This window comes from Gilvimarinus chinensis DSM 19667, from assembly GCF_000377745.1.
GTDB classification, from domain to species: Bacteria; Pseudomonadota; Gammaproteobacteria; order Pseudomonadales; family Cellvibrionaceae; genus Gilvimarinus; species Gilvimarinus chinensis.
This window is the reverse complement of record NZ_KB898706.1, coordinates 1,002,969-1,060,639: the sequence shown is the minus strand read 5'-3', so window position 1 is coordinate 1,060,639 and position 57,671 is coordinate 1,002,969. Positions and strand designations below refer to the sequence as shown.

Below are 57,671 nucleotides of genomic sequence, written 5' to 3'. Positions count from 1 at the left end.
AATCAGTGCAGCGACCATTTGCCAGCTGGTGGCCATGCTCGCCAGCGCAGAAAACTTAACCAACAGCAACAACACCAGAGACACTAACGCCACCGCGCCACAGTTGGGGTCGTGCATAACGTGTAAAATTCGCTCGCGCCGTTGCTCGGCATCCACGCATTTATGGCCAGCGTAGTAAGCGTCTATGCAATCGGCAAGGCCATCTAAATGGAGTGCCCCGGTAACCCCAACCCATAACGCCAGCACCAAAGCCGCGTTTAAAAAATCACCCAACCCCGACAGCGCAACCGAGAACGCGGCCAAAAGAATACCTATCACCACCCCCACCGCAGGATAAAAATACACCGCCTGAGTGGATGTATGAGCGCCGGGTTTTTGCATCCAGCGACCGACGGGCAGGCGGGTTAAAAACACCAGTGCAAATAAAAACGCCTGCTTAGCTTGAGTAAACATAGTCGCTCTCTTGAGGGTACAACACCGATAATTGCCCCTGCTTCAAGGACAGCGAGGCACTGAAACCGTAACCGGCTTTTAGCTGCATCATCCACGCCGGTGGTTGTTGATTGGCGATGCTCAACAACAGTTTGATGACACCGCCGTGAGTAATCAGTAGGGTTTTTTCCTTTTGGTCGTGCTTGGCTAAACTCAATACAGCGTTTAATACACGCTCACGAAAATGATGAAACGCCTCGCCGTCCGGCGGGCCATTTTTTTCCGGGTCACGACTCCACGCCAGCACTTGTTCTTCGCGATCACGCCAAACACTTTCTATCAACTGGCCTTCCCATTCGCCGTAATTAATTTCTTTAAACGCGGGCTCAATGGTTAAGGGCAACTGGGTTTTACTGCTCAGCTGTTCGGCAAACAGGCGGCAGCGCTGTAGCGGTGAACTGACAATACTCTGCCAGTTAGCTGTCAGCTGCTCCAGACCGGCATTCATTTGTTGCCAACCGTGTTCGGTTAGGGCAACGTCGGTGTGACCGCGAAAAATTTGCCCACCTTCACATTCACCGTGGCGTAATAAATCAATCTGCACCGGAGACTCCCGCCTCATTAAAGGTGGCCATCTGGTTGTGCAGCGCCAGCGCCTCGCGAATAATGCTCGCGGCCAAAACCGCGCCACTGCCTTCTCCCAAACGCATGTTCAGCTGCAATAAAGGCGTTGCCTGTAGTTTTTCAAGCACAAGTTTATGCCCTTGCTCTTCAGACTGGTGAGCGTAAACCAACCAGGGGTTCACACCGGGGTTAACGGCCTCGGCCACTGCCGCTGCCGCAGTGGCGATAAAGCCATCCACCAACACCGGCGTTTGCGCCTGGGCGCTGGCAAGAAACGCCCCCACCAAGGCGGCAATTTCAAAACCGCCCACACACTGCAAAATTCCAAGCGGGGTGCTCAGCTGTGATTGGTGCCGCGCCAAGGCTTTCGCAACCAATGCGGTTTTGTTGGCGAGTGTTTTATCATCCACCCCGGTGCCGCGGCCGGTGATGACCTCGGCGGGCAAACGAAACAGCGCCGCAAAAATAGCGGCGGCTGACGTTGTATTGCCTATGCCCATTTCACCGCCGATAAATACATCGGCGTTGCCTGTTTGTTCAGCGCCCATATTCAGCGCTTTTATCAGTTGCGCTTTTGTCATGGCGGGCTCGCGGGAAAAGTCAGCCGTACCGCAAGCGATAGGCGCGTGAACGACAGGAAGCTGCGAGTCGATGTCATTGGCGCAACCGACATTGACGGCGCGAAAGTCGGCGTGAATATTTTTCGATAACACGCACACAGCTGCACCGCCTGTGGCAAAATTTTGCAGCATTTGCGCCGTTACCGCCTGCGGAAAAGCCGACACGCCCTGCGCCACTATGCCGTGATCGGCAGCAAAAATACGCACCAATACTTTGTTCAAAACCGGCTTTTCTCGCCCTTGAAAACCGGCAAAGCGCACAGCGATGGACTCCAGCTGCCCGAGCGAACCCGGTGGTTTAGTGAGCTGAGATTGTCGCGCCCGCGCGACGTCCATTGCCTTAGCGTCCGGGGCTGGAATGGCTTGAGTAAGCCACGTTGGAAATTCATTCATAACTCTGAGTCAACCCTTTACGACTTTTCTATGCTTTTAGCGTTACCGGCAAACCCGCTACCACTAAGGTGACCGTTTTCGCGCGCTCTGCCAACGCTTGATGCAGCCAACCACTGGCATCGACAAACTCTCGCGATAAAGGGCCCAAAGGAACAATACCCGAGCCCACCTCATTACTGACAAATATCCAATTGGGCGTTACGCCTTTTTCGTTAGCCTCATCAATTGCCTGCAACAGGCTGGCTTTTTGCGACTCCCACTGGCCGTGGTGCATACAGTTACTCACCCAAAGCGTCAGGCAATCCACTAACACGCAGGTATCGCGGCTCTGGTTTTGCTTTAACTCGCTCGCAAGGTTAAGTGGCTCTTCGAGGGTCTGCCAGGGCGCACCTCGGTCTTGTTGATGGCGCTGTATACGAGCGTGCATTTCTGCATCACCGGCCTCGGCGGTTGCCAAATACCGTAACTGACCGCCGGTTTGCCGCTGCCAGGACTCGGCCTGCTGTTGCGCAAACCGGCTTTTGCCGCTGCGCGCGCCTCCTAGAATAAGCTGCATAATGTACCTATTGCCTCGCGTACCTATTGCCTCGCGTACCTATTGCCCCACCACAATGGGTTTACCCGTTTTAGGATGTGCGATAACCGTAACCTCGGTGGCAAACACATCGGCCAAGAGTGATTCGGTAATCACTTGCTCCGGTTTCCCCGTGGCCACACATTCGCCATTATGTAATACCAGTAAGTCATCGCAGTAGGCAGCGGCCAAAGTTATATCGTGCACCGTCATTAACACGGCGACTCCGCTTGCCGCGAAATCGCGCACCGCGCGCATCAGTTGATGCTGGTGGCCGATATCCAGGCTAGTGACAGGTTCATCCAATAGCAGCAAACGCTCGCCCGCATCTTCCGCGCGCCAGATTTGCGCCAGCACCCGCGCCAGTTGCAAGCGCTGCTGCTCACCACCCGACAAGGTTGGATACAAACGGTTGGATAAATGCAGCACGTCCATGGCGGCCATGGCCTCAATGCAAATTTGCGAATCAATACGCGCGCCTGTGCTGTGGGGCCCGCGCGCTAACGACACCACCTCGGCACCGGTAAACGCAAATGACAAAGTGTTGTGCTGACTGAGCACCGCCATTTTTTTCGCCCGCGCAGCACTTGACCATTCAGCCAGCGGCTGTCCAGCAAAATCCACAGTTCCATCAGCGGGAAGATCATGGCAAATGGCTTTCAGCAGCGTTGTTTTACCTGCGCCATTGGGGCCGATAATCGCCGTCACCTGCCCTGCATTCAGCTCGACACTAAAATCGTGCAGCAGCGTTTTATCCGCGATGGTGACCTGTAAATTACGCACAGACAACAGGCTCATTGCACCCACCCGCGCTGACGCTTAAGCAGCACAATAAAAAAGGGCGCGCCCACAAGTGCGGTCACTAAACCCACGGGCAACTCGGTGGGTGCGAGCGCAGTGCGCGCCAGGGTATCGGCCAACAAGAGCAAGCTGGCACCACCCAATGCCGATAAAGGCACCAGCGCGCGATGATCCGGCCCAGCCCATAAACGCACCATGTGGGGTACCACCAAACCAACAAAGGCAATACTGCCCGCCATAGCGACCGATATACCCACACCCAATGCCACCAGTACAATTAACAAGGTTTTCAGGCGCTCTACATCCACGCCCAAATGCCGCGCCTGGGATTCGCCCAACAGCAAGGTGTTTAATTGCCGCGCACACTTACCCATACTGCACAGCAATAACGCCAGAATAACCAACATAATGCCCGCGCGGGTGCCGGTAGCACCATCAAGCCCGCCCATGCGCCACAAGCTCATACGTCGCAGTTGTTCGTTATCCGCAAAATAATCCATTAAGCCGGTTAAGCTTGCCGCCAGCGCCGTAACGGCAATACCCATCAGCAGCATAGTCGCCACCGAGGTGCCGTTAATTCCGGTTGCCACCCGGTACACCAGCCACACACATACCAGCCCGCCGGTAAACGCACCAACCGATACCAGCGACAATCCGCCGAACGTACTGCCCCACAGCGCACCGCCGCCAAGAACAATCGCAAGGCTAGCGCCCACCGAGGCACCCGCCGTCACACCAATAAGAGAAGGGTCGGCCAGCGGGTTACGAAACAGCCCTTGCAAATACGCACCACAAACCGCCAGTACGCCGCCTACGCCCGCGGCAAGCAATGCGCGCGGTAAACGAATGCTGGTAATAATATCGCCACTGTATCCGGCAAGCTCAGCGCCCAGTAAAGCGCGCAACACATCCATAGGGGCAATCGCAACGGCGCCTAAACCCAAGGACAGTAAAAAACTAACGCACAGCAATGCCGAAAGAAAAAACGCGCAAAGTTTGATTCGCCGACGGCGACTGCTGGCAGGCGTCATGACCGAACCCCAAGCTTGGATAACCACTGGGGGTTTAGGTGCGCTTCCAGGGTATCGGCCAGTCGGTTAATTTGTCTTTCGCGGTAGCGTTGCAAATCAAATGGTTGAGAATCACTAAGCCCTGCCCACTGCAATATTAACGGCAGTGCAGCGGGTGAATCGAACAGACCGTGACAATAGGTGGCGAACAACTGGTTGTCGGAACTCAGCGCTCCGTCGGGAACTTTTTGGCCCGCTTTCGTAAACACCAGCGGCGCGTTTTCGCAAGAATGAGCAAACGCTGGCCCTTCGCTCACACCACAGTGAATTTCATAGCCGCTGACATTGGCCTGCTGCCCGTTTAGCTGCAATGTTCCCTGCACATTGGTTAGCGTTTTTGACGCGGTTAAGCGCGTGGTAAAGTTCAAAAAGCCAAAGCCGGTTATCTCCCCTGGCGTATCTTCTATGCCCTCTGGGTCCGAAATATTGTTACCCAGCATTTGCAAACCGCCGCAAATGCCCACTAGTTTTCCGCCGTAACGCAAGTGCTTATTGAGTTTTTTTTGCCAGTTATTGCGCTTAAGCGCGGCGCAGTCGGCGCGCACGTTTTTGCTACCCGGCAGGATGATTAAATCGCAGGGGGGAATTTCATCGGCCACAGAAATATAATGTAAGTTCACCTGCGGGTGCAGACGCAGTGCGTCAAAATCAGTGTGATTGCTGATGCGCGGTAATACCGGCACCACCACCGTCAATTGCGTATCGCTTAATTGTTGCGCGCGGCTGATGGCGTCTTCGGCGTCCAGATAAAAATCGTGCAAATAGGGGATAACCCCCAACACCGGTTTGCCAGTGTATTCCTCAAGCCAATCCAGACCCGATTGCAGCAGCGCCATATCGCCGCGAAAACGGTTAATCACAAAGCCTGCAATACGCGCTCTTTCACTTTCCGACAGCAACGCCAGTGTGCCCACCAAATGCGCGAACACGCCGCCCTTGTCGATATCGGCAATTAATATCACCGGGCAGTCGACGGCCTCGGCAAAACCCATATTGGCGATATCGTTTTCGCGTAGATTAATTTCCGCTGGGCTACCGGCGCCTTCCACCAAAACGCACTGGTATTGATTACTCAGCCGACCGAAAGCGTCAAGCACAGCCGCTTTTGCCGTGGCTTTATAATGGTGATAATCCAACGCCTGCATAGTGCCAATAGCCTGGCCGTGAATAATCACTTGCGCGCCGGTATCGGATGAGGGCTTAAGCAGTACCGGGTTCATGTCCGTATGGGGGGCCAGCTTGGCAGCTTGCGCTTGCAATGCCTGAGCGCGGCCTATTTCTCCGCCGTTTTCGGTGACCGCACTGTTTAAAGCCATGTTTTGCGGTTTGAACGGAGCGACCTTAATCCCGCGCCTTTGCAGCAGGCGCGCCAGCCCCGCTACCAGAGTACTTTTACCGGCATCGGAGGTGGTCCCCTGCACCATTAAACAGGTCACTTAGTAATCCACACCTTTGCGCGCTTTAATGCCCGACTTAAACGCGTGTTTGATATCTTTCACTTCGGAGACGGTATCCACCAACTCTTGCAGCGCACTGCCGCCGCCGCGACCGGTGACCACCACACTCTGTTCAACCGGGCGGTTGGCAATGGCGTCTAACACCATTTGCTCGTCTAAGTATTTATAGGCAATCATATAGGTAAGCTCATCGAGCACCACCAGATCGTAGCTGTCATCGGCTAGCATTTTGCTGGCCACGGCCCAGGTTTTTTCCGCCTCGCGGATATCGCCGCTGCGATCTTGTGTGTTCCAGGTAAAGCCCGTGCCCATTTGGTATAAATCCACCTGGGGGCACTGATTTTTTATATACAGCTCTTCACCGGATAATTGTTCACCCTTAATAAACTGCACCACACCAACTTTATGACCATAACCCAAAGCGCGCATGACCATACCAAACGCCGAGCTGGATTTGCCTTTGCCATTGCCGGTTAACACAATGGCTACACCACGTTCGGTGCTCGCCGCTTCAATGCGTGAATCCACCTTGGCTTTTTGTTTTTCCATCGCCTTTTTATGGCGTTCGTTTTTGCTCTGCTCGTCGTTCATGGTGTCTTACCTTTTAAATTGTCAATGGCATTAAGGGCTTGGGGTGGTTACGCTTAAAACCGTCGCCCGAGGGATTCGGGCGCCGAGCTCCCAGGGATGGGTTTACAGCCTGTTTTAAGCGCGACCACCCCAAGCCCTGGTCGATCGGCCTCCCATTAAAACGTCACTTCCACACCCGCATAGCCAGAAGCGCCTGCGGTGCGGTAGTTGGGCACCTCAATATAATCTTCATCGGTTAAGTTTTCGCCGCGCACATAAAAAGTCAATGCTGGGCTTAACGCATAGCGAATACTAGCGTCTAACACCTGATAGCTGCCGATCGGGTCGCCGTAGCGATCGTAAGTACCCTCGGCGGTACGCAGGTTAACAGATGCCTGCAATGCGCTAACCGGTATAAAGGTGAACCCGAGGTTCGCCATACTTTCGGGCTGACGTGCGCGCACGGTATCTTCAGCGGTTTTGGCATCTGTGTAGGTGTAGTTGGCGTTAACCACTAACCAATCGGCCACAGGGAAATCGGCAATCACTTCCACACCTTCGGATGTGCTTTCGCCGGCGCTTTGTACGTAACCTCCATCCCATTCAATTTCACGCTCAATGCTCTGATCAAAATACACCAGCTCCAGGTGCAGACCAGAATTTGCGTAAAACTCTACCCCGGCGTCCCAGCCTTCGCTCTCTTCGGGCGTGAGCGGTGCCAAGTCCGGATTGTTTTGCTGGCGATTGTAGTCAATTTCAAACAGGCTCGGGGCACGAAAGCCGGTGCCGTAACTGGATTTAAATTTGACCGAACCGGCACTCGTGTCCAACACATAAGCCCCGCTCACGCGGTAGGTATCGTAATCGCCAAAGTCGTCACTGTCGTCGTGGCGCAACCCGGCGGTAACGTACAACCCTTCACCATAATGCCCCTGATACTCAGCGTAAGCGCCCCATTGGTCGCGGTTCATCTCGCGCACGGAGTCTTCACGCTGCTCTAACCCATAGGCAATCGTATGGATGTCATTCAGTTTAGCGCTGCCCAGCCACTCCAGCTTTTGAATATCACCTTCGGTGTCGTAAGAGACAGCGCCCTCGGCGTAGTTTTTGCGCTCAACATCGGTGGTTGAAAAAGCCAACTCGTTACTGAAATGACCCGTGTTATAGGCGGCACTTACGCGGGCATTGGTTTGTTCAAAATCGCCCACGCAGTCATCAACATAAGGCCAACCGCATTGATCAAATTCGTTGGTAGCATCGGTATTTCGTACCACAGCTTCTAAACGCAACGCCTCAGTAGCATTCCAACCCACACGGCCGTGCAGTGTGGTATTTTCGTAGCCATCGTCATCCTGCAAGACGGTATCTTTCAGGCTGGTGTTGAAGCCTTCGGTTTCCGCGTAAGACGCACCGACAAAATAATCCACCCGATCGCTGCCACCACCGACACTGGCGTTATAGCGCTGGCTGTCAAAGCTGCCACCTTCGGCGGACAACTTAACCTGTGTGTCATCCTGCGGGGCAACTGTGTCGATATTCAACACACCGCCGGCATCGGCGCCGTACATTAAGCCCTGGGGGCCTCGCAGCAGCTCTACCTTGCCCACATCGGCGCTCATAATGTGCTGAATTTGCGCACTGGCCTGGGTGCCCGTGGGGTCGGTGACATCCACACCATCCACACGTACCATGGTGCGATAACCGGACTCACCGCGCACGCGAATGGAGCTGGCTTTACCCATGCCACCTGCATTGGTGACCGAGACCGAAGGCATAGTGCGCAGCACATCGGCCAGGGCAGTAAAGCCACGCGCTTTGATCTGCGCTTCATCCAGCACCGCCACTGACGTGGCCACCTGACGCATAGCCTCTGGCTGGCGCGAACTGACCACCACAATTGTCTCAAGGCTTGGCAGTAATTGTTGTTGTGCTTCGTTGGTTTGCGCCATAGCAGGCACAGCAGCGACGATGGCTGCAGCTAACAATGTTTTTTTCACGGTTCAATCCCTAAAAATCAACAGTTGGGATCGAGGGGAGGAATAGCATGCGGCACACCCAAAGGCAGGTGTGAGACTTGCTGATGGCAGCCCTCCGCTCCATCACGATTTGATGTGGGCCGGTATCGGGCTGACAAACCAGGATAACTTTGTGTAAAGCACCCAGAGCTTGATCACCGTTGCGGGGGCAGCGCCGGATTGACCGGACTTCCCGTTTAACCTGCTCAGCGTCAAGAGTTTGAACTTTGAGCGCAGCAGGCACCTCACATCGCGCCGCGCAATGTAAGGCGTGACCAGGGTTTTGTCAATTTAGACGCAAGGGTTCGGTGCTGACAGCGCCCAGCGAATGTGCCCTGCTCAGCAAGAAAATGTAAAGCCCATTGCGCTGCCACGCCCTCCTTGCTGCAATGGAGAAAATACGACCAGAAGAGGGATTTGCCATGGACAAGTTAAACACGTCTCGCCGCCAACTGATTAAACGCGCCGGCCTTGGCGTCGCACTGCTAAGCACCGGGGCCGGCAGGCAGGTTTGGGCTGCCACACCTAAACGTAAACTGGGTGTGGCCCTGGTGGGGCTGGGTTACTACAGCCGCGACTTATTAGCTCCCGCTCTGCAGTTAACCGAACACTGTGAGCTGCGCGGGATTGTGACCGGCAGCCCCGAGAAAATTCCGGTATGGCAGCAGAAATACGGTATTAAAGACACCAACGTGTATAACTACGGTAACATGCACCGCTTGGCCAACAACCCAGATATTGATGTTATTTATATTGTGGTGCCCACCGGCCTGCACATGAAATACTCGATTATCGCCGCCAATGCCGGCAAGCATGTGTGGTGCGAAAAGCCCATGGCCATGAGCGTGCAAGAGTGCCAAACCATTATCGATGCCTGCCGTAAAAATAAGGTAAAACTGTCGGTGGGCTACCGCATGCAGCACGAGCCCAACACCCAGACCGTTATCCAGTACGCCCACAGCCGCCCTTACGGTGCTTTGCAAACCATCAATGCCACAGCCGCCTACGCGGGTAACGGCCTGCCGGCGGACAACTGGCGTATGCAAGCGGATATGGGCGGCGGTGCACTCTACGATATGGGCGTGTACGCCATTAACGGCGCTCGCTACGCGGCGGGCCTTGAGCCTATTGCCGTCACAGCCACGCGCGATTTTAGCCACCCCAAATTCAAGGAGGTGGACAATACCACCAGCCTGACTCTGGAATTTCCAAAAGGGATTATTGCCAAGTGTCGCACGTCAGTGGTTGAACCCGGCAATAAGCTGCGCGTTAATTGCGCCGAAGGCTGGTACGAGCTGGCCCCCATGCAATCCTATAACGGTGTGCAAGGCGTTACCAGCGACGGCAAAAAGCTGAATAAATTTATCGCCAATCAGCAGGCAGCACAAATGGATAGCGACGCCCTGGCCATTATCAACAACACCCCCGTTAAAGTACCGGGCGAAGAAGGGTTAAAAGACATCGCCATTGTGCGCGCGGCGATTAAGTCGTCAGAAAAGAAAAAGCGAATCGAATTGTAATTATTCACAGGCGGGCTGGTTTAAACCCAGCTCGCGTTGCAACTTTTTCGTTAGGTTTAGCGAGACTAATCGATGAGACTCGCGCAAATAATAAGTTAACGGCTCATCCAAAGATTTATCAGTACTCACCTGCTGTATCCACTTCATACCCCGCGATGCCAAATAAGGCGCCGGACGATAGCCGGACTCATCTTTTAACAATTCGTAGTGCAGCTCGGATGTTTTAAAGGTAAAAGCAGGGTTACCCGTTCCATTGTTGGCCTTTGCCCAGCCGCCAATAGCAAAGACTTTACCGCCCACTTTCCATACGTGCGCCCCGCCCCACTGCACCACATAAGTGGTGGCGGGTAGCGAACGGCAATACTCGTTAAATTGGTCGTAGTTCATCTTCCGGCCTATTGACGTTAGACACCACTTTCTATGGCAACACTGGAGCGCATCACCGCAGCGTCTTTTCCCGGTGGCGCACCAAACAGTTTGCGGTAATCACGGCTAAATTGCGACGGACTTTCGTAACCCACTTTATAACCCACTCCCGCCACTTCGTGCTCACTGAGCAACAAACGGCGAGCCTCTTGCAGGCGCACCTGTTTTTGAAACTGCACCGGTGTCATTTGCGTGATGGTTTTAAAGTGGCGGTAAAAGGAGGCAGGGCTCATGGAGGCCATAGCGGCCAACTCAGGCACCTGAAAAGCCCGAAAGTAATTTGCCCGCATCCACGCCGTTACCTGTCCGATACGGGCCGTTTCACTGTCTTGTAACCCGGCTTGCTGTAAGGCCGCGCCCATGGGCGAGCGCAGCAGGCGCCAGCAGATTTCCCGCCGAATTAACGGCTCAAGCACGGCTTGATCGGCCGGTTGCCGGCATAACGCCAGCAGCCGCATGATAGGATCGAGAACTTCATTCGGTGCCTTTCCTTTCGCCAAGGCCAGGCGACTGGACGAGCTTTGCGCAAGCTCCGGGTGGCCCAACAATTGTTCTGCAACCATCGCCGGGTCTATTGCCAAACTCAACGCAACATAGGGCTTGCTCTTACTCGCTTGAGTAATACGGGAATGCACAGGCACATTGACCGAGGCGACCAGACATTCACCTACGCCATAGTCGATGCTCGTATCCCCAATGGCGCTGCATTTACTGCCCTGTAATACAAGGCAAAACGAGGTTTGATAAATCGCGCGGATGGTGCCACTGGGCTCAGTCGCACGGGTTAAGCGCAACCCGTTAATAGCGCACTCGGGGCCACCACTTAGCCACTGTTGCTCAACGGTGGTGCGTAAACATTGGTATAAATCCGCCTGATTCACCGCCCACCGGGGTTCAGTTTGAATTGACATAACCTTTACCTGCTTCGCCTGGTCTGCTATGCACTAAGCCTACCGGAATTGCGTATTCTAAAGGAGCCTGTTCTTTACGATTGAGAGAATTGTGCATAAGCCTGAGAGTTTATGTCTGCCCCTTACCCCGCTCACGGCGCTAGCCTAGTGTCTGTGAACACACCCAAACCCAGTGAGGACTCTATAATGACCGACTCTAGCGAAAAACCCGCCTTAGCCATGCGCACCATGGGGCGCTCAGGCCTGTTTGTTTCTGAGCTTTGCCTGGGCACCATGACCTTTGGCGGCGGTGATGATATGTGGGGAAAAATTGGCAAGCTGCAACTGCAAGAGGCGCAAGAGCTTATTGCCCAGGCCTTAGACGCAGGCATCAATTTCATCGACACCGCCAATGTATACGGCGCTGGCAATAGCGAAAAAATACTCGGCCAGGCACTTAACAACTTACAGGTACGTCGTGAGGACATCGTGCTCGCTACCAAGGTGCTCGGCCCCATGGGCCCAGGGCCCAATCACCGCGGAGCGTCACGCGGTCATATCATAGCGCAGTGCAAAGAGAGCCTAACAAGACTGCAAACGGATTATATCGACCTTTATCAAATACACGGCTTTGATCCCGCCACGCCCATGGAAGAAACCCTCGAGGCACTCAATACACTGGTGCAACACGGTCATGTGCATCACATTGGTTTATCAAATTGGGCTGCATGGCAAGTGGTAAAAGCCGTAGGCATCAGCCAGGCGCGTCAGCTTTGCCCGATTATTTCTCTGCAGGCTTACTACACACTGGTGGGCCGAGATTTAGAGCGAGAAGTCATTCCCATGCTGCACTCAGAAGACATCGGCTTAATGGTCTGGAGCCCGCTGGCAGGCGGTTACCTATCGGGCAAGTATGAAGGGCCAGGCGCCTCTGAAGAAAACCGTCGCACGCAATTTGATTTTCCGCCGGTTAACCGCAACCGCGGCAGTAAAGTCATCACCACCCTGCGTGACATAGCCGCCGGCAAAACCTTAGACGGCAAAACCGCCAGCGTTGCGCAAGTAGCGCTTGCCTGGCTGCTGCATCAAAAAGCCGTCACCAGCGTCATTATCGGCGCTAAACGCGCCTCGCAATTGCAGGATAATATAAACGCCGCGCGTATTGTGCTCGGTGAAGATGAACTACAAGCCTTACACGAAGTAAGCCGTTTACCCGCAGAGTATCCGGGCTGGATGCTTGAAAGGCAGGGAGAGTATCGCGCGTAATGACGACGAGCCCTCAACGTAAATCGTTGAGGGCGTTTTACACTAAAATTTCAGGCGTCGGGGGTCAGTGGCTGACACTTTTTGAAAACACGTTAATAATCACTACACCGGTAATAATCAATACCATACCAATCAGCGCTGGCGCGTCGGGTAATTGCTTGTACCATACCGCCCCCGCGGCGGTGATTAACACAATACCTGCTCCGGCCCAAATAGCGTAAGCAATCCCCAGAGGTATGAATTTAACCACCAGCGACAACGCATAAAACGCTATACCATAGGCAAGAACACACACCGTACTGGCGCCGGACTCGCTAAAGCCGTCGGACGCTTTTAACGCTAAGGTGCCAATAACTTCAGACACAATGGCTATTGCCAGATACAACCAGGCCATACAAACCTCCACACTATTCATTAAGCGAATAAACAAATCGCCTTAACCGATTTTTCTTTCGCTCTAAAAATCGGGGCAACGCCGCATCGTTCCATATTTCTCCGCGCTGCTGGTAATAACGCTGCCTATTGTGCTTCATAAGCTGCATTACTGAGGGCATGTCCCTCGACTCCAGCGCTCTGATCATCATTTAGGCACTTCCTAAGCACTCTCTAGCCACGTCCTAGCCACTTCGCGGTGCGAACATAATAATCGCCATGCCCAACAAAGCCACAGCACTGCCCACCATATCCCACACGGTGGGCTTTATGCCGTCCACTTGCCACAGCCAAAGAACCGCCATAAAAATATAAACACCACCATAAGCCGCATACACTCTGCCCGATGCCGTTGGGTGCAGAGTGAGAAGCCAGGCAAATAGCGATAAGCTGGCAGCCGCGGGCACCAGCAACCAAACCGACTTACCCTCACGCAGCCACAAATAAGGCAGATAACAACCGATAATTTCGGCCAACGCCGTCAGCACAAACAGCGCAAAGGTTTTTAGTTCTGGCAATGTTTTACTCCGGTAGCGATAGGCAACAATTACATTCCCAACATAGGTAATCGTTTAAGCGCTTGATAACGCATGGCAACACTTAAGCAGTGGGCAAGTTCGCTTTGCTTGGAATAATCCGCAAGGGGAATAAGCAGCGCCCTATTCCCCTCGTAGGCAAATACATCGGGGTATACCTCACGAAAGGTTTCAATCAAGCGCGTTTGACAATGGAAAAACACCTTAACAACTTCTGGCCGTTTCTCTTTCCAGTCTACTCTGACAGCGGTGCCGCCTTTCACCAGAAAGCTGGCTTCCCCCCACTTGATGGCTTCATCGACCTTGCCCAACTCATGTTCGGCTGCCATATCATAAATCAGCGTTCGCACAGCCAACAAATGTTCGCAGACTGGCGGTGGGTACGAGCGAAACAAGTCATTTATCTGTGCTGGTATTGCGCTATTCATAGGCATCGACTGGTCATAAATCGCTAGAAACAAGGGACCAGCTTTCATTACTGCCCCTTCCTGATGGCGGGCAACTCATCTGTCACTCAGATTTACAGTAAACATCTAAGCTGGGTAATACAAAGCTCTCTTGGTGTTGGGGTAATACAGTTCTCTGCCGGAAGGTATTACGCTCTACCCTGACTGGCATAAAGCATCGCTATTTATTCGTGCGGCACGTCAACATCCAGTGCCGCCCGCACAATTATTCGTTTGCGGGCCAGCGGTAAAAGCGAAGGTTAAAGACTACCTCCGGTAATGAAATCAATCAAGCGATGAAACTGTCCCAATCCGTACCACCGCACGAAGAGCCGTTTTTAATTTTAGGCAGGGCTATAGTGTTCTTTTGAACTGACTCACAGCATCCACAACCTGACGGGCGCTGGATTGAATTTCATTCATCATGGTTCCCGACTCACTTGACAACTCCAAGGCTCGCTGAGCATCGGCAAGGCTGGACTCGATAAGCGACACAGACTTTTTGGTCAGCTGTTTATTCTCTGATACCACTTCAATAATCTGCTCAGTGGCGGCGCTGGTTCTGGAAGCCAGCTGCCTCACTTCGTCTGCCACCACCGAGAACCCCCGACCCTGCTCACCCGCACGTGCAGCCTCAATAGCCGCATTCAGGGCCAAAAGGTTAGTTTGATCGGCAATACCTTTAATGCTATCCACCAACGCAGACACTCTTTCCGACTGAGTATCCAGCTCGTTAATTCCCTGACTGGCATCTTCCATTAATGCGGACAAACCCTTCATGGTTTCAATGGTAGAGTGAATAACCTTAATGCCTTCAGAGGTATCGGCATCGGTTTTTTGCGATATTTCGTAGGCAATATTCGAGGTTTCCGATATCGCTGCTTCACGGTTCATTTGCTCGGTGATATCCGTGGCAAACTTAACCACTTTATAATACTGCCCTGTTTCATCACGTATAGGGTTGTAACTCGCCTCCAACCAAATTAAATTACCATTGCGACCTATGCGCTGGAACCGCCCGGAAACAAACTCACCACGACCAAGCCTCGCCCAGAACTCTTTGTACTCATTAGATTCAGTGGTTTCATGAGTACAGAACAGACGGTGATGTTTGCCCACAATCTCCCCCTTACTGTACCCCACACACTTGAGGAAATTATCATTGGCATCGAGAATCATGCCGTCCAGAGTAAACTCGATAACCGCCGAAGACCGATTAAGCGCCTGCAGCATATCCTGTCTTTCGCGGGAATCGGAGATCGTTCGAGTAAGCTCGGTAGAGTAAGTTACCAGCCGTGTAGATTGACCCGGCTTTTTCAATTGCGGCTGAATAATACTTCTAAGCCATGCTTGTTCGCCGTTCTTTTTCAGCAACTGAACGGCGCCATGCCAATGACGCCCTTGAGACACACATTCCAGCATGCGGCGACAATGGTCTTTTTCTATTGAGGCTGGCACCAGCAAGTCGCTTAACAACTTACCTTCTACGTCGTTTTTTGTGTAACCAATGGCATCGGTAAAATTTTGGTTCACCCCCAGAATTTTACCTGTCGCATCCAGCGAAAAACTGATCATTTCCTGCTGTAGGTCATCTTGGATATCGGAAAAGATTTTTAACTCTTCTTCAAGCTGACGAACCCTTTCCACAAGCCATTTATTTTTAAAAAACATACAACCCACTCACACTTAAAGTAATTGACGCGGTGGTAAGTAGTCGCCACTAAACCCTCATTAGACCAGGGGGGCCGTGCTAAGCGCTGCACCTTACCTTTTAGCAGCCGGCTCCGTTGCGCTTTCTCGCCACAACGCTGCCTGGCTGCCATTTCACTTACCTGTAGAAGATTATCGGCCGCAACTCTCTGAACTTGAACAACTGTATTGCCTAAAAAATACGCAAACACTCCTTTTTTAACCCGCTCTTTACCGATAACGCGGCTCAGCCTTGAGCATGCGAGCGGCGCGTGATCCATCAGGGCCTGAAAAACCCACCCGAGCCACCTACAGCCCATTCAGTACCCCAGGATGGCAACCATTCACGCCCCGTTGGGCCAGGCTCCTGCGGGTCGGCATCACGCAGCTGGGCATTGATTCGCACACCATCCCACACGCTGCCGTGAATTTTATCCAGCACTCGCTGTGGAATAAAGATCTCAGCGCTATAGCCCTGCGGGGTAAGTCGGGCTGCGTATTCGATACCTTCGGGCAAACTGGGATCGCCGCGCAACTCTGGCTCAACCGTGGAGGAAGGGGCTAACAGTGCCAACGTCAGCTCACCGGGCACCCGGTTATCGTAGGTTTGCTTAATACTTCGACGCGTCTTGGTGCGGGCATCAATACTGAAAAATGCAAAATCCTGTCTGGGTATGGCACCGTCTTCACTGCGCTGTACTTGATCGTCAGTTACCTCTAAGGCCAGCCCCAAACCCTTCTCGTACTCAACCGCTGCCCAGCGAAAACTCGCATCGGCATCACCGGTAAAGCCCTGCGTATTGAAAAATGCACCTTCAGCATTGGCTAAAAAGCGGCTTTCTGGCCACTCTTTAAGCGACCCATCTAAGGTTAACTGACGTAGTTTTTTCAGTGGTCGTTCGCGGGCAATCGCCAGTTGCTCTTCACCCCGGTACTCAATGGTTTCCCCGTTCAGCTGATAGCTCAAATGCCAGTCAACAGTCACAACGTTTCGATCATCGGTTAACTTTTTGTCTGCCTGTAATTTTATGGCTGGCGCGACAATTTCATTGGGTGGCACTTGCACGCTGATAGATGTATCACCGCTGAGTGTCACATCCCCCAAGGACCGATAAGTAGCCTTAAACTGGTAAGGGATATCCGAATCATTTTTAAGTCGCAGGGCTCCCTCGCCTTCTTTAAAAGCGTTACGATACAAAATAGCTGGTAACGACAATCTGCCTTTATCAATCATATCCGTTTGCAAATCGCGCATTTTTGCAGTGCGCACATCTTCGCCCCAGATTCCGTCCAACATCATATTGGCAATAATGGGCCCTTCGTCACTCATCGTAACCCACACCACATGATCAAACTCGCCAAACCGGGTGCCTCGCCCACTGGTAACACCACCGGTGGTGGCCAGGGTAAAGTACTTGCGCCCGTGGCGTTTGTCTTTTACATAGCGATGGTGGTGGCCTGCAAAAACCGTGTATTTTCTGTCCGACAATAACGCCTCAATGTCGCTCCAGCGATCGGAGTCGGGCCTGTCCCACAAGGGTGCATGGGTAAAAATGAGGGTCCACTTAGGCTTAGGGTTGGCCTTTAATGTTTGGCCAAGCCAGTCAATTTGTTGTTGCGAAAACGTGTGGGTTTTACCGCCGTCATTCGAGTTAAGCATGACAAACAGCACATCTCGATAAACAAAGTGGTAGTAGCTGTCACCGTAGCGCTCGCGCCATACATCCGCCATGACCTCATTGGTGTAGTCGTGGTTACCGGCCAGATAAAAAAATGGCATGTCCAGCCGCTGCACCATTGAGTCAAACTCATTCCATTCCGTTTCTAGCTGAGCGCGATCTTCGGTGTAACCTTCGATTAAATCTCCCACGCTTACAACAAATTCCGGCTGCAGTAAATTCAGTTTGTCGACAGCCTCGGAAAAAACGCCAGGGCGTAACCCGCCGGTGCGATCAGTGACAATTGCAAACTGAAAAGCATCAGGATTATTGTTGAATTTAAGGTGGGTCCACGGGTTTTCAGCGGAACCCTCGATGATGACGCCTTCAGAGTGGTTGTGGTCAGAATGAGCCCACGCAGGCGATGATCCACTAGCCAAGACCGTAACAGCCAGAATGTTCATGATTGCTGCACGCATAATTTTTCCCTTGCCGGTTATTTTGGCCGAAGTGTAGCCAAGGGAATGTGACAGTGTCTATCATGAGCAGCCCGACCGATTATGGGTTACTCGCACACACACCCTCACCCGACAGGAGGTGTTGAATTCAATCCTTATTCTTATCTTTAACCCCGCGTATAAAAATGCCCGCATCAGCGGCCTGGCTCAGTCGTCCGCCGGGTAGCGGTGCGCCTTTACCAGTGCCGCCGGGGTTGAGCCAAACACCCGCTTAAACGCACTGACAAAATTGGAAGGGTGATCGTAACCTGCGATATAAGCCGCCTGCTGCAGGCTCATTCCCTGTAACAACAACGCGCGGCGCGCCTGCTCAAGCCGTTGACTTCGCACATATTCCATAACCGTAACACCACACAGCCGCTTAAAACGACGCTGTAAGGTACTGACGCTCATACCAAGGTTGTCAGCAAGCCCCGTTAAATCACACTCCCCTTGTATATAAGGCTCAAGCATTCGGCGTAACTCATCTGCTGACTGCGCCAACTGCACAGGTGCTACCGAAGGAGCAGTGTTTTCGGCAGCGCTTACGACAGCGTCAATTAATTGCAAGGCCATCACCTCTATGGCGATGGTCGAGGTGCTTGATTTTTCACTCAAAGCACACAAACTTCGAGCAAGCTGTACCTGCGCAGGCTCGGCAGCCCATAACCTGATATTACGCTGCAGCACTCGAGCGGCCTGGGCATCCCCCAACCGCTCACGGAGCCACTGACGAGAAACACTGACGTTAACTTTGCAGACGTGCATTCCAGCGGTTAAAAAACGAGTAAAGGGTTCGGCCTCTTGCAGCATAAGCGCGATACCCATCGGCTTTACTTCAGCGCTGCAGCGATAGCGCTCTGCCCCCACGGCAAAGCTCACTTGCCCCTGTAACAAAATATTCACGCTAAGACCGGCTGGGCACTCTCCACTGCTGCGTTTATTGCATAGCTCAGTAGCATCCACGCAATGCACAGAGACTTCGCTACCGATGCGAAAAAAACGCAAGTGTCCCTGTAAAACCGGCTCCTCTGGCGCACTGTCAATTCGGTGGTCGGGGCTGCAGGGGCGCGCCCGGCGATGTAACTCAGCTGCGCTGAGCAAATCCGTTGGCTCGGATCGAGCGTGATCATTTCTCATAATAGCTTGACGATTTTGCAGGCTGTTTTGGCGAGGTGATAACTGTATCATGAATGGGAATGATTCTAATAAACATAAACCTTCGATTGCGACATTCATTCGCAAGCGAGGGTTTTTTTATATGCACAACAAACGGATATGGGGAAAGACATGAAAAGAACATTTTGCGCCGCAACAGCCCTGTTAGCAGCGGCATCTAACAGCTGGGCTCAAGACAGCACCGAGCAGCCTAAAATTGAAGAACTGGTGGTGTGGGGCACTGAGGTACGCGCCTCTTCGGTTCACATGAATACGGCAGACATTGAAATGCGCCAGGCGGACCACATCAGTGACCTTTTGCGCACGATTCCCGGCGTAGATGTGGGCGGTGCGCATTCGATGAACCAGCGCATCACCATCCGCAGCATGGACGATAAAGACCTGCGCATCAGCATCGATGGCGCCAACCAAAACACTTATATGTACCACCACATGGGCAACCTGCAGATTCACGCGGACATCCTTAAGTCTGTGGATATCGACGTGGGTACCAATTCGGTCATTAACGGTGGCCTGGGCGGCGCCGTGCGTTTCGAAACCAAAGAAGCAAAAGACATGCTGAGCGATGGCGAGCGCTTTGGCGGCCGGGTATCTGCCACCTATGGCGACAACTCAGGCCACAACTACTCCATCGCCGCCTTTGCCCAATTAAGCGATAGCGTCGATTTACTGGCCTACTACAACCATGTGGACCGCGATGACTACGAAGTCGGCGGCGGCGAAATTAAAGGCGCTGATGGCAATGTGCTGCCTGGCACCGATGGCATGGTGCGAGGCCTGGCGGGCGAGCTGGACGATGCACTGATCAAGGTCGGCTTTGACCTGACCCCCGACCAACGTCTGGAGTTTGGCTACGAGCATTACATTGATGAAGGCGACTACAGTTACCGCCCGGACATGGGACTGGCGACCGATCTGGCCATCACCGATTCTTTGCAAGTGCCCCTGTTGTGGCCTACCGAGTTTTCGCGCGATACCTACACCGCCAATTACGATCTGCAGCTTGGCAGCACCACCGTAAAAGCCGCCGCGTTTATGAACGAAAGCAACCTGTGGCGGGACGAATCAGGCTACGCCCAAAACCCGGGGTTTGCCGCCTGGGCGGCCATTGTCGATGGCGATGCAAAAAATACTGGCTTTAACGTGTTAGCCGAAACCGTATTTGGCAGTTCTGTTCAACAAACACTCACCTACGGTTTGGATATCATTAACTACGAGACCGAGTACCAAGCCACCTACGTCGAAGGCGGTGTTGACGAAGCCGGTGAAGAGGCAACCGATGCGGCATTGTTTATTCAAGACCGTATTGAAATCGGCGCTTTCGCGATCATTCCGGGGGCGCGCTACAACGATTACGACATCGACTCAGCGGTCGTTGATAACACCTACGATGATGTCACCTTCTCGCTGGCCGGTGAATTTCAGCCCACCGATGCGTTGATTTTTAAAGTGTCGTCGACCGAACTGTTCAAAGGCCCGGAGTTATCCGAAGTCTTCACCGGTGCTGGGTTATTTGAAGATCCAAACCCTGAGCTTGAAGCCGAAACCGGCCGCAACGATGAGATCTCATTCGCCTACGGCGACTCGGTGCTGGGTGCCAGCCACTTTTCCATAGGGGCGACCTTGTTCCGCACCGAAATCGAAGGCTACATCTACCAATACGCCAGCCCGGTTATGGACAATATCGGCGATATGGAAATCACCGGTGGTGAAGCCTACATCGGCTACGACATTGGCGGTTTGCGCACATTGTTAACCTATTCAGACGCCGAAAGTGATCTTGCGGCTTACGAGGGTTACGAACAATACGAAGGCGCGCGCCTGGACCGCCAGCAGGGCGACACCTGGAGCCTGAACCTCGATTACGATTTGCGTTCGCTGAACATGAACTTCCACTACGATGTTCTGCTGGTAGGCGATGTTCCGGCCGCGTTGGATTTGGACGGTGCCACGCTTGAAAACTCAAAAGACGGTTACACCGTACACAATGTGTCCATGAGCTGGGAGCCGACCAAAGGTCTGCTGCTGACCGCGGGTGTAGACAATTTGTTTGATGAGTTTTACGCCTCGCAATCATCACGCACCGGCACCAGTTTTCATCCGCGCTTCGGTGAGCTGTTCCTGACCGACTACGAACCAGGTCGCAACATCAAAGCGACCATTGCCTATCAGTTCTAGGGGCAGTAAGCCTTGCGTTAAAGCGACAGTTTCATGACATACAAAGGCCGCACCATTGCATCAATGGTGCGGCCTTTGTATGTTAGCGGGCCGATCAGTGACGGACTTATCATGCCCTTTCTCTATCGCAGCCTTAATTTAACCGACGCCGTATTCTTAGGTTTAGCCGCAATGCTTGGTGCTGGCATTTTTGCAGCCATTACCCCAGCCTTCGCAGCTGCGGGCGGCTATATTATTTTTTCCCTGCTGATCGCCGGCGCAATCGCCTACTGCAACGCGGTTTCTTCGGCACAACTGGCGGCCTGCCACCCCCAGGCGGGGGGCACTTATCTTTACGCCCGCGAGCGGCTAAATCCAACGGCCGGATTCATCGCCGGGGCCTGTTTTTTATCAGGCAAATCCGCCAGTGGCGCGGCTATGGCACTCACTTTTGCTCACTACGCTGCACCTGGTTACGAGAAACCTGCCGCCCTGGGTGCTTTATGCCTGCTGACCGGACTCAACCTGTGGGGGATTGAAAAAACCGCTCGTGTCAGTCGAATAATTGTGACGCTGGTGGTGCTAGCCTTGCTTTTACTCGTCGCAGCCTGTTTAAGCGCCCCTGCAGCGCAGCCAAACCGGCTGATTCCCACTGCAGATTTCTCGCTATACGGTCTGGCTCAGGGCGCTGCCATCTGGTTTTTCGCGTTTGCCGGTTATGCGCGTTTGGCCACTTTAGCCGAAGAAGTCAACAACCCCTCAAGAGTGTTAACACGTGCAATTCCGCTGTCGTTATTTTTGGTTCTAGGGCTCTATCTGTGCGTATTGATTGGCGTATTGCTGGTAACTCCGCCTGACCGACTCGTGCAGGCAAAAGCACCCCTTACGCTGGCCTTAAGCCACACCGCTTTGGCAAGCTTCTCGCCGGTTTTACGCTTAGTAGCAAGCCTGGCCTGTCTGGGTGTGTTAGTCGCCTTGATTGCAGGCATCAGTCGCACCTTGCTGGCTATGAGTCGCAATCGGGATATGCCCACCTATTTCTCTACGCTATCGGCTGAGCGTAATATTCCGGTGCGTGCCGAGCTGGCGGTAGCAGGGGTTATAGCCGTTGTCATTATGTTTTTAGAGGTTACCGAAGCGATTGGTTTTAGCGCATTTTGCGTCTTGTTGTATTACGCACTGGCCAACGCGGCCGCCCTCAAGCTCGCTCCGCAGGAGCGGCATTGGCCAATCGCCTACAGTTATGCAGGGTTAATCGCCTGCCTGCTGCTGGCCTTGAGCGTCCCGCTTATTTCTCTGCTTCTCGGTAGTGTCACGGTGCTGGGCCTAACGCTTTACTACCGCTACAGGCGCTAAATCTAAGCATACCCTAGACTGCAGTGCGTTTATCTCCTGCGATGCCACCGCTATAATCGACGCCTCACGCTTTACTTTCTGCTGCTAAGGAACCGCATGCAAAGTCTAACGTTACCGCCCCTACCCACCCTGACGCTCAGTATTCTGGTGCTGTTTTTAGGCCTTTACCTCAACCGCCGCTTTGCCTGGCTGGAGCGCAGTAATATTCCGCCGTCCGTAACCGGCGGCATAATCTTTAGCCTGATTACCGCCTCGCTGTATTTTATGGGCGATGTGCAAATGTTGTTCGACATGCAAATACGCGATTTTTTGCTACTGGTGTTTTTCAGCACCATTGGCCTCTCGGCTAAACTTAATACCTTGAGCGCTGGCGGCCGGGCACTGGCCAAGCTGGTGGCCATTGCTGCGGTGTTTTTGCTGGTACAGGATATCACTGGCGTATTGATTGCCTGGCTGTGGGGCGTTCACCCCGGTTACGGTTTAATGGCAGGCAGCGTCTCGTTTGCGGGTGGGCACGGCACCGCTATCGCCTGGGGGCAAGAGGCTGAAGCAGCAGGGTTACTGCGCGCCGGCGAGTTAGGCATTGCCTTTGCCACTTTTGGCCTGGTGATGGGCGGCATGATAGGCGGGCCTATAGCTCGCTTTTTGATTCAAAAAAACCAGCTTTACAGCAGCGATGAAACCGCCCCTGAAATTGCGTTTAACGCAGCCAGCCCTGAAACCAGTGATCCTTATAGCCTGGTTAACCTGCTGCGCACCATTTTTGTGTTGGCTTTGTGCATTCAGCTGGGTCGCTTTGCGAACGACCTGTTAGCAAACTACAACATTTTATTACCAGGATTTTTAACCGCGATGTTTTCCGGCATCGTTTTAACCAATGCCGCCGACGCCTGCAAAATGCCGCTAAACACTGTCAATATCAGCAAGTTTGGACAGGTCTCGCTCAGTTTGTTTTTGGCCATGAGTTTAATGGCCTTGCAGTTGTGGTCACTGGAGCGCGCCTTTACCCCCATTTTATTAGCCTTGGCGGTGCAAACTCTGGTAATGACTCTGTTTGCGCTTTACGTGGTGTTTCACTTTATGGGGCGCGATTACGATGCCGCGGTTATTACCTCGGGCTTTGCCGGTTTGGGGTTGGGCGCAACGCCTGTAGCAATCGCCAACATGGATGCCATTACGACTCGCTTTGGCCCCTCGCAAAAAGCGTTTTTAGTGATCCCTTTAGTGGGCGCGTTTTTTATCGATATTCTTAATGCCGCGGCGATTAAGTTCTTTATTGGCGTACTGGGCGGCTGGTAGCCGCCCCACGTGAAAATTAGCGCACAGCCGAGAGAAAGTACATGTGCTTTTCGTACTGGTCGAGCACATCAGCAATGACTTGCTCTTCGCTCCAGCCCATAATGTCGTAATCCTGCCCGCCTTCTTTTAGATAAACCTCGGCGTGGTAGTAGCGTAATTTTTCACCGCGATTAGCGCGGGTATCGCGCATAATAAACGCCGGTGGCGAATAAGGTTTGGCGTGTACCGAGTAGAAAAAGTCCTGCTCTGTGCCGTGATTCACTTCAAGCCACAAGCGGTCTTTTTCATCCCGCCCTACTTCAGCCTTTACCCCCGCCTTTTCCAACTGGTCGGCCACCCGTTGCAATGCAGTCTGCACGGTGGAGTCGATAAACGCTAACACATCCTCTCGCCCGGGCTGACGTACGATACGCGCTAAGCGTTTTTCCCACGGCACCGGGTTCGTAGCTACGCGAGGTGCCAACATGGCTTCTTTTAAACTGGTGCGTTTTACCAGCTCCAGCCGCAAGGCTTTTAACAAGCCCCAGCACATCAACAGCATGATGATGGCGAACGGTAAGGCGCTGGCAATGGTGGCGGTTTGCAACGCCGTTAACCCGCCTGCCAGCAGCAATGCGGCGGCAATAACACCCTCAGTCACTGACCAGAAAATGCGCTGCCACACCGGCGTATCCTCATCCACCCCGCCAGAGGTCAGCATATCCACCACCAAAGAGCCGGAATCCGACGAGGTCACAAAAAAGGTCACAACGAGTATGGTTGCCAACAGGGACGCAATCGTACTGAAAGGCAGGTATTCAAAAAATTGAAACAGTGCCAGAGAGGTATCCGCCGCAACCGCATCCGCCAACTGGGTGATACCTTCATCCAGAATCATATGAATACCGGTATTGCCGAAAAAGGTCATCCACATAAAAGTAAAACCGACTGGCACCAGCAATACGCCCACCACAAATTCGCGAATGGTGCGGCCCTTTGAGACCCGCGCGATAAACATACCCACAAACGGCGACCAGGCGATCCACCAGCCCCAGTAAAATAGCGTCCAGCCCCCAATCCAGCCGGAGGGTTCATAAGCGTATAAATTGAATGTGGTTTCAATCAGGCCCGACAGATAATAACCAGTGTTTTGCACGTAGGTTTGCAGCAAATACTCAGTGGGCCCTGCTATCAGCACAAACACCAGCAGCAGTACCGCCAAAATAAGGTTTAACTCTGACACCCGGCGAATACCGCCATCCAGCCCCATTACCACCGAAATGGTGGCAAATACGGTGATAATGGCGATAAGGCTAATTTGTACCCAGGTACTGATTTGAACATCAAATAAATAATTGAGCCCTGCGTTGACCTGCATCACGCCAAAGCCCAACGAGGTGGCAACACCAAAAATAGTGCCGAGTACCGCGAAAATATCCACCGCGTGGCCAATGGGGCCGTAAATACGCTCTCCAATCAGCGGGTAAAACGCCGAGCGAATCGTCAGCGGCAACCCCTGACGAAACGCGAAATACGCCAGAGACAAAGCAACCACCGCGTAAATGGCCCAGGCGTGCACGCCCCAGTGAAAAAACGTAATGCGCATCGCCTCGCGGGCCGCATCGGCACTGGCCGGGTCCGCCACCGGCGGGGTCATGGTGTGCATTACAGGCTCCGCCACACCAAAAAACATCAGGCCGATGCCCATACCGGCAGAGAACAGCATGGCAAACCACGAGGTGTAACTATAATCCGGCTCGCTATGATCGGGGCCCAGCTTAATCTTGCCAAACCCAGATATGGCAAGGCCCACCACAAAAATCAAAAAAAGCGCAACCGCGAGAATGTAAAACCAGCCCGCTGATGTCAGCACCCAGCCTTGCACCGCGGCGAATAGGTTTTCGGCCCTTGTGGGCATAATCACCGTAAACAACACAAACAAAAAACACAGACCTCCGGCACCGATAAACACCGGCGGATTTACTTTAATCCAGGGCTTGGGTTCTGAGTCGGTCTGTTGCGGCTGTGCGGGCGAGTCGTTCATAGCGGCTCCTTTGCCAGAGTTTGGTTAGTTGTGACTGGTGTTTACTTATCTGTGACTATAGTTCAAATTGTATTCGAGTCTGAAAGCGATGTTTGAAATGGCGATTTCAACCACGGGTATGCTCTTCACTAACCTTTATCACCAAGGCTTCGCACAGCTGGTGCAGGCGCCGCAGTTGATCCAGATAGGCGGTATCCGCCTGCCCCGTGCGTAGCTGGGTTAAAAAATCCTCCAGCATCGAGACAAAGCCACGCTTAAACAACGTGTCTTGCCAGTCGCCAAAAGTCAGCTCACGAGTTTCGTTATTCGCGCAGTGCGACCCCTGGCGCAGGTTTTCCACATGCCAGCTTTCGTTTGTCGCGCTGTAGTCCAAACGCTCAAAGGTGCGGCCGCACAGACGGTTCATCGCGGCGCTTAAGCTTTGGCCAGCGTGTGACCAACTCACCTGAATGTGAGCGAGTAAGCCTTGCTCGTGGCCGGTCATTACCTGCCAATTGGCCGCCGGAAACCCGCCCGCATGGCAAACAAAATCCAACACGTGAATGAAATCGTCGTAAATAAACTGGCGCGCCTGTGCAGGCAAGGCATGGCGATTTTTTTGGTAATGGATACTCAACGGTCTGGCAGCCAGAGCACCTTGATACAAAGGCGCATAGCGACGATTAAAACCGCAGAATAAGGGCAGATTTTTGCGTGCTGCCAGTTCGATGACCGCTTCGCAATCGGCCAGGGTGTCGCTGACAGGCTTATCAACAAAGACTGCGATACCCGCTTCCAACGCCTGCATGGCTAATGCTGCGTGGGAGTCAGTACTTGAGTGGATCATAACGGCGTCAGGCTTACTGCAGAGCAGCTCGCGGTAATCGGTGTAGCGTTCCTCTACCCGGTACTGACTACCCAGTTGCTGTAAAAGCTCAGGTTTACGCGTACACAACACAGGCGTAATAGCAGGATGACGACACACCAAAGGCAAATACGCTTTTTGGGCAATATCACCCAAACCCACTGACGCAATACGCATAACAATCTCGCAAATCCGGCCAGTTTAAAGGAGCGACTCCAACGCAGCAACGCTGTCTAGTACCGCAAAGTTGCCAGCCACGCGGTTTTCATCACCCTGCTGGTACTTACCTGTGCGCACCAATGCCGCTTGCAAGCCCGCCTTCAAGGCGCCTTCAACATCACCCAATATGTCGTCCCCCAACATCAAGCACTCGCCGGCTTTGAGATTTACAGAACTGACCACTTGAGCAAAAAAATCGGCGCTCGGTTTTCCCATAATTACGGCGCGGGTATCGGCGGCATAACTCAGTGCGTGAATAAAAGGCCCCGCGTCCAGCAGCAATTGATCGCCATCGCTGAAATAGCGGTTATCGCCAATGCCAATCAGCGGCTTACCTTGCATCAGCAAAGCAAAGGCGCGATTAAGAGGGGCGTACGTCAGTTGCTCACGCGCATCCCCCAGCACCACGCAATCGGGCTCATCCGTTTTATGCGGCGTTTTATAGAACGCTTTATGGAACAAGGGCGCGATGGACTCGTGCACTAAAGCGAAAGGCGTTAAGCCGCGCTGCTGAACAAAACCTAAGGCCGCATCGGGCGCTGTGAATAATTCTTGTGAATTTACCTCAAGCCCGAGGGTTTTCAGCTTGGCAAGAATCTGCTCGCGAGATTTGGTCGCAGTATTGGTAACGAAGCGTACCGCCAGGCCGCGCTTGCGCGCAGCTGTGATTGCATCATTAGCACCGGTAATGACCCGGTCGCCGTTATAAAGCACACCGGACAAATCGAAAAACACCGCGCGGATAGCCATGCACCACTCCTCTTGTTACCTCACCCACACCGACGAGATTCCCTAATATGTATTACTGCGTTATTAAGAGAGATACCCCTTCCGATGCAACCAACCCCACACGTTGACGGTGGTAGCATCGCGTATTTCTCCCGCCTCGATCATGCGCTCCACCTCGGCCAGCGTAAAAGGCTTAACGATTAAGTCCTCTTCTTCGGCATCAAGCTCCCGCGCCTGCTGGCTTAACTCCTCTGCCACATAAATATGATACCCCTGATTGCAAAACCCGTAGGCCAAATACTGGTAGGCCAGTTGCGTCATTTTAGCGGCGACCAGGCCGGTTTCTTCTTTTAACTCACCGGCGGCCAAGTCTTCGGGGGCAGCATCCGGGTTTTGCTCCCAGGCGCCCTGCGGCATTTCCCAAAAGCGTCCGCCCACGGTATAGCGGTACTGCTGCACTAAATAAATATGGCCGTTTTCAATGGCGGCAATGACCGCAAAGTCCGGTTTTTCCACCACGCCATAAATGCCCTCGGCCCCACTGGGGCGGCGAATTTTATCTTCGCGTACCCGCATCCAATAATTCTTATAGACCTCTTGGGAGTCCAACTGCGTGATTTTGCTCATAAGCTTTGACCACTGCTCGGGTAAATAAATGATAAGAATTCACGTTGCTATTTGACCGTAGATTAGGCTCTACCGCAAACTGATAAAAAATGAATAGGAGAGCGAACTGTGACCGATCCAACCATCCGCTGGGGCATTTTAGGTGCCGGTGTTATTGCCCATAAAATGGCCGAGGCCATTAACCTTGCCAAGGACAACCAATTATTAGCGGTTGCCTCACGCACCCCCAACAAAGCCGACGCCTTTGCGGCTGAATACGACATTACGGCCGAAACCTATGAAAGCCTGCTAACGCGAGATGACATTGATGTGGTCTACATCGCCACCACCCATAACTTTCACGCTGACAACGCCTTGCTGGCTTTAGAACACGGCAAGAATCTGGTGATCGAAAAACCTTTTACCGTCAACGCCGCTGAAGCCCAAGCCATTGTCGACAAGGCGCGAGCCACGAAATGCTTTGTCATGGAAGCCATCTGGACGCGTTTTCTGCCCAGCATGCTCTCACTGAAAGAACACATCAGCGAAGGCGCCATCGGCCAGGTGAAAGCCGCCCACGTGACCTTTGGCGGTATTGCGCCCGATCACTACCGCGGTCGGCTGTACGACCCGGCGGTGGCCGGTGGCGTCACCCTGGACATGGGGATTTACCCGGTGAGCATGCTGTGCGCGGCATTGGGCAAGCTGCCCGAGGTGGTGAGCGCCCAGTGCGTATTTACCGACACTGGGGTGGATGAGATCACCAGTTTTCAGCTGCGTTTCCCAGGCCCCGTACTGGCCACCGTCAACACCAGCTTTAACCTGATGCTGGGCCAGGAAATGACACTGTACGGCGACGCCGGGACCCTTGCCTATGAAAACTTTCAGGGTCAAAGTGAATACACCCTGAAACAGATTGAAGGCCGAGAATACACTCATACCGGTACAGTCGGTGCCGAGAACGCCGAAAACGGTTTTGTCCATCAGGTGGAAGAAGCCGCCCGCTGCTTGCGTGCAGGCCTCGGCGAGAGCCCGATTATTCCACTGGATGAATCCGTGGCCATCATGAAAGTCCTGGATCAGATACGCGCCAAGCTCCCCCTTCGCTACGATTTCGAATGACCCAACCGTCGCCGGGCGTCCGCCAGCAGACGCCCGGCATCATCGTTGCCATGGCACCACCGGCAAGCATTAGGTAAAATGCCCGCTTTTTCCCGTTGCGAGCAAGATTCATGGAAACCCTGACGCTTAAACCCATCAGCACCGTTCGCGGTGAAGTGACCCTACCCGGCTCGAAAAGCCTGTCAAACCGCATACTGCTGCTGGCGGCTTTGGCCAAAGGGCAAACCACCATCACCAACTTGCTCGACAGCGACGACGTGCGCCATATGCTCACCGCGCTCAGCGCTTTAGGGGTTGACTACCAACTGGCCGACGACCGCCGCACCTGTGTGGTGACAGGCCTGGGGCGTGCCTTTAGCGTCAGCGAGCCGCAAACCCTGTTTTTGGGCAACGCTGGCACCGCCGTGCGCCCTTTAACCGCAGCGCTGGCTATCAGCGACGGCACCTTTACCATCACCGGCGAGCCACGCATGTACGAGCGCCCCATCGGCGATTTGATTGATGCACTCGCCCCTCTGGGCGCGGACGTAACCTACCTGAAAGACGACGGCTTTCCCCCACTGGAAATTAACGGCAAACCCTTGGCGGGCGGCGAAGTGTCCATCAAAGGCAATATTTCCAGCCAGTACCTTACCGCGCTGCTGATGGTGGCGCCGCTGTTTACCGGTGACACCCAGATTAATGTCGAAGGCGAGTTGGTATCCAAGCCCTATATTGATATTACCCTGGACACCATGGCCAAGTTTGGCGTACAGGTTGCCAACAACAATTACCAGTCGTTTACCGTTACCGGTGGCCAGCAATACCAAACACCGGGCGAGATTATGGTTGAGGGGGATGCCTCTTCCGCGTCTTATTTTCTGGCCGCCGCCGCCATCGGTAAAGGGCCTGTGAAAGTACACGGTACCGGCAGCGCCAGCATTCAGGGCGATGCGAAATTTGCCGAGGTACTTGAGCAAATGGGGGCCAAGGTCACCTACTCGGATATGTGGATTGAAGTGGAAGGTACAGGTGAATTACACGGTGTGGATGTCGACTTAAACCACATTCCCGATGCCGCCATGACCATCGCCACCACCGCGCTATTTGCCGAAGGCGCTACACGCATCCGCAACATTTACAACTGGCGTGTGAAAGAAACCGATCGCTTAGCCGCCATGGCCACCGAGCTGCGCAAAGTTGGCGCCGTGGTTGAAGAAGGTGAAGACTATATTCACATTGAACCACCGGAAAAAATGACCTCGGCGGCGATTGATACCTATAACGATCACCGCATGGCCATGTGCTTTTCCCTGGCAAGCTTTGGTGATGCGGATATTATTATCAATGACCCCAAGTGCACGTCAAAAACCTTCCCCACTTACTTTGATGAGTTTGCCCGCATCAGCCAGGCTTAAGTCACTTTAAAGAGATTAAGAAAGAGGGCCAGCTGGACTGGCCCTCTTTTATTTAACCTACCTTAATACGCTTAAAATCGCGTACTAACACCCACAGAAAACCCATCGCCACTTTGATAACCATAATCTTCTTCAAACTCAATATAGCTGGCCTCCAGCGCTATTGAATCCGTTACAAACTTTTTCAAACGAATTTCGGAAGATTGATTATCTGCATAGCTGGCACCAAGGCTCAGAGTTTTATTGAGGTAAAAATCAGCCCCAATCTGCCAGTCGTTGTAGCCATTATCAACAAAATAAGTTCCTTCTACATTTAGCGCCCTATCACCGCCAAGCTGCCATAAATACTTACTGCTAATCGCCGCCTCGCCCGCGAACAATTCGCCATCGCCCCCTTCACCAAACTGAGCCGCCAGCAACCAGCCCTCTAACGGCGTCACACCGACAGAGGCAGACCAGTATTCATGCGTACTGGAAGATTGCGAAAAAACAGGTTCCCCGCCCACAGACCTTTTTGACTCATAGCTCCGGTCCAAGTATTGATAACTGCCCGCAACATACAACCAAGAGTCGGGCAAATAGTACTCAAATCCGAGCGTTGCTTTATTATTCTCTATGGAACGGCCGTATTGTGTAGCCATGCAATTCGATCCCGAGGCACACACTCGGTACTCGTAATAATAATCCGAACTGTATTGCTCATTGGCCAGGTCAATTGAAACATTACTGGCACGGGATAAAAAAGCCGCCTCAGCCAGCGGCCCTTTATCGGTTGTCACTGGACTCAGGTAATAGGCGCCCCACAGCTTATAGTCGTCTCCATCGCCAACAACGACGGAATCATAATCCTTACTTAGGTAGTCGCCTCCGACTTCCCACTGATAGGGAGCTGCGGCTGCGGGAAGAGAGATAAACGCGAGCAGGGCTAAGGGTTTTCTAACGATTTCAGATTGCATTTCAACTCCTTGATAAGATAACCCCCAATATCCAATGGCTACTGTCTTATTGTATGAATGGCAGCTTCGCCACCGTGCATACGACTCGCGAGTTACGCAAAAGTTGCACAGACTCTAAAACTGCAAGGTGTTTATAATTTAAATGTGGATGGTCGGTACAAGGAAAGCAATTTGACGGCAGCTCAGCACCACGCCCAATTTGCACATAGAAACGACTAAGTGAATGAACGTTTAATTTCTGTATGAGTGCAGTGGATGAAGCGCGCTCTCTAGCGCGCAATAGCCAGAGGGAAAACTTATCCTGCTTTTAATAGGCTGCGCTTGCAATCTGTCCCACAGTAGTTATTGATGCACCTGCTGGGGCCAGAAAGTCTTTACCCATGGGTGGCTAGGGGTATTTCTGATTTAGCTCTGGCGCCAACCAAAAGCCGGTTTTGTCGGCCGTTTCGGCGCGCACTTTTTCAACCTGCTCTGGGGTAATGGCTGAAGCGCTGTTGCCAAACGCGTTGCGCACATAGGTCAGCACCGCTGCCATCTCCTGATCATTGAGCAAACCTTTAAACTGCGTCATGGGCACATGACCTGGGTAGTGACGACCGTTAACGTCAATTGGGCCTGTCAGACCGTTGAGCGCAATATCAATCAAACGCGCGGGATTACCTGTCACCCACTCGGTGCCAGCCAAAGGCGGGAACTGCGCCGCCGGCAGACCATTACCATCTTCCTGGTGACAGGTTGCGCAGTAACCTTCGCGGCGGTAGATTTCACGCCCCTCTTCCCACACAGCGGCTACCTCGGGCGGCAAATCGCGTTCTTGCTCTTCGGACTCAACCGCTGGCAAGTCCACCTTGCCCCCCCAATAAGCGGCGGCCTGCAGATACGCCTGACGGGCCCAGGCATCCACGGGCTGCTCGGCCGCTTTTTGCACCACCTGCAAGGCGCGCTTATCGTTCAACCAGGTAGACGCTACGACCGCTTCCAAACGCACACGTGGGTGCTTATCGGCGGCGGCTTGCAGCAACAGAGCCCGGGTATCGTCGAACTGCTCGCGGTGATAACGCAGCGCTTCCACAGCGGCGGCGCGCACTCTAAAGTCATCGGCTTCAAGCAGTGAGCGCACCAGGCCGGTATCCAGCGAGCGGTTATCCAACCACAAAGCTTCAAGCTGACGATACTCATTCAACTCGCCAGCAGTGCGCAACGCTAAGAGCCACTGAGCGCGTTGCTGGGCCACTTCATGAGCCGGCAGTTTGCGCAGTTCGCGATAGATGCGCATACGCTGATGCCAGTCAGCCTTGGGGAGCATGGTTAGCAATTGCTCGGGCGACTTAGTGGTCAGATCCGGTACCGGCGACAACTTACCTTTTTTATGGGTAATGCGATAAATACGACCGTGCGCATGATCTCGCAGCGGGTCGCGAGCATTGTGCTGCATGTGGCCGATCAACTGGTTGTGCCAATCCACCACATAGAGCGAACCATCCGGGGAGAAGTCCAAATCCACCGCACGGAAGTTCGGATCGCTGGATTTAAATAAATCCATCACGAACTTACTGGTGTAACCCGCGCCGTCGTCGTTCAGACGGTGCTGTTTGGCACCCAAAAAGCCGATGGAGTTGTTGAGGATAAAGTCGCCCTGCACTTCTTTGGGGAAGTGATCACTGGAGACAAAAATCAAACCCGAGGTCGGGCGCACCCGATGATCAGACTCAATCAATGATTCAGTGCCCACGGTCAACTGACCATAATGAGTGGCAAGTTCAACCGGCAGCATCCAATGCATATCCGGGTTGGAGGTGGACAAGAAAAAGCCCTGCCCCCAGCGATCGAAAGCCACACCCCAGGGGTTGGGGATATGGGTTTGTACAATGCGCTCCAGTTTATGGCTGCGCGGCTCAAAACGATAAAACCCACCGTTTACCGCACGCACTGGGCCATAGGCGGTTTCCACATTGGTGTGCAAAAACACGCCCTCGGCGAAAATCAAACCACCCCAGGGGTCGCGGGTAAATGCGCTGATGGCATGGTGAGTATCGTGAGTGTCAAAGCCACTCATAATAATGTCGCGCACATCGGCGCGATCGTCATTGTCGGTATCGCGCAGACGCACCAGGTTTGGCGCCTGAGATACAAACACACCTTCGGGCGTCAGCTCAAAACCAATCGGCAGATGCAACTTGTCGGCAAACACGGTTTCTTTATCGGCTTTGCCGTCGCCGTCGGTGTCTTCGTAAATCAGAATTTTATCGTTGGGCGCTGGGTCGCCGGGGCGATAGTGAGGGTAGCTCGGCATTACCGCGACCCACAAGCGCCCCTTACCATCGAAAGTCAGCTGTACCGGGTTCGCCATATTGGGGAACTCTTTTTCCGATACAAACAACTCAATTTCGTAACCTGGGGCCAGGCTAAAGCGCTCTAACGCGTCCCTACCGTACAAATACTGCTGCTCGGCACGCTCGGGCGCATTGGTTTGCACCTCTGGCAAGGTCACGGTTTTGGCATCAGCCGCTTGTCTATCAAAACGCTTACCTTGCACCAGCGCCCAAATTTCCGCCTGGCGGTTTTGCGTTAACTGCCAGGTTTTTTTCTTTTCTGCCGGATAGTTGTCGGGGCCGTATGGCTCAAAGCGACGACCATCAACATGCACACCATTGGGCATTTGGTAATGGTTAAACCAGTGGACGTTTTTCTCCACCACCAGTGACACCAGCTCATCGCTCGGGGTCTGACCTTGATCGGCCATTAACTGCTGCGCCAACTCAGCCGCTAAACGCTCATAACCCTCTTGGTTTAGATGCGCACCATTAACGGTAAGCTGCTCGGTCGACTCAACAAACCAGCGACGTGTGGGGGTATAGATATCGATAAAGTCCACATCGGCTTCTTGCGCCACTTCGGCCATGGCCTGAGTGTAAAGCGCAAGGTTGCGGTTTTGCTCTTTACCCTTAGGCAGATCGTGATCAGCGGACAAATCCTGGAAAGCGATGGGCGAGACCAAGACTAACTCAGGAGCACTTTTGCCGTTGTAACGCTGGGCGCGGGTGTGCTTGATGTAAGCGCGCAGCTCTTTCTTAAAGCGCTCTAGGCCCTCGGGGCCATCGAACGACTCGTTAAAACCAAAGAAGGCAAAGATCTTGTCGGCCTCGATTTTCTCCAGCCATTCATCCGGGCTTGGGTGAGTACCCACGCCACTGTGCTCGGCAAGCTCCGGGTAAAGCTCTGCCGCTTCTGGGAACAGCCACTGAGTATCGCGCGAAGGGTGAGGACGGAACACAGGCGTCATGCCCGGACGCGCCAGGTTGTGAATGCTCAGGTTCTTACCGGCATTGCGGGCGTATAGCTGACTTTCGAAAAAGCCGTAATGCAGCATCCGCTCGGCCAAACCATTGCCGACAATGGCAACGGAATCGTCTTTATCAAATTCAACATCAACCTCGCTCGCCAGCTTACTTTTGCTTAACCACTGAGCGTCTTCTTCGCTGAGGATAGCGCGACCGGAACGACCTAAGGCAAAGTCGTCGATAGTCAGACCGCGTTTAACAAAATAGTCTTTGTCCTGAAACCCGTAAAAAGAGGGTTCAAAACGATCAATCGGTGTTACATCGGCCTGTTGGGGCACATCGTAACCCAGCAAGTGATAAGCGGCGTTGACGACCAGGCGGCGCAGATTTTCATCCACTAAATCGACAGCGGCACCGGCAGTAGTGGCAAAGCACACCCCCTCTTTGCCATTGGGCGCAGGGTAAGGCTTGAGCCAAGCCAGCGGCATCATCGGGCTGTTCAACTCACCTTCTACCGCAGGCGACTGTGGGTCGAGCGACTCGGTCACGGCACCGCGCAACAACACATCCGCTTCAACATTGTTTAGGTGTTCAATGCCGTAAATATCCGAGTAGGTGAAAAATGGCTCCACACCATTGAGCAGAGGATGGTTCTTTTGCGCGGGATTAACCACCGAGCGACCGCCCTGAACTTTGTGTTCTCCGTGATGGTTCAACCAGTTTTCACCCACGATTTCGCGACCAAAGTTTTTCCAGTCGTAACCGCCATACTCTTCGTCGTTGTTAAACGGATGCGTGGCGGTGCGCAGGGCGATAATCGGCTTGGCCGCGTTGAGATAATCCAGCACCGGCAGCATCTGCTCCTCGGGCAGCTTGCGCCAGCGCGTGCCCAGCACCATCAAGTCAGCTTGCTTCAGCAGCTCCATACCGGGAATGTTGTAAATGTTGTTCGGGTCAACAATACCCTCATCGTTCTGTGCAAACAGCACAGTGGTTTTAAAACCGTGCTTTTTGCTGAAGATTTTGGCAAGCATCGGCCCCCACTCTTCCGAGCGATACTCTTCATCTCCGGTTACAATTACAATGTGCTTGTCTCGGTCCAGCTTTTCCTGAGGCTCAAATACCAGATAGGGAAGTCCACCGGCTTTCGATTGAACAACAATCGAAAGTAAAAAGGTTGCTAGCAGTGTGGCCGTTATTCTTTTCATTGCCCTGTCCTATAATATTTACGCGTTTATTTTTGTAGACGATCTTCGATACTTTGGTAAAGGTCTTTCAGCAAAAACTCATTATCCACCTCGGCATACACCCACAGGTTACTATTCGGGTACGCAGAGATCTTTTTCTTCGTAAACCTCTCTGGGTATTGCACCGCCTGAATTAAAGCGACATCCCATAGTATGCGCTGGTACTTTCCGCCATCTCCATGCTCTCTCCAGCGCCGAATCAAGTAATCACCAAGCTCGCCTTTGCCTAAAAAATGTTGTTTAGCTTTTGTGAAATCGGCCTGGTAAGCCCCCAGACTGCTCACCGGAAGAATATGCAATTGCACTTGCGAATCGAGCAAGACATCAACCGCTTGAGGGTCCATCAGAGGGTTGAAATCTAAAAACTCTAATCGGTTAGAATCAGGGGACAAGGTCGTACCCAACCAATAGACCTCGATCTTTGAGGCTATTTCTGGGGCAATAAGTAAAGCGGAGGCGATATTGGTTAGCGCCCCTAAGGCGATAACAGTAATCGGTTCATTGCTTTTAGCCTGCTGCGCAAGCCCAATTAAATGGTGGCTAGCGGAAGAGTATATCGCTCGATCTTCTCCCCAATCGAAGATTCTGCGATGCGCCCCGCGCAAAACTTTTACGCTTGATGGAAACTCCAGATAAGCCGCCATCTCCTGGTTCATCCGAAAGCTCTGCTCCATGGTATCCGGGGAGGCCCATTGGCTTGCCTGCCACTGTGCGGCATTCAACGCGACGATATTCCAACCCGGCACAGAAAACGCCTTGACGATTGCATAAGGGTCATCCACTTCATTAGCCGTATCCGCATCGAGAACAACCGTGCGTCCCCAAGCACTAACACTTATACCCAATACAATGAACAACCATAATGTAGAAATGTATTGCAACGGTCTCATAGAGTATCTCCAACTAATGCTGTGACTTGATCACTGTAACGGGAACAGACCAGCTCAGATTCCCCATCTCGCTCGTCAGAATAAGCTCTCCCTGACCTGGACGTTTCCCGGTAACAGTGCCGTCGCGGGAATTTATGAGTAAAGTTTCTTCATCCCCACTCCACACGACAGAATAATTTTTGTTATGGGCATTCACTGGTGCGATTAAAGCGGTATAGCGGGCGGTTTCACCAACTTCGACAGTGGCGTTTTCTAAGTGTAGATAGACGCCGGACACATCAACTTTTCCGTCCGGGTAAAATGAGGCGGGACGCTTGGAGGTTTGCATCACGCTGTTTGGACTCATTGCTACTATTTGAGCACCTGGCTCGTGGGTCCAACGACCAAATCGCCCCTGCTCAGAAATGTCGAAATAGAGGTATTGATCGCAATCGCCATTTTTCATTCCACCCCAGGACCAATTCAACCAACCAATATCCGCATTCTGCAGAATCTCCATTCCCTCCAAATAAGGCAAAGGTTTGGGGTTCTCACATTGGCCCACACGGGTCACGGATGGACCCTCCCCAATAATTAAGGCAATGGAGTGCTGGCTGGCGCTAGCGGCGGCAAGGCGATAATTTTCCAGTGCTTGCTCTTGCGGCCAATAGGAATGCGCCGAGAAAATAATATTGTGCAAGGGATCATGCTCGATCAGTTGCGGCGCGGTACGGATCAACTGTGAAATATCCTGCCCCCAGACGGCGGCATCTACCATAATAGGAACGGTATAACCCCGCTGTCGTAGTTCGGAGATTGCTTTTTTATACGTTTTCACAAACTCCTGGTCATTAATATCATGGGCACCGGCCTCGTTTGCAATGTTAAGAATCGCCCATCGTTTCTGGCTTTCAATCGTCTCAAAAACCACTGGGTCTTTCCAAAAATCAACACACTTTTGTAACTCTTCCCCCCATTTACCCGTCGCATCATGGCATTCAACTACCGGTACCATCTTGTGCTCTACGGTGCGATTGACGAGACTTTCAAGATCGTCTGTGTTTGCGTTTTTATAACTCCACACTAGGCGTAAGGTATTTGCGCCCGACTGAGCAATCTCGGGAATCAATCGTTCACCGGTTGGATCGGTTGACCAGACAAACATCTCATTAAAGCCGCGCATAACAAGAATCTCTCCTGAAGCGGTTTTAATCTTGCCATCGTCTACATAAATGGTCTCTTGCGCTAAAACCGTTGCGGCACATGTCAGCAAACCCAACAGTGCCAGCTGAATAACTTTCATGCTCTGGTCTCCTAAACTTTTACACGCACGGAGTGATATTTTCAGTCAACACTGTCTTGTCAGCTCGCCTATCACCTTCCATTGACTCACCCAAAAGGCTTTCAACGTAAATCTATTTTGTATCGAGGGTGATCGCCCCGATAGATCCAAAACAAAAACAAGTACTGACGATACGATGCCGAACTAGGCTCCGATACTCACTCACGATACGGCGTATGTTTGCTCAATTGCTGTTACTTTATTATGTGAAACCCGGACGATTATTTGAAACCCGGGCGATTATTTGAAACCCAAGCGGCCCGGTAAATCAGCCAATGTAACGGTGGCAATTCGGCCTTCATCTAAAACCAACATCCAAAACCCAAGTGTTAGCAAAGTGATATAACTCGTTACAACCACTGGCATGAGGACGCCCTACGACCACACTGGTCAACCATTTATGAAAAAAACTAAGTGTAGGAACTTAAGCTGGTACAAGGGCTGCACCGCTAAAGTCACAAGCTTTGGGCAAAATTGCTATTATTATCAAACCGTGCACTTTTCGTGATTGGAGAACCAGGCCAGGTAACACCGTTAACATTTCACGCTCGCTCCACCCTCACTCCATTATCATTAGCAATACTCATATTGTCCATAGGACCATTAAGCACACTGAGGATAATTGACGCTACTTAACCAAACTTAATCAGCTCTAATGTTCGCGCTATACACCTATTCCCAATCAACTCGACATCTATCTTTAGAGCCAAGTACACCAGGTAACAAAAGTATCATCTCTCCACTACTCTCGAGCCTTTGCGCTCAGAGAGGGTAATGAAAGCGGGGGTGGAGAGGCGTATGTTATGTTTTCTTCAGGACAGCATTGTCAGCTTCGACACAAGTTATGTGACCACCAAGGCCAGCAAGCCTTACTAAACAAAAAGACCAGCCTTAGATAAGGCTGGTCTGATGGCAGTCAAACAGTGAGCCAGCAGCGAGCAGCAGCTGGCTTTTTTAGGCTGTCAATCTAAAACCGAGTAGATACCCTTACCTGATAGGCATCGCCATCTTCGTATTCGTAATAGCTGACATCCACACTGATAAAATCAGTCACAAAATAGCGGGAGCGCCACAGATAATCGTCGTTGGTCGCAAGCCCGCCGCCAATGCTGAATGCCTGGGTGAGATAATAGTCCCCTGCCAGCATCCATTCATCGTCCTCGGCATACTCATAAGCAAGCTCAACATTGATCGCCTGGGTATCCGATAAAGACGCAACGTATTTAGCCTCGACATTCCAGTCATTTTCCCCCAGATCATTTTCTTCGGAATAACCGGTCGAAACCCGAAGTCCGGCAAGCGGTGTAATCCCGATCTGAGCACTCCAACTGTTGCGATCAAAACTCGCTTCGCGATCATCGCGCCAACGGTTATCGGTTTGCTCATAAAAATACGTGGTCTCAACAAATAGCCAGCCCGCCGAGTACCAGCTTCCGGTCAGCAGAATTTTATCTTCCAGATACTCGTTATGACAAAGGCCGGTTGCATCCAGCCCGCAGGGATATTGGTCCGAATCATCCCAGCGCCTCGCACTTAAGCTCACCGAGCTTGCACGCTCTAAAAACGCGGCTTCGGCATAGGGGTGGTCAGATTGCCAAACCGGGGTAAAGTAATAGGTTCCTTTAACACCGTAAGTTTGCGCGGGCTCGGGATAAAGGTCGTTATCTTCGCCGTACCAACCAGAGAGTTCAAATTGGTACTGACTGTTGGCGTTTATCATTCTTAAATCCGCCCACACCGGAACGGATGTAAACGAAAGAAGTACTACGAGAGGTAGTTTTTGCATAACAACTCCATGTGGTAGGGACTCTCCTGACGACGTACTATGATAATTAGCGACTAGGTTTTAGCGAATCGAAACAAGCCTGCGAGCACCTGGGCAAGGCGCGATATATTGACTAGAAATGTAATAAATGTTGAATAAAAGCCGACTCGCGTCGGCTTTTATCGATTAGAAGCGAGCGCTGAGCCCAACAGAGTAGGTATCAATATCCAGAAAATCCCTTTGCTCACTGTATTCAACATCAAGACTCAACGCCTGATTGAAAAAATAACGTGAACGCAGGGTATAATTGTCACTTGAGTTAAACGTACCACCGACGCTAAAAGCTCGACTGAAATAATAATCGCCGCCTACAATCCAGTCGTCATCATCGGCTATGTCCGGCGCATCTTTATAATAGGCGTAGCTTGCTTCAAGGTTAAGCGCCTGTCCGGATGTAAAGGGAATAACGTACTTACCACTGATGTTATAGTTATCGCCGAACAAATCATTACCCTCGGCAAAACTGGTGGTCAACAGCATATTTTCCATGGGCGCAATACCAATAGCCGCAGACCAGTAGTCATTATTCGAACTAAAGGTCCTTCCGTTGTACTTATTCTCGTTATCGCTATACGAATAGCTGCCCTCAAAATAGAAAATATCCGCAACATAAAAGCCGGTCGTCACACCAGCGCTGGAGCCTTCCTGACCCGTTCTGCATGAAGTTCTGCCTGTCCCACTTGCAGCGCTCACACAGGCAGTCTTGGTTTCATTCTCACCGTAGCCTCCACCCAAGCTGACAAACCCGGCGCGCTCCATAAACGCCGCTTCAGCGTAAGGGTTATCTTTTAGTTGCACAGGCGCAAAGTAGTAGGTTCCGTCCACAGAGTAGTTATTAGACTTCGTAATAAAATCCGCATCACTGGTGGAATAAGTTGCACCGAACTCAAATTGATAGCTGTTGTTTGATGCATTTTGAGCCTCGGCGAAAGCTGCCAGGCCAGATAAAGGTAAAACCAAGAAAAAGGGAAGTTTTGTCATACTGACTCCTTGTGAATTGACTTGCTCTCCGTACATTTATTTTTAGGCGATTGCGCCGCGAAGCAATCGCAGCGATAAAGATTACCAAAAAAACAATTTAGTTCAATAAAATTAATATCGGCATTACACGAAAAAAAGCCACTCTATTCAGCGGCTTTTTCAACACATTACTTTTCGCAATTGAACCGACGCAGTAGGCCGCAATCAGGTTTTCGGCAAGGTCACTCCGCGCTGCCCCTGATACTTACCGCCGCGATCTTTGTAACTGGTTTCGCAGATTTCATCGGATTCAAAAAACAGCATTTGCGCCACCCCTTCATTGGCGTAAATTTTTGCAGGCAATGGGGTGGTGTTGGAAAACTCCAAAGTCACATGGCCTTCCCACTCGGGCTCCAAGGGTGTCACATTGACAATAATCCCACAGCGGGCATAAGTGGATTTACCCAAGCACACGGTTAACACAGAACGGGGAATGCGAAAATATTCTACGGTACGCGCCAGTGCAAACGAGTTGGGAGGAATGATACACACGTCGCTTTTGACATCAACAAAGCTGTTTTCATCGAAGTTTTTTGGGTCCACCACAGAGGAAAACACGTTGGTGAAAATCTTAAACTCGTCAGCACAGCGTACGTCGTAGCCGTAGCTGGAAGTTCCATAAGAGACTATGCGTTGCTGTTGCTCATTGTAGCGAACCTGTCCTGGCTCAAAGGGCTCAATCATACCCTCCTGCTCTGCCATGCGACGCATCCACTTATCGGATTTAATGCTCATTAACGCTCCCCTGGGGCCGATTCATAGTCAAAAGATGGGGCCGCATCATAGCGGTTTTTCGAGGCAGCGGAAACCCATAAAAAAGCCCCGACAGCAAAGCTACCGGGGCTAATCGTCATGAGAACGATAGAGACTTAATTACCAGAGCAATTGCCTTGGTTGATCCACACATCCCATTGGCCGTCATGGTCCGTTGGCACGTCACCACGGCTCCACCACTTGGCTTCAAAACGGCTATTGTTGTAGCGGACTTGATCACCCTCGGTATAAACCTCAGCCGCATCCCAGTTAGGCACGCCCACACAAGTGTTTGTATCGGTCGAACTGGAACTCGAAGAGCTCGAAGAGCTGACCGATGAAGAGCTTGAAGAGCTACTGGAAGAAGAGCTGCTACTGCTTCCGTCACCGTTAAACATCACATCAACACAGGCGTAAAAGGCTTCTGGACTATCAGAGCGCTGCCATACGGCGTAAACAACATGACGACCCGTGCGCGCAGGCAAGCTTACCGTGTGCGACGGATAAAACTCAGCGGCCTCCGGCGGGGTTTCAACCAGCAGCTCAAGATCACTCCAGGCTAAAGGCTGTAAAGGGTTATAACCAGGCTTCGTAATGTAATAACGATAGTAAGCAGTGGCATGGGCTGCAGAGTTATACCAGGTAAAGGTTTGGTTTCCATTGACAGGCGTGGCCACCCAATCGTTACGCGCTAAATCCATACCGCCGAAAGTATTTGGGTCGCCACCTGAACACAATTGTCCATTAGGCACTACCGCGGTGTGATTACCACCGGCATTACCCTGACGAATACCATTCCAGTCGTAAAACTGCTGGCTACCACTTTCGGCCTTGGCTGCAATACAGGCATCAGACGTTAATGTCTCAGGACCTTCCTCTTTACAGTTCCAGACACGGCTTGCCGGAGATGTGATAGTGCCGTGTGCTATTGCGGTATTCGTTGCCGCAATGCCCGCAAGCGAGAAGCAGCCGATCAATGCCGCTTTAAACGTTTTTGTTTTAAACCACTGAGCTTTCATCCTATTAACCCTCTTGTTGTGGATGGTTGTTTGACAGGAATTACACGCCAGACAGACAACGTTGTCTAAGTCGAGCGAGACGAGCAGGAAAGCACCCACTAATCGCCAATCTCTGCAATTGAGCACCACCTGCCAGACGCCAAGCATCAAACCACATGGGTTATTTTCTTACAACACACCCTACTTTTGGTGTTAGTTACTAACAGAATGCTTATGTTTTATCTTGTGTCAATGCGTAACATTGTCGCACCCCTTTGGGCTAAAAATGGGCCAACAGCACGCAAAATGGCACATTTAAAAACACCGATATAGCACTTCCTAATTAACTCAAGACTTATAAATTTAAATTTATTCTTATTAATATTAACTATTGATTACATTAATTTTGCCAGTACTCGAGGGTGAAAGTGATCAACTTCACACACTGAACACCGGCCATTACTTTTGGTCAATCTGACAACGTTGTACCAAGGCTTAATGATAGATAAAAACAGGAGAATAATTATGTCTCGATTACGACTAACCATCGCCTTATTGTCATGCCTATGGCTGCTAACCGTGGCCCAGGCCAGCCTCGCCGCCCCGAAACAGCTGATTTTGCGAGTCGACGATATTGGTATGACTCACGCCACTAACCAGGGCTTACAAGATCTGGCCGATTTGGGGATACCCTTTGCCGCGTCGGTTATGTTTACCACCCCCTGGTATCAGGAGGGCGTTGAGATCCTCAAACAAAACCCGCAAATTTCAGTCGGTGTCCACCTGACCCTAAATGCCGAGTGGCGTCACTATCGCTGGGGGCCGATTGCTGGGCGCACCGAAGTCTCAAGCCTGATAAACGAAACCGGCTATTTTTACCCCTCCACCGCTGAATTTTTGGCGCAGAACGTCAACCTTGATGAAGTTCGTTTGGAACTGGAAGCGCAGATAAAACGCGCCCTCGCCACAGGTTTAAACATCGCCTATGTGGATTACCACATGAGAACCGCACTGGCCACGCCAGAATTAACGCAGGTGGTCACCGAGCTGGCCGAAAAGTATCAGTTGCGCATGTCTATGCGGATGGGCGAAGCGGTCATGACGATGTTTGATGTGCCTGTAGCGGAAAAACAAGAGCGCTTTTTTAAGCACCTGGAAAATGGGTTGGAAAGCGACAAAGTCAATGTTCTGGTCATTCATGCCGCCCGCAATCAACCGGAGATGCAGGCCTTAATAGACCTCAACAATCCCGTAATGAACACTGACGATCTGGAGCCGTTAGTGGCTCAGCACCGAGCCACAGAGCTACACATGCTGCTCTCCGAAGAAGCGAAACAGTGGTTTGAGTCAAACGAGGTGAGACTCATAAATTACCATCAGGTGGCCAATCCCTTTGCCAAATAAAAGCTGAAGGCTATGTCTCGATAACCGTTACCGGCTCAGCCTGGCGGTTGGCTTGCCACAAGCGCGCAGCCAATCGCCGGGCGATAGCGTAATACTCCAGGCTCTCAGCGCTGTCAGGATTGGCCGCTACCGAAGGCTCTCCGCCATCTGCCTGTTTGCGAATACTCAGCGATAACGGCAAAGCACCGAGCAGCGGCGTCTGGTAGCTCTCGGCAATCCGTGCACCGCCGCCCTCGCCAAATATATGCTCTTTATGACCACACTCAGAGCACACATGAATGGCCATGTTTTCCACCACGCCCAGCACCGGCACATTCACTTTGCGAAACATCTCGATGCCTTTTTGGGCATCCAACAGGGCGATATCCTGAGGTGTCGTAACCACCACCGCGCCCGTTACCGGTACACTTTGCGAGAGCGTTAAGGCGATATCGCCAGTGCCTGGCGGCATATCGATAATTAAGTAATCCACATCATCCCAACGGGTTTGTGTCAGTAGCTGCTTCAACGCGCCACTTACCATAGGCCCGCGCCAGACCATCGGGGTTTGCTCCGTCACCAAGTAGCCCATAGAAATGGTTTGTAAACCATGCGCTTCGATGGGAATCATTTGCTGCGCTTTGCCTTCGCCCACTATATTGGGGCGCTGCTGGCCCACCCCCAGCATTTGCGGCTGGCTGGGGCCGTAGATATCGGCATCCAATACCCCCACACGCGCGCCCTCGCCCGCCAGCGCTAAGGCAATGTTCGCAGCCGTTGTTGATTTACCCACACCGCCCTTACCAGAAGCAACAGCAATAATATTTTTGACCCCCGGAACGGCCATGGCGCTATTGGCTGCCGGGTGTGCATCCACATTCCAACCAAGATCAATATCAACCTCACTGACACCGTCTAGCGCCAGTAATGCGTCGCGAACGCGCTTGGCCAAGGTGTCGTCACGCCCGGCGGGGTACCCCAGCGTTAGCTCTACCGAAACCCGCTCACCCTCAAGGGACGCTCGACGCGGCACACCCAGCTCTGCCAAAGTTTGCTCAAGGTTAGGATCGGCAACCAAATCGAGGGCGGCGTTAACAGCTTGCAGGTCGGCGCTGGCCATAGGTTCTCTCTCGTTAATAAAGGGCATTTGAAAGTCATGGCATGATGGGGGCACACATTCCAATTACAAGTAACAGGCCTTACCCATACCGTGCTAAGCGATTGATTAGCCGTGCAAAAACGGCGCAAAAAAACTTGAAAAATGCTATAGTGCCGCACCATTTTTTACCTGCCCCATCGGGCTACGACAAAATTCGCGCTCACAAGGCGCCGCAACCGACAGGAAAGCTATGACCACTCGCCGTAAAATCATGGTAACCAGTGCCCTTCCCTATGCCAATGGTGAATTGCATCTGGGCCATTTGATGGAACAAATCCAAACGGACATCTGGGTGCGATTTCAAAAGCTTCGCGGCCACGAGTGTCATTACTTTTGCGCCGATGACGCCCATGGCACCGCCATTACTCTAAAAGCGGAAGAACAGGGCATCAGCCCCGAACAGCATATTGAGAATATGCACGCGGCACACAAAGCAGTATCGGAAGGGTTTTTGATCGGGCACGATAATTACTACTCCACCCACTCGCCCGAAAACCGTGAGCTGGCCGAGATGATCTACCAGCGCCTGGACGCCAATGGTCATATCGCCAAGCGCTCGATCACCCAGGCGTTTGACCCGGAAAAAGAGCTGTTTCTGGCAGACCGCTACATCAAAGGTGCCTGCCCCAAGTGTAAAACCGAAGATCAGTACGGCGATAACTGTGAGGCCTGCGGCGCTACTTACAGCCCGATGGAGCTGATCAACCCGGTTTCGGTATTGACCGGCGCCACCCCTGTGCCCAAAGAATCCGAGCACTATTTCTTTAAGCTGCCCGAATTCGCCGACTTTTTAAAGCAGTGGACCCGCGCCGGCCACCTGCAAGACGAGGTCGCCAATAAGGTGGCTGAATGGCTTGACGCCGATTTGCAGGAATGGGATATCTCCCGCGATGCACCCTACTTTGGTTTTGAAATTCCGGGCGCACCGGGCAAATACTTTTACGTCTGGCTGGACGCACCTATCGGCTATATCGCCAGTTTGAAGAACTACGCCGACCAAAACGGTATCGACTGGCAAGAGTACTGGAGCCCCGACTCTACCGCCGAGGTGCATCACTTTATCGGCAAAGACATTGTCAATTTCCACGCCCTGTTCTGGCCCGCCATGCTCCACTCGGCCGAACTGCGCACCCCCACCAAGGTGAATGTGCACGGCTTTGTCACGGTCAATGGCAAAAAAATGTCCAAATCCCGGGGCACCTTTATTAATGGCCAAACCTATCTGGCCCATCTGGACCCGGAGTATTTGCGCTATTACTTTGCCGCCAAGCTGACCAGCGCGGTGGATGACTTGGATTTAAACCTGGACGACTTTATCGCCCGGGTTAATTCCGACTTGGTGGGCAAGGTGGTCAACATTGCCAGCCGCACCGCCAAATTTATCGCCAAAGCAGGCGGTGAGATGAGCGCCGCCCCGGCCGATGCCGAACTGTGGCAGAAATTCACCACCGCCGAGCCCGCCATCGCCGAGCACTACGAGCAGCGCAACTTCGGTAAAGCCATGCGCGAAATCATGGCCCTGGCCGATGCAGCCAATGAGTACATCGCCGCCGCCGAGCCCTGGAAAATGGCCAAAGAAGAAGGCCGCGAACAGGAAGTCATTGACGTGTGCAGCCAGGGCATCAATATGTTCCGCGCCATTATGACTTTCTTAAAACCGGTCACCCCGCTGTTGGCCGAGCGCGCTGAAGCCTTTTTGGGCGAGCCTCTCAGTTGGAGTGAGCCACTGGGTTATCGTGGCGGCGCCATCAATAAATTCAAACCGTTGCTGCAGCGTATTGAAAAAGACAAGGTAGACGCCATGATCGAAGCCAGTAAAGAAGAAGCCGCCCCCAAGGCCACCGGGCCTCTGGCGGACGAGCCGATTTGCGACGAAATTGAATTTGGCGACTTTGCCAAGGTCGACCTGCGGGTCGCTCGCATCGCCAAGGCCGCCCACGTAGAGGGTGCCGACAAACTGCTGCAATTGACCCTGGATTTGGGCGGCGAAACGCGCAATGTATTTTCGGGCATTAAGTCTGCTTACAACCCAGAAGACCTGGAAGGCCGTCTGACGGTTATGGTCGCCAACCTCAAGCCGCGTAAAATGAAGTTTGGCATGTCTGAGGGGATGGTGCTGGCGGCGGGGCCTGGCGGCTCCGAGATTTACCTGCTGGAACCCGACGCCGGTGCCCTGCCAGGGCAGCGGGTAATGTAGAAGGCTGGTAACAGCGCTGGGAGTAAAAAGCACGATATTGACGCCCCACTCCCAACGCTCCGTTATCCGTTCATAAGCATATACCCAATCAACCTAATTGATACTCGTTTTTATATTGAACCCGCGCGGGTGCTTTAGCGATAATGCGCCCTCGCGTACTGGCTGATATTTCGGCCTATTAGAGGTGACAACATGACCGATTTAGCGGTTATTTTGCTCAGCACAATTTTGGTAAACAACTTTGTATTGGTTCAGTTTCTGGGCCTGTGCCCGTTTATGGGCGTATCCAACAAACTGGAAACGGCCATTGGCATGGCCAGTGCTACCACCTTTGTGCTGACCTTGGCCTCTATATGCAGTTATTTAGTCGCCACTTGGGTACTGCAACCACTGGGCCTGGAGTACATGCGCACCATCAGCTTTATTCTGGTGATTGCCGTGGTAGTGCAGCTGGCGAAAATGTTTATCGAAAAAACCAGTCCCTTGCTGTACCGAGTATTGGGTGTGTTTTTGCCGTTGATCACTACCAACTGCGCCGTGCTAGGTGTTGCACTGCAAAATACGCAAAAAGCACACAACTTTGTCGAATCAACCCTGTTTGGCTTTGGTGCCGCACTGGGCTTTTCGCTGGTGTTAGTTTTATTTTCCGCCATGCGCGAGCGCTTGGCGGTGGCCGATGTGCCCACGCCGTTTAAAGGGGCCGCCATCGGTATGATTACCGCCGGTCTTATGTCGCTGGCCTTTATGGGCTTTGGCGGACTGGTTTAAACAGGCAGGATTATGTTGGAAACCATTGCACAACACCCCATTGCCGCCGCATTGCTTGCCCTAATTGGGTTGGCACTGGTCTTCGGTGCGCTGCTGGGTTTTGCCGCCGTCCGCTTTAAAGTGGAGGGGGACCCTATTGTCGAACAGATCGACAACCTGCTGCCGCAAACCCAATGTGGCCAGTGCGGCTACCCCGGCTGCCGCCCTTACGCGCAGGCAATTGCCAACGGCGACGCCATTAACAAATGCCCCCCGGGCGGCCAAACCACCATTAACGAACTGGCCGATTTGCTGGACGTGGAAGCCCCGACCCTTGACGAAGAACACGGCGAAGAAGCCGATGTGCCCACCGTGGCGTTTATTCGCGAAGACGAGTGCATCGGCTGCACCAAATGCATTCAGGCCTGCCCCATGGACGCGATTTTGGGCGCGGCCAAGCAGATGCACACCGTGATTGCCGACGAGTGCACCGGTTGCGATCTGTGCGTCGAGCCCTGCCCTGTGGATTGCATTGATATGATTCCGGTGTCCACCACCATTAAAGACTGGAAGTGGGAATTGCCCGCCGCCAGCCACGAGCAAGCCGCCAACCTAATTGCCACCGATCGTGGTCGCGGCCAGATCCAACAAAGCGGTGAAGCAGCCTGATGGAGTTAATTAAGGTCTGGGACATCCCGGGCGGCGTACACCCGCCGGAAAACAAGCATCAGTCTATGGCCGAGCCGCTGGGGTATATCGATATTCCACCCCAGCTGATTTTGCCTGTCAGCCAGCATATTGGCGCGCCCGCTAAACCCATCGTAAGCGTGGGTCAAAAAGTGCTGGGGGGTGAAGTCGTAGCCGAAGCCGACGGTGTATTCAGCGCCAATGTGCACGCACCTACCTCGGGCACCATTGCGGCAATCGTTGAGCACCTAGTGCCCCACCCGTCGGGCATGCGCGACACCTGCGTCATTATTGATACCGACGGTAAAGACGAGTGGGTTGCTCTATCGCCCTGGGAGGATTTCGCCGAGCGAGATCACGACGATATCATCAAGCGCATCCGTGACTGCGGTATTGCGGGTCTTGGCGGCGCGGGTTTTCCGTCAGCGGTTAAGTTAAACCCACGCGCCAACCACACCATTGATACCTTAATTATCAACGGCACAGAGTGTGAGCCCTATATTACCGCCGACGACATGCTAATGCGCGAACGCGCCGAGGACATAGTCGCCGGAACGCAAATCCTCGCGCGCCTGCTGCACAACCCCGCCAAGGTCATTATCGGTATCGAGGATAACAAACCCGAGGCTATTGAGCGCGTGCGCAAAGCGGCTGAAGGCACTGATATTCTGGTGGTGAGCTTTCCCACCAAATACCCATCGGGCGGTGAAAAGCAGCTGATTCAAATTTTAACCGGGCGTGAAGTGCCCTCGGGCCAGATTCCCGCCACCATTGGCGTGGTGTGCCAGAACGTAGGCACCACCGCCGCCATTTACCGCGCGCTGCGCTACGGCGAGCCTTTGGTAAAACGCATTACCACCGTGGTGGGCGAGGCCCTAGAGCAACAGCGCAACATTGAAGTGCTGCTGGGAACGCCAGTGCATTATGTGCTGGACAAGCACGGATTTAATGACAAGAAAGCCTCGCGCCTGGTGATGGGTGGCCCGATGATGGGCTTTGCCCTGCCCGATACCAGCGTGCCAGTGGTGAAAACCACCAACTGCCTGCTGGCCCCCAGCAAAAAAGAGCTGCCGCCACCTGAGCCCGCCATGGCCTGCATTCGCTGCGGTATGTGTGCCGAGGCCTGCCCGGCCGAATTGCTGCCGCAGCAACTGTTCTGGTACGCCCAGGCCGAAGATCTGGAAAAGCTGGAAACTCACAACCTGTTCGATTGCATCGAATGCGGCGCCTGCTCTTACGTCTGCCCCAGCCATATTCCGCTGGTACAGTACTATCGCGCGGCCAAGGGTGAGATTCGTCAGCACCGCATTGACAAAGAAAAATCGGACCGCTCGCGCCGCCGCTTTGAATTCCGCCAGGAACGCATCGCCAAAGAAGAGGCGGAAAAAGAAGCCAAGCGCTTAGCGCGCAAAAAGGCCGCCGAAGAGGCGAAGAAAAAGCTGGCCGAACAGAAAGCGGCCGCGCCCGCCGAAGCATCAGCAGCACAAGCACCCGCTTCAGCTGTGGACGCTGACAAACAAAAAGCCAAACTCGAGCGCTTGCTGGCTTCAGCGCAAGAAAGCCTGAAAAAAGCCAGAGAGCCACTTGCCGATGACGCCACCGACGAACAGCGTGAAAAACAAGCGGCGCGCATCAAACAAGCGGAGCTAAAAGTTAGCGAAGCGCAGAAAAAACTCAATGAGTCTCACCCTGGTGAGGGCACCTCTGCTGGCAACGACCCGGTGGCGGCTGCCATTGAGCGGGCCAAAGCCAAACAGACCATGGACCCGGCAGATAAATTACGCGCCTCCATCGAGTCGCTGCAAAAGCGCCTCGAAAAGGCCGAGCAAAAAGCGGCCGATGCCGAGCGCGACAAACCGGACATGGCCGACGCGCTGAAGCAAGGCGCTATTAAGCTGCAAGAGAAAATTGCCGCCGCCAAACAAGAGCTGGCAGATCTCGCCCCACCCAAATCTGCACCCTCACAGTCACACAGTGAGAAACCCGTCTCGGCGAGCACCGACGCTGCGCAAGCGGCTATTGAACGGGCAAAAGCGAAAATGAGCATGGCGCCCGATGAAAAACTTCGCAGCTCTTTAGAGTCACTCTATAAACGTCTGGAAAAAGCCGAACAAAAAGCCGCCACGGCCCAACAAGAAGGTTCGGACAAAGCTGAGGCCCTGCAGCAGGGCGTGGACAAACTGAAAGAGAAGATCACCAGTACCCAGAAAGAACTGGCTGAACTGACTCCCACCACTGTAGCCGAAGAAACACCTCAAGACCCGGCCACCTCGGACGCCGCCAGCCTGGCGATCGAAAAAGCCAAGGCTAAAGCCGCCGCCATGGCTACCATGAGCGTTGCCGACAAGCTGCGCAATCAAGTGGACTCATTGGAAGCACGCTTAGAGAAAGCCCGCTCGAAACTGGCGCAAGCCGAGCAAGATAATGACGACAATCTGGACGCCTTTAAAACAGGTGTTAGTAAACTGGAAGATAAACTGGCCGCTACCCGCGAGCAGTTGGCCGAGCACGAGTAGGTAACACCCTATGGCACTGACACGCATCACCTCACCCCATACCCACCGGGCTCTTGGCACCGGTGCGGTGATGCGCAATGTCGTTCTTGCGACCCTGCCGGGCCTTGCCGTGCTCACTTACTTTTTTGGCCTGGGAACCCTGCATAATGTACTGCTAGCCAGTGCCGCCGCCCTCGGGTTTGAAGCGGCAGTGATGAAATTACGCAGCCGCCCGGTTTGGTTTTATCTACGCGATTGCAGCGCCCTGGTGACTGGCGTTTTATTAGGGCTTGCCCTGCCCCCCTACTGCCCCTGGTGGCTGGTGGTACTGGGCAGCGCGGTGGCGATTATTCTCGCTAAACAACTCTATGGCGGGATGGGTTTTAACCCGTTTAACCCCGCCATGGTTGCCTATGTGGTGCTTCTTATTTCCTTCCCACTGCAGATGAGCCAGTGGGCAGCGCCCCAGGACATTGGCGGCCAGACGCCAGGCGTAATCGAGGCATTGAAACTAATCTGGCTGGGCTCTCCTATTGATGGTTACACCGCCGCCACCCCACTTGATACCGTGAAACAGAACTCCAGCCTGATGCTGGATGCTTTGTACTTGCAAGATCCGGTATTAAGCGCGGGGCAATTTGTGGGTGCCGGCTGGGAATGGGCCAATGTGGCCTTTTTGCTGGGTGGGCTTTACCTGCTGTACCGCCGTATCTTTACCTGGCACGCACCTGCGGCCATGCTGGCGTCACTCTCGCTGATGGCTTTTTTGTTTTACGACGGCGGCAGCTCGCAAAGCGGCGGCTCAGTGCTGTTTCATTTATTCTCGGGCGCGACCATGCTCGGGGCGTTTTTTATTGTCACCGACCCTGTCAGTTCGGCGGTGAGTACCCGTGGACGTTTAATTTACGGCGCGGCGATTGGTGTTCTCGTGTATGTCATTCGCATCTGGGGTAACTACCCTGACGGTGTCGCCTTCGCGGTTCTACTGCTGAATTTTGCCGCACCGTTTATCGACTACTACACTCTGCCTCGCACTTACGGCCACAAAAAAAGTGAACGGGCAACCCGCAAGGTGGATCAGTAATGCTGGGGAAATCGATCAGTAAAAACAGCTTGCTGCTGGGTCTTTTCGCACTGGTAACAGCCGGGGTATTGGCCGTTACCAACGTGAGTACTCGCGATCGTATCACCGAAGCCGAGCGCGCTGCCGCGGAAAAAGCTTTATACGAGTTAGTGCCGGCCTCGCGCGTCGACAACGACTTATTAACCGACACCCTGCCCACGCCCGCAGCCATGTTGCCCGCGCTGGGCTTGGATACACCTGAGTCGATTCATCGCGCCCGCAAAGACGGACGGGTTATTGCCGTAATTGTGCCCGCCGTCGCGCCCGATGGCTACAGTGGTGACATTCGCCTGATTGTTGGCGTGAACCGCGATGGCAGCGTCGCCGGGGTACGCGCTCTGGCCCATAAAGAAACTCCGGGCCTGGGAGATAAAGTCGATACCACAAAAAGCGATTGGATCTACAGCTTTAATGATAAAAGCCTTGGCAACCCCGATACCGAAAAGTGGAAAGTGAAAAAAGATGGCGGTGTGTTCGATCAGTTTACCGGCGCCACCATTACCCCGCGCGCCGTTACCGGCCAGGTAAAACGGGTATTGCAACAGGTAGCCGAACACCGCACCCTATTGTTTGAACTTCCAGCCGATGCAGGAGACAGCAATGGCCGATAACAGCCAATGGCAGGAAATTACCCAGAAAGGACTCTGGAGCAACAACCCGGCACTCGTGCAGCTACTGGGGTTATGCCCCCTGCTGGCCGTTTCGGGCTCAGTGGTCAATGCTCTGGGCCTTGGGCTGGCAACCATGCTTGTATTGGTCAGCTCAAACATTGCGGTATCACTCATTCGCAAATCCGTCAGCGATGCCGTGCGCCTGCCGGCGTTTGTGATGATTATCGCCTCGCTCACCACCTGCATTGAGCTGTTAATGCAGGCATTTACTTACGAGCTTTACACCATTCTCGGCATTTTTATTCCTCTTATCGTGACCAACTGTGCCATTCTCGGTCGCGCCGACGCCTTCGCCAGTAAAAACCCGGTATTGCCTGCCGCGTGGGACGGCTTAATGATGGGGTTGGGCTTTACACTGGTATTGGTAACGCTAGGGGCTATTCGGGAAATTTTGGGTTCAGGCACACTGTTTGCGAATATGCACTTACTGTTTGGCGAAAATGCACGGGGCTGGACTCTGACCTTATTTGCCGACTACCCCGGCTTTTTAGTGGCTATTTTACCGCCCGGCGCTTTTATCATTACCGGCTTTTTAATCGCCTTGAAGAACGTCGTGGATAAAAACCTTGAGGCCCGCGCAGCCGCGCAGAAAGAAAAGCCTGCAAAAGGCAGCAAACGTGTGAGAACCACAGGCAAGATTGCCTGAGCTAAATCCAGCTTATTCACCTGACACCCACGGGCGGCGCATCGCGCTTGCGCTGCCCGGCAATAGCCGCAATAATCACTATTCTCCGACCTGTGAGGTCTACCATACGATCCGTGCCACCCCCCGCGTGCTCGGTCCAGAAAAAATGAGGGATGCATTATGTTCGATTTTAGCCAAGACGAGATGAACGAATTTGCCCAGAATCATGTGATTCCCTGGGGTATCAATATCGTCACCGCGCTACTGATTTTCATTGTCGGTAAAATAGTCGTCAAGATTTTAGTCGGAATTATTGGCAAACTGCTAAAGCGCACCAATCTGGATAACATCTTAGTTGAGTTTATTCAGGCAATCGCCAACGCGCTGCTGCTGATTGTGGTTATTATTGCCGCACTGGATCAGCTTGGCGTTGATACCACCTCTCTTATCGCATTAATCGGTGCCGCTGGTCTGGCTATTGGTTTGGCCTTGCAAGGATCATTGCAAAACTTTGCCTCTGGTTTTTTACTGTTGGTGTTTCGCCCCTTTACTGCTGGCGATTACATTGAGGCCGGAGGAACCGCAGGCGTAGTGAAAACCATTGGCATATTTACCACCACGCTCAACAGCCCAGACAACAAAGAGATTATCGTACCCAACGGTGCCATCTACTCGGGCAACATCACCAACTACTCTGCTCTGCCTACACGTCGCGTTGACTTGGTTTTTGGTATCAGCTATGACGATGACATTAAAAAAGCCAAAGAAATCATGGAGCGCGTAGTAAAAGCCGATGGCCGTGTATTGGCCGATCCTGCACCACAAATCGCTGTAAGTGAGCTGGCAGATTCCAGCGTGAACTTTGTGGTCCGCCCGTGGGTTAACAGCGCCGATTATTGGGGCGTTAAATTCGATTTAACCGAAAACATCAAACTGGCCTTTGACGAGAACGGTATATCTATTCCCTTCCCCCAGATGGATGTACACATGGACAAGCCAGCCAACGATCAGGTGGCATAACACAAACGACAAAGGGGCTACGGCCCCTTTTTTTATGCTCAGTAAGCTACAGGTAAACTAAGGTAAACCATCGTGTTTTCACGGCTAAAAGCAATAAAATAAAAGTATGACACACATCCAAATTATCGATGACGACAAAGACTTAGGCGAACTTTTGCAAGAGTACCTTAGCCAACATGGGTACGAGGTAGCATGCAGTCATGATGGTCGTGAGGGTTTAGAAGCGGTTTTAACGAAAAAACCAGACTTGGTCTTGCTGGATGTCATGATGCCTGAATTAAACGGCTTTGATGTGCTAAAACAGTTACGCCAAAAATCCCATGTTCCCGTTCTGATGCTGACAGCGCGAGGCGATGAAATAGATCGCGTGCTGGGGTTAGAGCTGGGGGCAGATGACTATGTTGCCAAGCCTTTTTCTCATCGTGAGTTGGTGGCTCGTATCCAGGCCATTTTACGCAGGCTGAATCCACCACAAAATGATAACAGCACCCTACAGTTAACGCCCGAGCGCCTAGAGGCCAGCTTTTACGGTGAGCCACTAGATTTAACCGCTGCCGAGTTTCGCGTGCTATCGGTTCTGTACGAAACCCCGGGGGAAATCGTATCAAAAGACGACATTTGCCAGCAGGCGTTTGGCCGCCGACTGCAACAGTTTGATCGTCATATCGATATTCATATTTCCCATATTCGCAAAAAAATGGCCGATATTAATCCTACCGACACCATCAAAACTGTACGGGGCTCTGGTTATCAACTCTTGGTTAACCCATGAGAATAAGGGATTTTCTGACGGGGTTTGCAGGTCGACTTTTTCTGTGGTTCTGGCTTTCCTTAACGCTCGTTCTAGTAGCAAATTTTTTTCTTGGGCGTTACCTTGAAGAGCGAATCGAGCCACGGCCTCTGCTGGAAAGAGAGAAAGATCAGTTCACAAAGCTGCAACACCTGTTAGATAAACGCGACTACACAAGTATTGACCGACTACGTCGTAGTCGCGCGGGCAAAGATCTTATCCTCCTTGACCCCAATGATAAAAAACCCTTTCCCGACCGACGACTGTATTGGCGTCTTCGCCCACTGCTTGAAGCTCCAAACCTCAGTGCAATGGAGATTCGCCCAGGCCTGGTAGCACTTGGTCCATTTGATATTAGTACAGCAGAAGGCAGCGTAACCGCTATTTGGCTAATGCCGCCTCGAGCAGTGCCCCCTTGGAAACAAATATTACACGACTCACCCCATTGGCGTTTATTGACATCCTCAATACTGGTACTAGCGTTATCGCTTATTCTGGCGCGCTGGCTTAGTCGCCCTGTTCGCCAGCTAAGTCGTGCGGCACGTCGGCTAGGTGATGGTGACTTAAGTGTAAGAGTTGCCCCCATCAAAGGTGAACTGGGTGAGTTAGGGCAGGAATTTAACGACATGGCCGAGAAACTCAATATGGCCATGACCAACCAACAGAGACTGTTAGCCGACGTGTCTCACGAATTACGCTCGCCACTTACTCGGTTAAAACTGGCGGCGGGTTTATTGGCAGATCAACAAGAAAACTCTTACACCAGCCGCATTGAAAAAGAGTGCGACACGCTTGAACATTTAATCGAACAAGTACTCACTTTGGCCCGCTTAGAGGGTTCCGCTTACCAGGAGGATTTCTCTCCCGCCAACCTGTCAGAGCTGGTTCAATCTGCGGTGGAAGACTGGCGTTTTCAAATGCCCGATAAGAAACTCAATTATCAAGGCCCAGACCAGTTGAGCTGCCGTGCAAAACCACGTTTAATTCAGCGTATTCTCGATAACCTGTTGGCAAACGCCACACGCTATGCTGAGGCTGTTCAACTGACTCTAACGGGTGACGCCCATCACTGGCAGTTAACAGTAGAGGACAATGGACCTGGCGTACCCGAAGAGCAGCTCGGCAAGTTATTTGAACCTTTTTTCAGGGGCGATAGCGCAAGACCCCATGGCGGGAACATTGGGCTAGGCCTTGCCATTGTACAAGCAGCGGCGCAAGCACAGCGTCTGCATATTCGTGTAGAACACTCAACACTTGGCGGCTTGAAGTTTACCCTTCACAATTAAACTGACAGGGTGTGTTATTACAACCAATAACAGGCGAAAAAAATGGCGCTTTTGCGCCATTTTTTTTACAGCCCTAACCAACGCTATTAACGTCGCTTATCTTTTGCACGCTTTTTTCCTCGCTCTTTCATTTGTTCTAAAAGTGCTTTTTGCTCATCGCTAAGCACTTGGCCAATGTCATGGCGCAGCTTTAACTCAGCGACCTTTTGCTCCACGCCCTGCTCAAGTAAAGAACGTGCCGCTGCCTCATCGAAATCATCAGCGTCAACAATGGCTTGCATAGCTTCACGCTGTGACTTTCGGGTTTCTTTATCTTGTGGAAACACCGCCTGATGATTTTCCACCAACAC

49 protein-coding genes and 1 riboswitch (2 of these 50 cut by a window edge) are annotated in these 57,671 nt (G+C 52.6%); of the genes, 18 read left to right on the top strand and 31 right to left on the bottom strand.

The genetic code is table 11. The features are described 5' to 3' along the window. The 9 genes from cobS to D568_RS0104900 form a co-directional block, all read right to left on the bottom strand. Positions 1–453 carry the 5' portion of an adenosylcobinamide-GDP ribazoletransferase gene (cobS, locus tag D568_RS0104940; RefSeq protein WP_020208471.1) on the bottom strand. The gene continues 321 nt to the left of window position 1, outside the view, so only the first 453 of its 774 coding nucleotides appear in the window; the start codon lies at positions 451–453; the stop codon falls past the left edge of the window. Continuing rightward, positions 437–1,036 carry a histidine phosphatase family protein gene (locus D568_RS19310; RefSeq protein WP_020208470.1) on the bottom strand — a complete coding sequence of 200 codons (600 nt, stop codon included), beginning with the start codon at positions 1,034–1,036 and terminating at the stop codon, positions 437–439. Before D568_RS19310 ends, cobS begins: the two co-directional genes overlap by 17 nt. Beyond that, entirely contained in the window at positions 1,026–2,069 is a 1,044-nt protein-coding gene (gene cobT / locus D568_RS0104930; protein WP_026286858.1) for a nicotinate-nucleotide--dimethylbenzimidazole phosphoribosyltransferase, read from the bottom strand. Before cobT ends, D568_RS19310 begins: the two co-directional genes overlap by 11 nt. A gap of 28 nt (positions 2,070–2,097) precedes the next feature. Then, positions 2,098–2,625 (bottom strand): bifunctional adenosylcobinamide kinase/adenosylcobinamide-phosphate guanylyltransferase, encoded by a 528-nt coding sequence (cobU, locus tag D568_RS0104925; RefSeq protein WP_020208468.1) that lies wholly within the window; start codon positions 2,623–2,625, stop codon positions 2,098–2,100. Positions 2,626–2,664: 39 nt separating this feature from the next. After that, positions 2,665–3,441: a heme ABC transporter ATP-binding protein gene (locus tag D568_RS0104920; RefSeq protein WP_020208467.1), complete on the bottom strand. Its 777-nt coding sequence runs from the start codon at positions 3,439–3,441 to the stop codon at positions 2,665–2,667. Further along, entirely contained in the window at positions 3,438–4,475 is a 1,038-nt protein-coding gene (locus D568_RS0104915; RefSeq protein ID WP_020208466.1) for a FecCD family ABC transporter permease, read from the bottom strand. The genes D568_RS0104920 and D568_RS0104915 overlap by 4 nt, the downstream gene beginning before the upstream one ends. Beyond that, complete coding sequence (locus D568_RS0104910) at positions 4,472–5,950, bottom strand: cobyric acid synthase (RefSeq protein ID WP_020208465.1); 1,479 nt, start codon at positions 5,948–5,950, stop codon at positions 4,472–4,474. Before D568_RS0104910 ends, D568_RS0104915 begins: the two co-directional genes overlap by 4 nt. Further along, positions 5,951–6,562, bottom strand: coding sequence for a cob(I)yrinic acid a,c-diamide adenosyltransferase (gene cobO, locus D568_RS0104905; protein ID WP_020208464.1), 612 nt, complete (start codon positions 6,560–6,562; stop codon positions 5,951–5,953). A gap of 155 nt (positions 6,563–6,717) precedes the next feature. After that, positions 6,718–8,538 carry a TonB-dependent receptor plug domain-containing protein gene (locus D568_RS0104900; RefSeq protein ID WP_020208463.1) on the bottom strand — a complete coding sequence of 607 codons (1,821 nt, stop codon included), beginning with the start codon at positions 8,536–8,538 and terminating at the stop codon, positions 6,718–6,720. A 100-nt stretch (positions 8,539–8,638) separates the two neighbouring features. After that, a riboswitch (cobalamin riboswitch) is annotated at positions 8,639–8,820 on the bottom strand. A gap of 158 nt (positions 8,821–8,978) precedes the next feature. On the opposite strand from D568_RS0104900, the gene D568_RS0104895 reads away from it, so the two are divergent. Continuing rightward, positions 8,979–10,076 (top strand): Gfo/Idh/MocA family protein, encoded by a 1,098-nt coding sequence (locus D568_RS0104895; RefSeq protein ID WP_020208462.1) that lies wholly within the window; start codon positions 8,979–8,981, stop codon positions 10,074–10,076. Here the strand turns inward: D568_RS0104895 and D568_RS0104890 are convergent, their stop codons facing one another. Together D568_RS0104890 and D568_RS0104885 are read right to left on the bottom strand one after the other, a co-directional pair. After that, positions 10,077–10,463, bottom strand: coding sequence for an MmcQ/YjbR family DNA-binding protein (locus D568_RS0104890; RefSeq protein ID WP_020208461.1), 387 nt, complete (start codon positions 10,461–10,463; stop codon positions 10,077–10,079). 17 nt (positions 10,464–10,480) lie between these two features. Continuing rightward, on the bottom strand, positions 10,481–11,413 hold the full coding sequence (locus D568_RS0104885; protein ID WP_020208460.1) for an AraC family transcriptional regulator: 933 nt from the start codon (positions 11,411–11,413) through the stop codon (positions 10,481–10,483). A gap of 186 nt (positions 11,414–11,599) precedes the next feature. Here D568_RS0104885 and D568_RS0104880 point away from each other — a divergent pair, with 186 nt between their 5' ends. Continuing rightward, the gene (locus D568_RS0104880) at positions 11,600–12,658 is read left to right on the top strand and encodes an aldo/keto reductase (RefSeq protein WP_020208459.1); all 1,059 of its coding nucleotides are present in this window, start codon (positions 11,600–11,602) and stop codon (positions 12,656–12,658) included. A 64-nt stretch (positions 12,659–12,722) separates the two neighbouring features. On the opposite strand, the gene D568_RS0104875 is transcribed toward D568_RS0104880, so the two are convergent. From D568_RS0104875 to D568_RS0104845, 6 genes are all read right to left on the bottom strand, one after another. Continuing rightward, positions 12,723–13,052, bottom strand: a complete 330-nt coding sequence (locus D568_RS0104875; protein ID WP_020208458.1) for a DMT family transporter — start codon at positions 13,050–13,052, stop codon at positions 12,723–12,725. A 223-nt stretch (positions 13,053–13,275) separates the two neighbouring features. Continuing rightward, positions 13,276–13,608 carry a YnfA family protein gene (locus tag D568_RS0104865; protein ID WP_020208456.1) on the bottom strand — a complete coding sequence of 111 codons (333 nt, stop codon included), beginning with the start codon at positions 13,606–13,608 and terminating at the stop codon, positions 13,276–13,278. 29 nt (positions 13,609–13,637) lie between these two features. Further along, a complete protein-coding gene (locus D568_RS0104860; protein ID WP_020208455.1) occupies positions 13,638–14,102 on the bottom strand; it encodes a DUF1801 domain-containing protein in 465 nt (154 codons plus the stop codon). A gap of 324 nt (positions 14,103–14,426) precedes the next feature. Beyond that, entirely contained in the window at positions 14,427–15,743 is a 1,317-nt protein-coding gene (locus tag D568_RS0104855; protein ID WP_020208454.1) for a methyl-accepting chemotaxis protein, read from the bottom strand. Positions 15,744–16,041: 298 nt separating this feature from the next. Then, positions 16,042–17,898: a metallophosphoesterase family protein gene (locus D568_RS20965; RefSeq protein ID WP_020208453.1), complete on the bottom strand. Its 1,857-nt coding sequence runs from the start codon at positions 17,896–17,898 to the stop codon at positions 16,042–16,044. 186 nt (positions 17,899–18,084) lie between these two features. Further along, positions 18,085–19,056: a helix-turn-helix transcriptional regulator gene (locus tag D568_RS0104845; RefSeq protein WP_169334786.1), complete on the bottom strand. Its 972-nt coding sequence runs from the start codon at positions 19,054–19,056 to the stop codon at positions 18,085–18,087. Positions 19,057–19,206: 150 nt separating this feature from the next. On the opposite strand from D568_RS0104845, the gene D568_RS0104840 reads away from it, so the two are divergent. The 3 genes from D568_RS0104840 (at position 19,207) to gltS (ending at position 23,907) form a co-directional block, all read left to right on the top strand. Then, positions 19,207–21,273, top strand: coding sequence for a TonB-dependent receptor domain-containing protein (locus D568_RS0104840; protein WP_020208451.1), 2,067 nt, complete (start codon positions 19,207–19,209; stop codon positions 21,271–21,273). 33 nt (positions 21,274–21,306) lie between these two features. Then, positions 21,307–22,608 carry an APC family permease gene (locus D568_RS0104835; RefSeq protein WP_020208450.1) on the top strand — a complete coding sequence of 434 codons (1,302 nt, stop codon included), beginning with the start codon at positions 21,307–21,309 and terminating at the stop codon, positions 22,606–22,608. Positions 22,609–22,704: 96 nt separating this feature from the next. After that, positions 22,705–23,907, top strand: a complete 1,203-nt coding sequence (gene gltS, locus D568_RS0104830; protein ID WP_020208449.1) for a sodium/glutamate symporter — start codon at positions 22,705–22,707, stop codon at positions 23,905–23,907. 16 nt (positions 23,908–23,923) lie between these two features. Here gltS and betT read toward each other — a convergent pair whose 3' ends face one another. From betT to D568_RS0104810, 4 genes are all read right to left on the bottom strand, one after another. Beyond that, complete coding sequence (betT, locus tag D568_RS0104825; RefSeq protein ID WP_020208448.1) at positions 23,924–25,930, bottom strand: choline BCCT transporter BetT; 2,007 nt, start codon at positions 25,928–25,930, stop codon at positions 23,924–23,926. 106 nt (positions 25,931–26,036) lie between these two features. Then, a complete protein-coding gene (locus tag D568_RS0104820; protein WP_020208447.1) occupies positions 26,037–26,951 on the bottom strand; it encodes a Gfo/Idh/MocA family protein in 915 nt (304 codons plus the stop codon). Positions 26,952–26,975: 24 nt separating this feature from the next. Beyond that, positions 26,976–27,743, bottom strand: a complete 768-nt coding sequence (locus D568_RS0104815; RefSeq protein ID WP_020208446.1) for a TIGR01458 family HAD-type hydrolase — start codon at positions 27,741–27,743, stop codon at positions 26,976–26,978. Positions 27,744–27,806: 63 nt separating this feature from the next. Next, positions 27,807–28,349 (bottom strand): NUDIX domain-containing protein, encoded by a 543-nt coding sequence (locus D568_RS0104810; protein ID WP_020208445.1) that lies wholly within the window; start codon positions 28,347–28,349, stop codon positions 27,807–27,809. A 108-nt stretch (positions 28,350–28,457) separates the two neighbouring features. Here D568_RS0104810 and D568_RS0104805 point away from each other — a divergent pair, with 108 nt between their 5' ends. Both D568_RS0104805 and aroA read left to right on the top strand, forming a co-directional pair. Then, complete coding sequence (locus D568_RS0104805; RefSeq protein ID WP_020208444.1) at positions 28,458–29,450, top strand: Gfo/Idh/MocA family protein; 993 nt, start codon at positions 28,458–28,460, stop codon at positions 29,448–29,450. A 110-nt stretch (positions 29,451–29,560) separates the two neighbouring features. Then, positions 29,561–30,847, top strand: a complete 1,287-nt coding sequence (aroA, locus tag D568_RS0104800; protein WP_020208443.1) for a 3-phosphoshikimate 1-carboxyvinyltransferase — start codon at positions 29,561–29,563, stop codon at positions 30,845–30,847. A gap of 71 nt (positions 30,848–30,918) precedes the next feature. On the opposite strand, the gene D568_RS0104795 is transcribed toward aroA, so the two are convergent. The 8 genes from D568_RS0104795 to D568_RS19295 form a co-directional block, all read right to left on the bottom strand. Next, positions 30,919–31,803, bottom strand: coding sequence for a putative porin (locus tag D568_RS0104795; protein ID WP_020208442.1), 885 nt, complete (start codon positions 31,801–31,803; stop codon positions 30,919–30,921). 388 nt (positions 31,804–32,191) lie between these two features. Beyond that, on the bottom strand, positions 32,192–36,292 hold the full coding sequence (locus D568_RS0104790; RefSeq protein WP_020208441.1) for a PVC-type heme-binding CxxCH protein: 4,101 nt from the start codon (positions 36,290–36,292) through the stop codon (positions 32,192–32,194). Positions 36,293–36,318: 26 nt separating this feature from the next. Beyond that, on the bottom strand, positions 36,319–37,221 hold the full coding sequence (locus D568_RS19300; RefSeq protein WP_020208440.1) for a nucleoside hydrolase: 903 nt from the start codon (positions 37,219–37,221) through the stop codon (positions 36,319–36,321). A gap of 13 nt (positions 37,222–37,234) precedes the next feature. Then, positions 37,235–38,503 (bottom strand): cellulase family glycosylhydrolase, encoded by a 1,269-nt coding sequence (locus D568_RS0104780; protein WP_020208439.1) that lies wholly within the window; start codon positions 38,501–38,503, stop codon positions 37,235–37,237. A gap of 1,006 nt (positions 38,504–39,509) precedes the next feature. Continuing rightward, a complete protein-coding gene (locus D568_RS0104770) occupies positions 39,510–40,328 on the bottom strand; it encodes a putative porin (RefSeq protein WP_083915296.1) in 819 nt (272 codons plus the stop codon). A gap of 165 nt (positions 40,329–40,493) precedes the next feature. After that, complete coding sequence (locus D568_RS0104765) at positions 40,494–41,348, bottom strand: putative porin (RefSeq protein WP_020208436.1); 855 nt, start codon at positions 41,346–41,348, stop codon at positions 40,494–40,496. A gap of 204 nt (positions 41,349–41,552) precedes the next feature. Further along, a complete protein-coding gene (gene dcd / locus D568_RS0104760; protein WP_020208435.1) occupies positions 41,553–42,122 on the bottom strand; it encodes a dCTP deaminase in 570 nt (189 codons plus the stop codon). Positions 42,123–42,256: 134 nt separating this feature from the next. Then, complete coding sequence (locus D568_RS19295; RefSeq protein ID WP_051084003.1) at positions 42,257–43,159, bottom strand: lytic polysaccharide monooxygenase; 903 nt, start codon at positions 43,157–43,159, stop codon at positions 42,257–42,259. 504 nt (positions 43,160–43,663) lie between these two features. Between D568_RS19295 and D568_RS0104745 the strand changes: the two genes are divergently transcribed. Further along, positions 43,664–44,542 (top strand): ChbG/HpnK family deacetylase, encoded by an 879-nt coding sequence (locus D568_RS0104745; RefSeq protein ID WP_020208433.1) that lies wholly within the window; start codon positions 43,664–43,666, stop codon positions 44,540–44,542. Positions 44,543–44,552: 10 nt separating this feature from the next. Here D568_RS0104745 and apbC read toward each other — a convergent pair whose 3' ends face one another. Continuing rightward, the gene (gene apbC, locus D568_RS0104740) at positions 44,553–45,641 is read right to left on the bottom strand and encodes an iron-sulfur cluster carrier protein ApbC (RefSeq protein WP_040516321.1); all 1,089 of its coding nucleotides are present in this window, start codon (positions 45,639–45,641) and stop codon (positions 44,553–44,555) included. Between the two features lie 229 nt (positions 45,642–45,870). Between apbC and metG the strand changes: the two genes are divergently transcribed. The 10 genes from metG to D568_RS0104690 all read left to right on the top strand — a co-directional run bounded on the left by metG (position 45,871) and on the right by D568_RS0104690 (position 57,321). Next, the gene (gene metG / locus D568_RS0104735) at positions 45,871–47,877 is read left to right on the top strand and encodes a methionine--tRNA ligase (RefSeq protein WP_020208431.1); all 2,007 of its coding nucleotides are present in this window, start codon (positions 45,871–45,873) and stop codon (positions 47,875–47,877) included. Positions 47,878–48,069: 192 nt separating this feature from the next. Next, positions 48,070–48,645, top strand: a complete 576-nt coding sequence (rsxA, locus tag D568_RS0104730) for an electron transport complex subunit RsxA (RefSeq protein ID WP_020208430.1) — start codon at positions 48,070–48,072, stop codon at positions 48,643–48,645. A gap of 12 nt (positions 48,646–48,657) precedes the next feature. Further along, a complete protein-coding gene (gene rsxB / locus D568_RS0104725; protein ID WP_020208429.1) occupies positions 48,658–49,293 on the top strand; it encodes an electron transport complex subunit RsxB in 636 nt (211 codons plus the stop codon). Continuing rightward, positions 49,293–51,827 carry an electron transport complex subunit RsxC gene (rsxC, locus tag D568_RS0104720; RefSeq protein ID WP_020208428.1) on the top strand — a complete coding sequence of 845 codons (2,535 nt, stop codon included), beginning with the start codon at positions 49,293–49,295 and terminating at the stop codon, positions 51,825–51,827. The genes rsxB and rsxC overlap by 1 nt, the downstream gene beginning before the upstream one ends. A gap of 10 nt (positions 51,828–51,837) precedes the next feature. Then, complete coding sequence (rsxD, locus tag D568_RS0104715; protein ID WP_020208427.1) at positions 51,838–52,890, top strand: electron transport complex subunit RsxD; 1,053 nt, start codon at positions 51,838–51,840, stop codon at positions 52,888–52,890. After that, positions 52,890–53,540, top strand: coding sequence for an electron transport complex subunit RsxG (gene rsxG, locus D568_RS0104710; protein ID WP_020208426.1), 651 nt, complete (start codon positions 52,890–52,892; stop codon positions 53,538–53,540). The genes rsxD and rsxG overlap by 1 nt, the downstream gene beginning before the upstream one ends. Next, the gene (locus D568_RS0104705; RefSeq protein WP_020208425.1) at positions 53,530–54,246 is read left to right on the top strand and encodes an electron transport complex subunit E; all 717 of its coding nucleotides are present in this window, start codon (positions 53,530–53,532) and stop codon (positions 54,244–54,246) included. Before rsxG ends, D568_RS0104705 begins: the two co-directional genes overlap by 11 nt. Before the next feature lie 159 nt (positions 54,247–54,405). Continuing rightward, entirely contained in the window at positions 54,406–55,245 is an 840-nt protein-coding gene (locus D568_RS0104700; protein ID WP_020208424.1) for a mechanosensitive ion channel family protein, read from the top strand. A 106-nt stretch (positions 55,246–55,351) separates the two neighbouring features. Beyond that, on the top strand, positions 55,352–56,017 hold the full coding sequence (locus D568_RS0104695; protein ID WP_020208423.1) for a response regulator transcription factor: 666 nt from the start codon (positions 55,352–55,354) through the stop codon (positions 56,015–56,017). Next, positions 56,014–57,321, top strand: a complete 1,308-nt coding sequence (locus D568_RS0104690; RefSeq protein WP_020208422.1) for an ATP-binding protein — start codon at positions 56,014–56,016, stop codon at positions 57,319–57,321. Before D568_RS0104695 ends, D568_RS0104690 begins: the two co-directional genes overlap by 4 nt. An 86-nt stretch (positions 57,322–57,407) precedes the next feature. Here D568_RS0104690 and D568_RS0104685 read toward each other — a convergent pair whose 3' ends face one another. Then, positions 57,408–57,671: the 3' portion of a Spy/CpxP family protein refolding chaperone gene (locus D568_RS0104685; protein ID WP_020208421.1), read on the bottom strand. 171 nt of this gene lie beyond the right edge of the window; only the last 264 of its 435 coding nucleotides appear in the window; its start codon lies off the right edge, out of view — the gene reads right to left on this strand; the stop codon is at positions 57,408–57,410.

Bases quoted from the DNA above. Each gene is read 5' to 3' on its own strand.
- cobT (WP_026286858.1), bottom strand. From the start codon at position 2,069: ATGAATGAATTTCCAACGTGGCTTACTCAAGCCATTCCAGCCCCGGAC.
- cobU (WP_020208468.1), bottom strand. From the start codon at position 2,625: ATGCAGCTTATTCTAGGAGGCGCGCGCAGCGGCAAAAGCCGGTTTGCG.
- D568_RS0104920 (WP_020208467.1), bottom strand. From the start codon at position 3,441: ATGAGCCTGTTGTCTGTGCGTAATTTACAGGTCACCATCGCGGATAAA.
- D568_RS0104915 (WP_020208466.1), bottom strand. From the start codon at position 4,475: ATGACGCCTGCCAGCAGTCGCCGTCGGCGAATCAAACTTTGCGCGTTT.
- cobO (WP_020208464.1), bottom strand. From the start codon at position 6,562: ATGAACGACGAGCAGAGCAAAAACGAACGCCATAAAAAGGCGATGGAA.
- D568_RS0104895 (WP_020208462.1), top strand. From the start codon at position 8,979: ATGGACAAGTTAAACACGTCTCGCCGCCAACTGATTAAACGCGCCGGC.
- D568_RS0104890 (WP_020208461.1), bottom strand. From the start codon at position 10,463: ATGAACTACGACCAATTTAACGAGTATTGCCGTTCGCTACCCGCCACC.
- D568_RS0104885 (WP_020208460.1), bottom strand. From the start codon at position 11,413: ATGTCAATTCAAACTGAACCCCGGTGGGCGGTGAATCAGGCGGATTTA.
- D568_RS0104880 (WP_020208459.1), top strand. From the start codon at position 11,600: ATGACCGACTCTAGCGAAAAACCCGCCTTAGCCATGCGCACCATGGGG.
- D568_RS0104875 (WP_020208458.1), bottom strand. From the start codon at position 13,052: ATGGCCTGGTTGTATCTGGCAATAGCCATTGTGTCTGAAGTTATTGGC.
- D568_RS0104860 (WP_020208455.1), bottom strand. From the start codon at position 14,102: ATGAAAGCTGGTCCCTTGTTTCTAGCGATTTATGACCAGTCGATGCCT.
- D568_RS0104855 (WP_020208454.1), bottom strand. From the start codon at position 15,743: ATGTTTTTTAAAAATAAATGGCTTGTGGAAAGGGTTCGTCAGCTTGAA.
- D568_RS20965 (WP_020208453.1), bottom strand. From the start codon at position 17,898: ATGCGTGCAGCAATCATGAACATTCTGGCTGTTACGGTCTTGGCTAGT.
- D568_RS0104845 (WP_169334786.1), bottom strand. From the start codon at position 19,056: ATGAGAAATGATCACGCTCGATCCGAGCCAACGGATTTGCTCAGCGCA.
- D568_RS0104840 (WP_020208451.1), top strand. From the start codon at position 19,207: ATGAAAAGAACATTTTGCGCCGCAACAGCCCTGTTAGCAGCGGCATCT.
- D568_RS0104835 (WP_020208450.1), top strand. From the start codon at position 21,307: ATGACATACAAAGGCCGCACCATTGCATCAATGGTGCGGCCTTTGTAT.
- gltS (WP_020208449.1), top strand. From the start codon at position 22,705: ATGCAAAGTCTAACGTTACCGCCCCTACCCACCCTGACGCTCAGTATT.
- betT (WP_020208448.1), bottom strand. From the start codon at position 25,930: ATGAACGACTCGCCCGCACAGCCGCAACAGACCGACTCAGAACCCAAG.
- D568_RS0104820 (WP_020208447.1), bottom strand. From the start codon at position 26,951: ATGCGTATTGCGTCAGTGGGTTTGGGTGATATTGCCCAAAAAGCGTAT.
- D568_RS0104815 (WP_020208446.1), bottom strand. From the start codon at position 27,743: ATGGCTATCCGCGCGGTGTTTTTCGATTTGTCCGGTGTGCTTTATAAC.
- D568_RS0104810 (WP_020208445.1), bottom strand. From the start codon at position 28,349: ATGAGCAAAATCACGCAGTTGGACTCCCAAGAGGTCTATAAGAATTAT.
- aroA (WP_020208443.1), top strand. From the start codon at position 29,561: ATGGAAACCCTGACGCTTAAACCCATCAGCACCGTTCGCGGTGAAGTG.
- D568_RS0104795 (WP_020208442.1), bottom strand. From the start codon at position 31,803: ATGCAATCTGAAATCGTTAGAAAACCCTTAGCCCTGCTCGCGTTTATC.
- D568_RS0104790 (WP_020208441.1), bottom strand. From the start codon at position 36,292: ATGAAAAGAATAACGGCCACACTGCTAGCAACCTTTTTACTTTCGATT.
- D568_RS19300 (WP_020208440.1), bottom strand. From the start codon at position 37,221: ATGAGACCGTTGCAATACATTTCTACATTATGGTTGTTCATTGTATTG.
- D568_RS0104780 (WP_020208439.1), bottom strand. From the start codon at position 38,503: ATGAAAGTTATTCAGCTGGCACTGTTGGGTTTGCTGACATGTGCCGCA.
- D568_RS0104770 (WP_083915296.1), bottom strand. From the start codon at position 40,328: ATGCAAAAACTACCTCTCGTAGTACTTCTTTCGTTTACATCCGTTCCG.
- D568_RS0104765 (WP_020208436.1), bottom strand. From the start codon at position 41,348: ATGACAAAACTTCCCTTTTTCTTGGTTTTACCTTTATCTGGCCTGGCA.
- dcd (WP_020208435.1), bottom strand. From the start codon at position 42,122: ATGAGCATTAAATCCGATAAGTGGATGCGTCGCATGGCAGAGCAGGAG.
- D568_RS19295 (WP_051084003.1), bottom strand. From the start codon at position 43,159: ATGAAAGCTCAGTGGTTTAAAACAAAAACGTTTAAAGCGGCATTGATC.
- D568_RS0104745 (WP_020208433.1), top strand. From the start codon at position 43,664: ATGTCTCGATTACGACTAACCATCGCCTTATTGTCATGCCTATGGCTG.
- apbC (WP_040516321.1), bottom strand. From the start codon at position 45,641: ATGGCCAGCGCCGACCTGCAAGCTGTTAACGCCGCCCTCGATTTGGTT.
- metG (WP_020208431.1), top strand. From the start codon at position 45,871: ATGACCACTCGCCGTAAAATCATGGTAACCAGTGCCCTTCCCTATGCC.
- rsxA (WP_020208430.1), top strand. From the start codon at position 48,070: ATGACCGATTTAGCGGTTATTTTGCTCAGCACAATTTTGGTAAACAAC.
- rsxB (WP_020208429.1), top strand. From the start codon at position 48,658: ATGTTGGAAACCATTGCACAACACCCCATTGCCGCCGCATTGCTTGCC.
- rsxC (WP_020208428.1), top strand. From the start codon at position 49,293: ATGGAGTTAATTAAGGTCTGGGACATCCCGGGCGGCGTACACCCGCCG.
- rsxD (WP_020208427.1), top strand. From the start codon at position 51,838: ATGGCACTGACACGCATCACCTCACCCCATACCCACCGGGCTCTTGGC.
- rsxG (WP_020208426.1), top strand. From the start codon at position 52,890: ATGCTGGGGAAATCGATCAGTAAAAACAGCTTGCTGCTGGGTCTTTTC.
- D568_RS0104705 (WP_020208425.1), top strand. From the start codon at position 53,530: ATGGCCGATAACAGCCAATGGCAGGAAATTACCCAGAAAGGACTCTGG.
- D568_RS0104700 (WP_020208424.1), top strand. From the start codon at position 54,406: ATGTTCGATTTTAGCCAAGACGAGATGAACGAATTTGCCCAGAATCAT.
- D568_RS0104695 (WP_020208423.1), top strand. From the start codon at position 55,352: ATGACACACATCCAAATTATCGATGACGACAAAGACTTAGGCGAACTT.
- D568_RS0104690 (WP_020208422.1), top strand. From the start codon at position 56,014: ATGAGAATAAGGGATTTTCTGACGGGGTTTGCAGGTCGACTTTTTCTG.